General features: G+C 44.4%; 41 protein-coding genes (2 of these 41 cut by a window edge). 20 read left to right on the top strand and 21 right to left on the bottom strand.

Features of this window, described 5'->3' with window-relative positions:
* Positions 1-782: the 3' portion of an ABC transporter ATP-binding protein gene (locus tag JSY38_RS03000; protein ID WP_205115193.1), read on the top strand. The gene continues 88 nt to the left of window position 1, outside the view; the window shows 782 of its 870 coding nt (coding positions 89-870); its start codon lies beyond the left edge, outside the window; its stop codon occupies positions 780-782.
* Between the two features lie 61 nt (positions 783-843).
* Here JSY38_RS03000 and entS read toward each other — a convergent pair whose 3' ends face one another.
* The 4 genes from entS to fes form a co-directional block, all read right to left on the bottom strand.
* Entirely contained in the window at positions 844-2,154 is a 1,311-nt protein-coding gene (entS, locus tag JSY38_RS03005) for an enterobactin transporter EntS (protein WP_205115195.1), read from the bottom strand.
* Between the two features lie 67 nt (positions 2,155-2,221).
* Complete coding sequence (locus tag JSY38_RS03010; protein ID WP_205115197.1) at positions 2,222-10,804, bottom strand: amino acid adenylation domain-containing protein; 8,583 nt, start codon at positions 10,802-10,804, stop codon at positions 2,222-2,224.
* An 11-nt stretch (positions 10,805-10,815) separates the two neighbouring features.
* Entirely contained in the window at positions 10,816-11,040 is a 225-nt protein-coding gene (locus tag JSY38_RS03015; RefSeq protein WP_205115198.1) for an MbtH family protein, read from the bottom strand.
* A 28-nt stretch (positions 11,041-11,068) separates the two neighbouring features.
* Positions 11,069-12,382, bottom strand: a complete 1,314-nt coding sequence (gene fes / locus JSY38_RS03020) for an enterochelin esterase (protein ID WP_205115199.1) — start codon at positions 12,380-12,382, stop codon at positions 11,069-11,071.
* Between the two features lie 129 nt (positions 12,383-12,511).
* Here fes and JSY38_RS03025 point away from each other — a divergent pair, with 129 nt between their 5' ends.
* Positions 12,512-14,557: a TonB-dependent receptor gene (locus JSY38_RS03025; protein ID WP_205115200.1), complete on the top strand. Its 2,046-nt coding sequence runs from the start codon at positions 12,512-12,514 to the stop codon at positions 14,555-14,557.
* Between the two features lie 66 nt (positions 14,558-14,623).
* Here the strand turns inward: JSY38_RS03025 and JSY38_RS03030 are convergent, their stop codons facing one another.
* The 5 genes from JSY38_RS03030 to JSY38_RS03050 form a co-directional block, all read right to left on the bottom strand.
* The gene (locus tag JSY38_RS03030) at positions 14,624-15,322 is read right to left on the bottom strand and encodes a 4'-phosphopantetheinyl transferase family protein (RefSeq protein ID WP_205115201.1); all 699 of its coding nucleotides are present in this window, start codon (positions 15,320-15,322) and stop codon (positions 14,624-14,626) included.
* Between the two features lie 80 nt (positions 15,323-15,402).
* A complete protein-coding gene (gene dhbA / locus JSY38_RS03035) occupies positions 15,403-16,161 on the bottom strand; it encodes a 2,3-dihydro-2,3-dihydroxybenzoate dehydrogenase (protein WP_275586985.1) in 759 nt (252 codons plus the stop codon).
* On the bottom strand, positions 16,158-17,042 hold the full coding sequence (locus tag JSY38_RS03040) for an isochorismatase (protein WP_205115202.1): 885 nt from the start codon (positions 17,040-17,042) through the stop codon (positions 16,158-16,160). Before JSY38_RS03040 ends, dhbA begins: the two co-directional genes overlap by 4 nt.
* 12 nt (positions 17,043-17,054) lie before the next feature.
* Positions 17,055-18,707: a (2,3-dihydroxybenzoyl)adenylate synthase gene (locus JSY38_RS03045; RefSeq protein WP_205115203.1), complete on the bottom strand. Its 1,653-nt coding sequence runs from the start codon at positions 18,705-18,707 to the stop codon at positions 17,055-17,057.
* Entirely contained in the window at positions 18,704-19,879 is a 1,176-nt protein-coding gene (locus tag JSY38_RS03050; RefSeq protein ID WP_114412463.1) for an isochorismate synthase, read from the bottom strand. Before JSY38_RS03050 ends, JSY38_RS03045 begins: the two co-directional genes overlap by 4 nt.
* A gap of 318 nt (positions 19,880-20,197) precedes the next feature.
* Here JSY38_RS03050 and JSY38_RS03055 point away from each other — a divergent pair, with 318 nt between their 5' ends.
* From JSY38_RS03055 to JSY38_RS03070, 4 genes are all read left to right on the top strand, one after another.
* On the top strand, positions 20,198-21,250 hold the full coding sequence (locus JSY38_RS03055) for a FecCD family ABC transporter permease (protein ID WP_114412465.1): 1,053 nt from the start codon (positions 20,198-20,200) through the stop codon (positions 21,248-21,250).
* A 3-nt stretch (positions 21,251-21,253) separates the two neighbouring features.
* Positions 21,254-22,132, top strand: a complete 879-nt coding sequence (locus JSY38_RS03060) for an ABC transporter ATP-binding protein (protein ID WP_205115204.1) — start codon at positions 21,254-21,256, stop codon at positions 22,130-22,132.
* A 66-nt stretch (positions 22,133-22,198) separates the two neighbouring features.
* A complete protein-coding gene (locus JSY38_RS03065; protein WP_205115206.1) occupies positions 22,199-23,437 on the top strand; it encodes an MDR family MFS transporter in 1,239 nt (412 codons plus the stop codon).
* Positions 23,438-23,588: 151 nt separating this feature from the next.
* On the top strand, positions 23,589-27,584 hold the full coding sequence (locus tag JSY38_RS03070) for a non-ribosomal peptide synthetase (RefSeq protein WP_205115207.1): 3,996 nt from the start codon (positions 23,589-23,591) through the stop codon (positions 27,582-27,584).
* A 52-nt stretch (positions 27,585-27,636) separates the two neighbouring features.
* Here the strand turns inward: JSY38_RS03070 and JSY38_RS03075 are convergent, their stop codons facing one another.
* Together JSY38_RS03075 and JSY38_RS03080 are read right to left on the bottom strand one after the other, a co-directional pair.
* Positions 27,637-27,864 (bottom strand): hypothetical protein, encoded by a 228-nt coding sequence (locus JSY38_RS03075; protein ID WP_114412469.1) that lies wholly within the window; start codon positions 27,862-27,864, stop codon positions 27,637-27,639.
* 551 nt (positions 27,865-28,415) lie between these two features.
* Positions 28,416-29,210 (bottom strand): AraC family transcriptional regulator, encoded by a 795-nt coding sequence (locus tag JSY38_RS03080; protein WP_072837928.1) that lies wholly within the window; start codon positions 29,208-29,210, stop codon positions 28,416-28,418.
* Positions 29,211-29,302: 92 nt separating this feature from the next.
* On the opposite strand from JSY38_RS03080, the gene JSY38_RS03085 reads away from it, so the two are divergent.
* Complete coding sequence (locus JSY38_RS03085) at positions 29,303-30,493, top strand: CynX/NimT family MFS transporter (RefSeq protein ID WP_205115208.1); 1,191 nt, start codon at positions 29,303-29,305, stop codon at positions 30,491-30,493.
* Between the two features lie 117 nt (positions 30,494-30,610).
* Here JSY38_RS03085 and JSY38_RS03090 read toward each other — a convergent pair whose 3' ends face one another.
* The gene (locus JSY38_RS03090; protein WP_205115209.1) at positions 30,611-31,516 is read right to left on the bottom strand and encodes a LysR family transcriptional regulator; all 906 of its coding nucleotides are present in this window, start codon (positions 31,514-31,516) and stop codon (positions 30,611-30,613) included.
* Between the two features lie 136 nt (positions 31,517-31,652).
* On the opposite strand from JSY38_RS03090, the gene JSY38_RS03095 reads away from it, so the two are divergent.
* The 3 genes from JSY38_RS03095 to JSY38_RS03105 all read left to right on the top strand — a co-directional run bounded on the left by JSY38_RS03095 (position 31,653) and on the right by JSY38_RS03105 (position 34,475).
* Complete coding sequence (locus JSY38_RS03095) at positions 31,653-33,056, top strand: amidohydrolase family protein (protein ID WP_205115210.1); 1,404 nt, start codon at positions 31,653-31,655, stop codon at positions 33,054-33,056.
* A 13-nt stretch (positions 33,057-33,069) separates the two neighbouring features.
* Positions 33,070-33,546, top strand: coding sequence for a DMT family transporter (locus tag JSY38_RS03100; RefSeq protein ID WP_205115211.1), 477 nt, complete (start codon positions 33,070-33,072; stop codon positions 33,544-33,546).
* 65 nt (positions 33,547-33,611) lie between these two features.
* Entirely contained in the window at positions 33,612-34,475 is an 864-nt protein-coding gene (locus tag JSY38_RS03105; protein ID WP_205115212.1) for an SMP-30/gluconolactonase/LRE family protein, read from the top strand.
* A gap of 759 nt (positions 34,476-35,234) precedes the next feature.
* Here the strand turns inward: JSY38_RS03105 and fucP are convergent.
* From fucP to JSY38_RS03130, 5 genes are all read right to left on the bottom strand, one after another.
* Positions 35,235-36,665, bottom strand: a complete 1,431-nt coding sequence (gene fucP, locus JSY38_RS03110; protein ID WP_239544264.1) for an L-fucose:H+ symporter permease — start codon at positions 36,663-36,665, stop codon at positions 35,235-35,237.
* A gap of 203 nt (positions 36,666-36,868) precedes the next feature.
* The gene (locus tag JSY38_RS03115) at positions 36,869-39,226 is read right to left on the bottom strand and encodes a zinc/cadmium/mercury/lead-transporting ATPase (protein ID WP_205115213.1); all 2,358 of its coding nucleotides are present in this window, start codon (positions 39,224-39,226) and stop codon (positions 36,869-36,871) included.
* 95 nt (positions 39,227-39,321) lie between these two features.
* Positions 39,322-39,606, bottom strand: coding sequence for a hypothetical protein (locus tag JSY38_RS03120; RefSeq protein WP_114412472.1), 285 nt, complete (start codon positions 39,604-39,606; stop codon positions 39,322-39,324).
* 187 nt (positions 39,607-39,793) lie between these two features.
* The gene (locus JSY38_RS03125; protein ID WP_114412473.1) at positions 39,794-40,333 is read right to left on the bottom strand and encodes a hydrolase; all 540 of its coding nucleotides are present in this window, start codon (positions 40,331-40,333) and stop codon (positions 39,794-39,796) included.
* 33 nt (positions 40,334-40,366) lie between these two features.
* A complete protein-coding gene (locus JSY38_RS03130) occupies positions 40,367-40,966 on the bottom strand; it encodes a pentapeptide repeat-containing protein (protein WP_114412474.1) in 600 nt (199 codons plus the stop codon).
* 185 nt (positions 40,967-41,151) lie between these two features.
* Between JSY38_RS03130 and JSY38_RS03135 the strand changes: the two genes are divergently transcribed.
* The 8 genes from JSY38_RS03135 (at position 41,152) to JSY38_RS03170 (ending at position 49,659) form a co-directional block, all read left to right on the top strand.
* Entirely contained in the window at positions 41,152-42,981 is a 1,830-nt protein-coding gene (locus tag JSY38_RS03135; RefSeq protein WP_205115214.1) for an ABC transporter permease, read from the top strand.
* A gap of 1 nt (position 42,982) precedes the next feature.
* The gene (locus tag JSY38_RS03140; RefSeq protein WP_205115215.1) at positions 42,983-44,152 is read left to right on the top strand and encodes an ABC transporter ATP-binding protein; all 1,170 of its coding nucleotides are present in this window, start codon (positions 42,983-42,985) and stop codon (positions 44,150-44,152) included.
* Positions 44,153-44,175: 23 nt separating this feature from the next.
* On the top strand, positions 44,176-45,294 hold the full coding sequence (locus tag JSY38_RS03145) for an ABC transporter substrate-binding protein (protein ID WP_205115216.1): 1,119 nt from the start codon (positions 44,176-44,178) through the stop codon (positions 45,292-45,294).
* Positions 45,295-45,392: 98 nt separating this feature from the next.
* On the top strand, positions 45,393-46,247 hold the full coding sequence (locus tag JSY38_RS03150; RefSeq protein WP_205115217.1) for an inositol monophosphatase family protein: 855 nt from the start codon (positions 45,393-45,395) through the stop codon (positions 46,245-46,247).
* A gap of 32 nt (positions 46,248-46,279) precedes the next feature.
* Positions 46,280-46,915 (top strand): dual specificity protein phosphatase family protein, encoded by a 636-nt coding sequence (locus tag JSY38_RS03155; RefSeq protein ID WP_205115218.1) that lies wholly within the window; start codon positions 46,280-46,282, stop codon positions 46,913-46,915.
* A complete protein-coding gene (locus JSY38_RS03160; protein ID WP_205115219.1) occupies positions 46,912-47,928 on the top strand; it encodes a LacI family DNA-binding transcriptional regulator in 1,017 nt (338 codons plus the stop codon). The genes JSY38_RS03155 and JSY38_RS03160 overlap by 4 nt, the downstream gene beginning before the upstream one ends.
* Positions 47,929-48,035: 107 nt before the next feature.
* Positions 48,036-48,449 (top strand): acyl-CoA thioesterase, encoded by a 414-nt coding sequence (locus JSY38_RS03165; RefSeq protein WP_205115220.1) that lies wholly within the window; start codon positions 48,036-48,038, stop codon positions 48,447-48,449.
* A 139-nt stretch (positions 48,450-48,588) separates the two neighbouring features.
* Positions 48,589-49,659 carry a DUF748 domain-containing protein gene (locus tag JSY38_RS03170; RefSeq protein ID WP_205115221.1) on the top strand — a complete coding sequence of 357 codons (1,071 nt, stop codon included), beginning with the start codon at positions 48,589-48,591 and terminating at the stop codon, positions 49,657-49,659.
* Here JSY38_RS03170 and JSY38_RS03175 read toward each other — a convergent pair.
* The 4 genes from JSY38_RS03175 to katG all read right to left on the bottom strand — a co-directional run bounded on the left by JSY38_RS03175 (position 49,656) and on the right by katG (position 55,046).
* Positions 49,656-50,075, bottom strand: coding sequence for a GNAT family acetyltransferase (locus JSY38_RS03175; RefSeq protein WP_205115222.1), 420 nt, complete (start codon positions 50,073-50,075; stop codon positions 49,656-49,658). The two genes, JSY38_RS03170 and JSY38_RS03175, sit on opposite strands and share 4 nt — an antisense overlap.
* Before the next feature lie 16 nt (positions 50,076-50,091).
* Positions 50,092-50,559, bottom strand: a complete 468-nt coding sequence (locus JSY38_RS03180; RefSeq protein WP_114412483.1) for a DUF2127 domain-containing protein — start codon at positions 50,557-50,559, stop codon at positions 50,092-50,094.
* A gap of 169 nt (positions 50,560-50,728) precedes the next feature.
* Positions 50,729-52,612, bottom strand: coding sequence for a methyl-accepting chemotaxis protein (locus tag JSY38_RS03185; RefSeq protein WP_205115224.1), 1,884 nt, complete (start codon positions 52,610-52,612; stop codon positions 50,729-50,731).
* Between the two features lie 235 nt (positions 52,613-52,847).
* Entirely contained in the window at positions 52,848-55,046 is a 2,199-nt protein-coding gene (gene katG / locus JSY38_RS03190) for a catalase/peroxidase HPI (protein WP_205115226.1), read from the bottom strand.
* Between the two features lie 345 nt (positions 55,047-55,391).
* On the opposite strand from katG, the gene codB reads away from it, so the two are divergent.
* Both codB and JSY38_RS03200 read left to right on the top strand, forming a co-directional pair.
* The gene (gene codB / locus JSY38_RS03195) at positions 55,392-56,645 is read left to right on the top strand and encodes a cytosine permease (protein ID WP_114412486.1); all 1,254 of its coding nucleotides are present in this window, start codon (positions 55,392-55,394) and stop codon (positions 56,643-56,645) included.
* A protein-coding gene (locus JSY38_RS03200; RefSeq protein ID WP_205115227.1) for a PucR family transcriptional regulator crosses the window boundary here: on the top strand, positions 56,645-57,671 show its 5' portion. The gene runs 221 nt beyond the window's last position; 1,027 of the gene's 1,248 nt are visible here — the first part of the coding sequence; the start codon lies at positions 56,645-56,647; its stop codon lies off the right edge, out of view. The genes codB and JSY38_RS03200 overlap by 1 nt, the downstream gene beginning before the upstream one ends.

Consider the following 57,671-nt stretch of genomic DNA (forward strand, 5'->3'; position numbering starts at 1 on the left):
CTGTTGCCCTAGGTTACGATCAAACCATCATCACCGACAATCTATCGATTGATATTCCTGAAGGAAAATTCAGTATTATTGTTGGCCCAAATGGCTGTGGAAAATCCACTTTGCTAAGAGCATTGAGTAGATTGCTGCCACCAAAATCGGGTCAAGTACGGCTAAATAGCCAAGACATTCACGACTTACCAACCCGTGAGGTAGCAAAAATACTGGGACTCCTGCCACAAAGCGCCATTGCTCCAGATGGAATAAAAGTGGTCGATTTAGTTGCTCGTGGCCGTTTTCCCCATCAAAAGTGGTTTCAACCTTGGCGCGAACAAGATCAGATAGCCGTTGAGTCAGCAATGAAAGCGACTGGCATCATGGAGTTCGCTCAGCATCATGTTGATCAACTGTCTGGCGGGCAAAAACAACGTGTGTGGGTAGCTATGGCCTTGGCTCAAGAAACACCATTACTATTATTAGATGAGCCAACGACGTACTTAGATATCGCCCATCAAATTGAGCTAATGGATTTATTTCAAGACTTAAACCGCCTACAAGGTCATACCATGGTGGCGGTTCTGCATGACCTTAATCACGCTTGCCGATACGCAGACAATCTTATTGCTATGAAAGAAGGGAAAATCATTACTTCTGGCGCGCCCAAAGACGTTGTCACTGAAGCGCTTATTGAAGACGTATTTGGCTTACCCTGTATGATTCTGGAAGATCCTGTTTCAGGGACACCACTAATCATTCCAAAAGGTCGACAAGTGTCGTTGAGCGACAAGCTATAAATAAAAAATGGCGATGTCCTGCGACATCGCCATTTTTAAGATTGCACCCTCTAAAAAGTCATTACGCCGTCGCCTCTTTTGCCTCAACTTCTTTTTCATTAGATCCTTCTTTAGCAACACCCTCATCAGGAAAGAGCGTGGTATCAATCAAGCTGACATTTCGTAATGAGCGATTTCCGGCACTTAATAATACCGTTGCTGCGGCACAACCAAAGCCAAGGGCGACTAAACCCATAATCGGCGACAACACCTTTACAAGTGCACCAATGCCTAATGCACCAGCAGAATCCCCTACTACATCTTGCGCAGTCCAGAAGCTACCAATTCGACCTAACATGTGATCTGGCGTGTGGCCCTGTACAATTGTGTATTGCAGCAAGCCGCCAATAGAACCGAGATAACCGAATACAGCCAAGGCCAGCAACATAACCACTATATGCCCCATAAAACCCAACGCGGCGACACATAAGAAGGATAAAAATGCGGTGAACAACATCACCACACCTGGCCGTTTCGCATGACGAACCCAACCGCTAGTAAGCGCCCCTAACGTCGACCCAACAGGTACTGCGGCGTACATGAGCCCAACTTCAAACGCTCCGCCACCAAATGCGGTTGCCGCTAAAGCAGGGAATAAAATACGAATAGATTTGGTGACCGCTTCTAGTGTGCCCAATGCAACAACGGCACGAATAACTTTGTGCGTAAACACAAAGCTAAATCCGTCTATTAAAGAGCGGATTGGGTGCTCTTGAGGCCCACCTTCTTGCGGCTTCATGTTTGGCAAAGTAACCAAGGTAATTAACGTACAAAGCGTACCTATCGCTGCCAAGGTATAGTTCCATGTCACCCCAAATGACACTATCACCACACCGGCAACTGCCGGTGAAATGACGGAACCAATACGGACAATCAACATGCTCAATGCACCCGCTGTTGGCAAATTTTCTCGTCCAACTAAATGAGGAATAGACGCCATTAACGCCGTCATTCCAATGGCACTGAAAAAACCATCCCAGAGAGAAATGGCGTAAACGGCCCATAGACTTGGCTCTGACAAATACGCATTGGCTGCAAGCAAGACAAAACCAACTCCGCAAATAAAGCGCGAAAATAGAATCAGCCATTTACGGTCCATCCTGTCCGCTAGGACACCACCTAGCATCAGACCAACAAACATCCCCATTCCATCTAAAGCTACGGCAAAACCAACCTGTAAACTGGATCCCGTTAACTCATATATCTGTACCGGCACGGCGACATTTAGCATGCCAATACCCAGCACAGACATCAGCCGAGCAATGAAAATAGCGCGAAAGTTTCTATTGGTTTTTAGCAAGCTAAAATCCAACATAATATTCGATTTTGACATATACACTCTTTAAATCTGGCGCGACATTTCGCCGCGCTCTAATACGATTGAAGTTGTTGTTTTAAAGCTATAGCTCTGAGACTAATTGGTTAAAAACAGGCCCCAGCGCAGTAAGTGCTTCAGGCGATAAAATATCTTCATGCGCAAACTCAAAATGATGCTCTTCAAGCTCATCGACATAAGGCGCCCAAGTCGCTTGGATATCCATGCCTTCTGGCACGGTTTTATCTGCCACAAACAGCACAGCCTTACCTCTGTAGCACTCAGTTTTTGCCTTTGAAAGCAAAGCAACCGAGTCAGCATAGTTCTGCACAATATCGGCAAACATGGCATCTCGCTCCACTTCCATTTGCTTATCCAAGGTGTCTTCTGACGTTTCCATGAATTGCGCCTTTTCGCGCTCCACTTCTTCTTGCGCCTCTTCATTTACCGATCCAGACCAATCTTGCTCATCGGGTGGGTAAGTATCTAACAAACCTAGGAAACTCACTTCCTCATCCATTGCCTGTAACCGAACCGCTAGCCCATGTGCTATGGCACCACCTAAGGAATAACCAATAAGTCTGTAAGGCCCTGTTGGCTGACGCTCTTTCAATACTTTCAAATGCTGTTCTATAACACCTTCCATATTGTCTTGCGCCGCAATTGGCCCGTCAGGTCGCGGAGACTGTAAACCAATCATTGGGCACGTTTGAGAAAGGTAACGAGCAAAGCCTGTGTATTGCCAAGCAAAACCAGAAGCCGGATGAATACAGAAAATTGGAGATCCAGTACCTTGTTTTATCGGTAACACTGAACCAAACCCAGACAATTCTCGACTATTCGCAAGATCTTGATTACTTAAAACATGTGCCAATTTTTCAATGCTTGGGGAAACCATCACTTGTCCCACAGTTACATTAAGTTTTAAGGCTTTACGTAATTCAGCCACAAGACGTACCGCGAGAATCGAATGCCCACCCAAGGTGAAAAAGTCATCGCTCGCGCTCAACCCCGTCAAACCTAAAACGTTAGAAAAGGCATTAGCAATTTCAGTTTCGATCCCTAACTTAACCGCCCTGCCTTTTGTTGAATCCAAGACATCAGACGGTAAAGGTAAGGCTTTTCGGTCAAGTTTTCCGTTGGCACTCAAGGGCATAGCTTCTAGCTGCAATACTGCAACTGGCACCATATGAACAGGCAATAATTCACTCATAGACGTGCGGATTTGTGCGGTGTCCAACTCGCCTGAATGACTAGTGACATACGCCACCAATTGACGAGCGTCTGCACCCATTACACTGTTGTCTTGACCCAATGTTTTCGCCACAACAACAGATTGATCCACGCCGGTTTGTGCCGCGAGCACTTGCTCTATTTCACCCAACTCAATACGTTGACCACGAATTTTAAGCTGGTCATCGCTTCGCCCAAGGTATTCAACCGCACCACTGTCTAACCAACGAACCACATCACCAGTACGATACATGCGCTCGCCATTTGCTTCTGGGTCAGCAACAAAGCGTGTGGCACATAATTCTGGCCGGCGCCAATAACCATCCGCTAGCTGCACACCGCAAAGATACAATTCTCCCGCAACACCTATAGGTACCGGGCGCAGGAAGTTATCCAGTATCCGCAATTGGGTGTTCCAAACAGGGTAACCAATAGGTACCCCAACACCTTTTAGCTGAGCTAAATCATTACCTAAAGCTGGGAAGTAAGTAACATCTACTGCTGCTTCTGTTGGTCCATATAAGTTATGAAGCTCGCAACCAATCTTTGTTTCAAATTGTTTAGACAATTCAACAGGCAAGGCCTCACCACTACAAAAGACCCGTTTCAAACTATGACAAATTGCTGAGTTCTCATCGTCTAAGGAAGACACAAACGCCGCCAGCATAGAAGGTACAAAGTGCAAAGTGGTAATCTTATAATCGACTATCAATTGTTGTAATTGAAGTGGGTCACGATGGGAGTCTGGCGGCGCCATATGCAATTTAGCCCCCACCATAGCACCCCAAAAGAACTCCCACACTGACACATCAAAGCTGCAGGGTGTTTTTTGTAGAACAACATCTTCTGAAGTCAGTGGATATTGGTTTTGCATCCACAAAATACGATTCACAATCGCTTGATGAGAGACTAGAACCCCCTTTGGTCGTCCTGTGGAACCAGAGGTATAAAGCAAATACGCTGCAGCTGATTGACTGAGCTCCGGTGCATTCCAACTTTCGAAGGTCTGCTTCACTTGAGAATCGTCTACTACCGCAATAGCAGCATCGTATAAATACGGTATTGCGTTCGTTTCAAAACGATCAACTTCATTTGTTAGCGTAATTAACACCGCTGGTTTGGCATCGTCCAGCATGTAGTTTAGTCGATCATCAGGGTAGCCAGTATCTAGCGGAAGATAAGCAGCACCCACTTCAATAGTCGCCCACAAGGCAAGACTTAACTTAACGGAACGAGGTAGCGCAACCGCCACGACATCACCCGATTGTACCCCTAAGGATTGCAATTTTCTTGCTAACGCAATGACATGATAACGTGCTTCTGAGTAACTTAATTGGTTAATATCATCAGACAAGCAAAGCTGATTTGGCGTTAAAAACGCTTGTTTAGTCAAACTGTCACCAAGAGTCATATGGGGCACACGCTGTGATGTTTGATTCAACTCTGCTATCAAAGATTTTTCGGATGGTAAACGCAAATCGAGCGCCTGCTGAGGTACATCACTTTCTTCCTCTTCCAACAAGCCATTCAGCAAAGTCTCGAACCGCGTCATTAGCGCCTTTATTTCGTCACCACCTCGGTATTCAAACAGCAAGTTTAACTGCTCAGCAGGCAGAGCTAATACCGTCAATGGATAATGAGTAAAGCCACGGTTATACACTTCGTTGAGCTGCAAACCATGATAAGTCTGTCTAAATAGATCCGCCTGCTCAGGGAAGTTCTCTACCACAAATAAGGTATCAAACAGATTGTTATGTCCGCCCAGACGTTGGATTTCAGCTAATCCTAATCCATCGTGTTCTAGCAAATCTACTTGTTCAATTTGAACCTGCTGCATTTGCTGCCATACACTTAATTCAGGCTGCAATTGCACACGAACAGGAACCGTATTACTAAATAAGCCAATGTGCTCCTCTATTCCAGTGACACCACTAAAGCGACCAGAAATGGGCGTACCGAATACCACATCAGAGCGACCAGTTAGCCCAGACAAAACATTAGCCCATAAAGTTTGTAAGACACTGTTTAATGTCAAACCTCTACGCTGATAAAGACTTTTTAGTTTGGAAAACCGGTCTGCTTCAATGGTTAACGTATAAGTCATCACAGCTTCCGTTGGTGGCGTATCAGCAAATAGCAATGTTGGTGAGGCGCCATCAAGTGCCGCTTTCCATGCTTCTTGCATTGCCTGTTTGTCACGGGACACAAGCTGCTCAACCACCCATGAATACGGCACGGGAATATTCGCCAGTTCCACTGAATCACTGCCATATGCCATCACCAAATCACGCAGCATAATAGGTGTGGACCAGCCATCAACAACCAAGTGATGAGCATTTAAGAACAAGCAATGCCGTTGGTCGGACAAATTCACCAAGACAGCATTCAGCAGAGGAACACCTGCCGATTGAAACGCCATAAAGTCTCGGCTCAACTCTTGTCGCTCTATGTCTTTAAGCTGAACTTGTTGCTCTGCATCACCTTGATCACTCAGGTCAATGGTTTGCACTGGCCACCAATTTTTACGTTCACTCGTTCGTCGCCAAGGAAGGATCTGCAACGCAGTATCAGCTTGAGAAAAATCAAACAAAGCCCCTAATTGAGGGTGTTTTTCAATAACAGCACCTAATGCGTCTTTCAGCCGCTCCACATCCATACGACCTGTGAAAGTTAAACGTGCTAACGAGCTATAACCTACATCATTTGCATCCCCTTCTTGCTCTAACTGCGCATGAAAAAGAAGACCTTCTTGCAGAGGCAAAGCCGGTAATATTGTTTGTAAAGCACCATATTGGCTTCTTAACGCATCAATATTTCGCTCGCTTAAATCAAGGCTTTTTAGGTCTTCTGTTACTAAGGTGTCAGCGGCAACTGCTTGATGTGTATCTGCGTATTTGTTCATAGAAGACGTGACACAGGACAAACGACTTAACAGTTGCTCTATTTCCTTTGCAGTAACTTGTTGCGCGTCATGCCCAATGTGAATCGCCAATTGCGCTTCCCCATGACTGTCATCAACAAACACGTTCAATTCTAATGCATAGGCAGAATTCAATTGTTCAGATTGATGCACTTCAAAAGTATCTTGGAAATAGCGTTCACCTTTCAGCAAGTGCACATCATCTTGCTGAAAACGACCAAGATAATTAAACAAAATTTGTGGCGAGAACGCACTTTCCTGCTCAACAAAAATCTCACGAGTACTGTCTTCTAGATAGCGCAGTACGCCATAACCCACACCGTCATTCGGCACACGAAGCAAGGCTCGACGAACGAGCTGAACTATTGCCTCATATGGCACATCGGATAGCGTTTCTTGAGATTCCGTGTCCGACATATCCATAGACTGCAATAACCTCGACAGCAGCGCTTTTTTACCACTTAGACGTACTGGGTACTCTGATGTGAACCAACCCAATGTGCGGGTTAAATCCACATCACCAATATCCGCCCTACCATGAGATTCCATCATAAGCGGAATATCGGTTGCTCTATATTGCTGAACTAGTGCGCAATATAACGCACTTAATAAAGCTTCCTGTGGTTGACAGCGATATTGCTTAGGTAAAATATCCAAAAGCAATCTAGAAGTATTTTCATCCAGCAAAGTTCGATGATGTACTCGGATTTTTGACGCTTCGCGCTTAAATAATGACGAACCTTGGAGTTGTCCCAACCAATATTGTTTCTCAGATAACCAAAGTGCTCTTTCATTCTGCAATGATTGCTGCCAATCCAATAAGCTATTTGGTGGCGGCAATAATTCACCGTTTGGATCTTTTAATAAATTCGATAAATCTGAAAAAAGAATTCGCCATGACACACCATCGACAATCGTATGGTGCAAAGCAAAGACTGCTGCGTTTTGATTATTGGCCTTCAGATAAACCACTCGCATAGCAGGAAAAGCCTTACTCGATTCAATACGAACAAGCTGCTCAAAAGCGTCGTCTGCCAATTGTGATAACCCCCCCTGTTTCTCAAACGCCTTAACAGGGAAAACATTAGCAATGGGGCTAATATCTAAATAAGAAGCATGAACCTGAGCAGCAAGAATGCAGTGAGCAGAAATCAGCCTAGAAATGACTTGTTCAAACTGCTGAAGCGTCATTGAATTCGGTAAAGCAATAAGGGTCGATTGAAAATAGGCTAAATTCAAACCGCCACTATCTTGCATCCACTTATAGATAGGCAGTTCTGACAGCTGACCAGATTGAGCGCTAGGAAGCTTTTTGATACTGTCTAATTGAGACAACCGTGTTGTCATCACAGAAAGGACTCGACTCTCAAATATATCTTTCGCTCGTAAAGCATAACCGTGCTTTCGGGCTAAACTGCCTAACGACATAGCGACAATACTGTCACCACCTAAAGCAAAGAAGTCATCGTCGACAAAAACAGCATCAAGACTTAAAAGCTGCTGCACCCATTGGCATAATAGAGCTTCTTTTTCGCCTTTAGGCAGCACACCGTCCTGTCGAATTGTGACTGGCGCTGGCAAAGCCTTACGATCTACTTTACCGTTCGTGTTCAGCGGAAAAAAATCCAATATTGTCAGTGTCGCAGGCACCATATAGGCAGGAAGTTGACGAGATAAGACGTCCATTAATGCTCTTGATTTTTCTTGTGCCGTCTGCGCATTTCCAATAGTGAGACTTTCATCTAGCACTGCATAAGCATCCAAGCGATGGGTACTGCCCTGCTTATTAGCCACAACTAAACTATTATTGATGCCTTCTAAGTCATTAAGAGTCGCCTCAACCTCACCAGGCTCAACACGATGGCCACGAATTTGCACTTGATGATCTGTACGGCCAATAAACTCAACTTGCCCATCTTCTAACCATCTTGCCAAGTCACCGGTTCGATACATCCGCTCTCCATCCTTAAATGGGTTGGCAACAAATCGAGTAGAGGTTAATGAATAACGATTCAAATACCCGTGAGCAAGCCCAGGACCTGCAACATAAAGCTCGCCAGCCATTCCGATAGCAACAGGAGATAAACTAGAATCCAAGATATAAGCTTGCGTATTAGCAATAGGGCGACCAATGATGACTTTATCTGAATCATTAACATCCGATCCCAAACTGTCTACGGTATTTTCTGTTGGGCCATAGTAGTTTCTGATTTTCAAATCTGGACGAAGCCTCGCTTGCTGCCAAAGACGAGAGGACGCTGCTTCACCACCAATATACATTAAATCAGGAAGCGACTTGCTTGATTCTATCTCGTCAAGGTCTAAAAGCTGTGACAATACTGTTGGCGGAAAATCAGTTGCGTGTATTTTATTTTCATAACAATACTGCTGAATCAATGCAGGGTCTTTGCAAGTTTCTTCCTCCGCAATATGAAGAGTATGCCCATAGCACAACCAATATATAGCGTCCCAACAAGTATCAAAGGAAAAGGAAGCCGTTAGCATAGCATTCACATTCGAATGTTTTTCTGCCAATGCTTTACCATCCCGAGTCCAGTGAGCAAGGGCTAAATTAACTAAGCCCTTGTGGGAAATGACCACCCCCTTCGCCTTTCCCGTTGAACCAGACGTGTACATGATATAAGCCAAGTCATCTGACGAAGGAAAATCAAACACCGCTTTTGCAGGATCTTTTTGATCGACTGATTGTATAAAACTCGCATCATCAGCCGACAAAACACGTGTTTTATCAGACACACTAAAATCATAAGCATCACAGGTAATCAATAGCTGAGGCGCGGAGTCTTCTAGCATCCAATGGATGCGTTCTTCTGGGTAAGTAGGATCAATCGGCAAATAATGAGCGCCAAGCCCCATGGTCGCAAACATGGCGTAAACCATGCGCTCGTCTCGTGGTAAAGAAAGCCCTACACACGCGCCTTTTGTCACCCCAAACTCACTCAACACTTGCGTCCATTTCGCAATATTTTCATACAGTTGGGCAAAGCTAATCGATTTTCCTTTCGCAACCAAAGCTGGTGCAGAAGCCAAATAACCATCTAAATAATGAAACTGTTCAACCAAACTTGAATAGTTACTGTTTGGTGTAACAACCCCCTTCTGCCAACGTTGAATCTGCAATTGCTCAGAGGTTAGTAACGTTGAAATATCGGCAATACGAGCTTCAGAATCACCTAGAAGTCTTTCAGCAAATTCTTCAAAACGCCGCAGATGCGTATTTAACGATTCGACATCGTATTTTTGATCATTCCCCACCCATTCTATGTGAAGGTCGCCACTGTCAAAGTGCAAGCCGAAATCCAAATCTTCAACAGGCCCAGCAGCAAGGTGTTCTATTTTTGCAGCGACCTCACCAAACGAGAGGTCATAATCAAACAGCCGCAAGTTTAATGTTGGACCATATAAGGCTTCTCCCACGCGATTCAAATCACGAGAAATTTGCTCAGCATTGTATTTTTGGTGCTTGCGTATGGCTTTCAAGCTTTGCTTTATACGTCGCGTTAGCTCAAAAATACCATCGTCTAAATGCCCTTCAATAATGACGGGTAACACATTCACAACAGGCCCAAGTGATGACAAAGAAACACTGCCAACACGCCCCATAAACGGCAAGCCAACAGGAACACGCCACTGCCCGCTCATTCGAATAAAATACGCTGAGATCAACCCCATTGCCAAATCAGCAGCAGTGAGATTAGAAGAAGGAAATCTATCTAAGCAGCTTTGTAATATTGCGCCACCAATACTTCCATTTACTCTAATTAAACGCTGGGACACCGAAACACTTTCTACATCAGCCGATACCTCACGATTAGATAAACTAATCACATTAGGTAAATCTGAACAGTATTCTGTCCAAAAGGCTTTATCACGTTGGTATTTATCTGATCGTTTATAGGCTTGCTCTTCCTCTACCACTTGATAAAAAGGGGCATAAGGTGAGTTGATGATGGTTTTTTGCTGAATAAGCGCCTGATAAATACTCGCCACTCGGGCAGTCAAGGCATTAAAACTAAAACCATCCAGCATAATATGGTGAAAACGCTGATACCAAAAATACTGCTGGTCTGACACTTTAAAAACAATCTGACGAACCAATGGCATAGTCGAAGACAGCGTCAACTCAGCGTCCAAGTCTTGCTGAATAAGCGAATCCATATAAGCTTGTCCATCACTTTGATTCGAGATGTCCATCCATACAGGAGTAAACTCGAAATCACTGCAATCCAACTGTTGGGTCGGAACGCCATTATATTCACGATAAACAGCCTGTACGGTATCCGCTTCTTTCAACCCTAGCTGAATAGCTTCTAGTAAATACTTAGAATCAAGATTCCCCGTGATGTGGACCTTATGCGCAATAGTAAAGGTGTTACGTTGTGAAGAAATATGATCGGCTAGCCATATGCCCATCTGCACATCCGTAAGGGGTGCAACCGTACCATCCTCTAAGCCTATCGATTTATTAATGCGCGATACGATGTTATTTTCCATAATAAACTTCTTTAAGAACCGCTAGAAAGTGAAGGGGAATGTTGGGGGCGAATATCCGTCCAATTCGTTTCGACATACTCAAGACAATTTTCACGAGAACTCGGGCCAAAAGCCTGTCGCCAACCTGGTGGTATTGCCTTAAAAAGTGGCCACAAACTGTGCTGCTGCAGTGCATTTACTAAGACCAAAAACGCCAATGAATCATCGTCAAATGGGTTAATTACTTCATTACTCATTTTTTACTCCCTGTTTAATTCAATAAAGTTAGGACCTAGCTGGCATTAAATATCGCAAACCATCAATAAGGCCTGAGCGCCAAGACAGCCAATCATGACCACCACAAACCATCTCGTAATGCACCTTTCCGCCTTTCTGCTGAATCGCTCGATAAGTCGCTTCGTTATATAGGCACATATCTGCTTCGCCACTTCCCACATTCAAAAAAACGTGTAAGTGAGAAACGCTTATGTGATTTTTTAGGATTTGGTCAGCTAGGCTATTTGCGGGTACATTCTTAATCCATTCGTCACTAGAAGTCGTATCATTAGGTGCTCGCATCCGACTGCTTTCTGGCCACCAAAAGGAGCCTGACAAACTAATCACTTTAGAAAAATACTCTGGAAAGGTAACGCCTGCGTATAAAGCAGAAAGCCCACCTAAACTCTGGCCTGCGACAAGAAAATCAGTAGCAGAGCAATCGTCTTTAGCAAGTATTGAGGTTACTATTGGCAAAAGTTCATCTAACAAAGATTGCCAAAAAGGGTGATGACAACTCAGCTCTTTCCAGCGAGTTGGCCCATCAATTGAAGGCACCAAAAGATAATGAGCAGGAGCTATTTTAAAGGTGTCTGTTAAATACTGGAGAACCGATAGTGTGCCACTTGGCGCTCCCCATTTTTGCCCGTCAAGCAATACAACCAATGGCGCATCACTCGCTGCAGTCGAGAAAAGCCAAGCTGTTCGCTGGTTACCCAGTTCTTTTGAAGACCAATTGATAGAATGAACACGACTCGATGAAATAGCATTCAACTCTCCACGATCCCATTCTTGCCAACCCAATTCAGTTGTGGCTTTAGGAAGATGAAGCGGTGAACTTACCCCCCACCCCGAAACCAATTCAGGTAATGGATTTAATGGATCAGAAATCTGATTAACGGCAACAGACATCCACCAAGCACGTTGCGCTTCTCTAGAACCATCGCCAGTTTGTCTTACAGAACCTGGCAACTGGTGCTTTTCGATCGGAATAAAGGAATAACTGCCTCGCCAGCTAGAATCGACCTGTAACTCTCCCAACCACACATCGGTTCCTCTTACCCGACCTAAGCAAGCTGGCTCCCAGCTGTGGTGATCAGTCAATGAATTTACATCAAGCAACACACTTACCGTATTCGACTCAAATTCATTCCCTTGCGGATCCTGCCAAAGAAATAGCACCGAGCTGGTCTGCTCACTATCCTGTTTGATGAAAGGGGTACCCATAATACGTACAGCCTTCCACCAAGCCTTACTGCCAATTTGATCATGGGTCACTCCATAACATTCCAGCCATGCTGGCAAATCAGATTTCTCGATCAACACATTCATCCTTATTTTCACAAGATCGTAAAAATACTAAAAACACACAACAAATAGTATTGCGAATCATTCGCATTATCAATAGTATCTACATATCTTTACTCAATCACGACAAACATAAGGAAGAACATGCCCAGTTCCAGTAAATTCAATCGCATTCCAAGTCGCTTATCTAGCGTTGCTATAGCAGTTATCAGTATCAATGCTGCCTGCATCTCAGCAAGTACATTTGCAGAAGAAACAACAGCCCTACCCGCTTTAATGGTGACGGGGGAAAAAATGGATAAAGACATTAAAGAGACAACAACGGCCGTGACGGTTATTAATGGTGAAGACGCCACAAAAGGCGAACCTAAAAACGCTAAAGAAATTGCGACTGAAGCCCCAAACGTAACTGAGTCGGGTTTTGGGACAGTAAATATTCGAGGCGTTAGCGGAAATGGTGCAGCAGCTGGTGGCTATGCATTGTTGACTGGCGCCCGCTCAAGAGTCTCCACTGTTGTAGATGGAACGACTCAAGATTGGTCTGGTTATAACTTTACTCCAAGCGGTGTATGGGACTCAGAACAAATAGAGGTTTTACGAGGCCCCCAATCAACTACACAAGGTACAAGCTCAATGGCGGGTGCCGTTGTTGTAAAAACAAATGATCCAACCTTTGAGCAAGAAAGCAAAATACGCATCGGTATAGACAGATATAAAAATGGTAATTTAAATACGAATGCGGCAGCAATGAACTCCGGCCCGATTAATAATGATTTGGCCTATCGCGTTGCAATAGATGGATCGAAAGGCGAAGGCTGGATGAATTACGCTCAAGCATCCACAGAATTAGATGATGGTCCCGACGTGAATGACTCTAAAAGCCTAAACATTCGAGGAAAATTACTGTGGGAGCCGGCTAGCAATCCCAAGTTAAGCTCTAAGCTTACTATAGAGCATCATAAATACGATGGTGAATATTTGAGTTGGGCAAACGATTTCGATACTCAAACTCAAACATTGGATAGCAATGACAGCCAGAACATCCGCCTACAAGATTCTGAAGTAAATATCATTGCTGCAGATATTAACTATGAGACATCCGAAGAGCTAACCAACTCACTACACATTAGCTATTCCGATGCAAACGTTCATTTCGATGAGTACCCTGGAACAACAGTAGTTGATATCAAAAAAGAAACATTCACTCTAGAGAATAGACTGCTATTTACACCAAAAGGCTCCAATCTATCTGGTGTTATTGGCGTTTTTGCCTCGGTTAAAGACAGTGACATCGACGTTGAGGACTCTCTCTTCAATATTGAAACTACAACAACATCTGCTCTTTATGGTGAAGGAACATATACATTAAATCAAAAAACAAAATTAGTAACCGGTCTGCGTATTGAGCACGAAAAAGTTGAACGTAATTCTGGTTATGATTACGACAGCAGCAATATAGAGCAGAACTTCAGCGACACCTATATTTTACCAAAACTAGGCGTTACTTACGCAGCTACAGAATCAACGACACTAAATGCCTCGATTCGAAAAGGCTACAGCCCAGGCGGTACAGCTTTTACCTGGGATAGCAATCGTGACATCTACACCTATGATAGTGAAGAGGTCATAACCTATGAAGCTGGCACAAAAACTCGCTTTCAAAACGGCGTAACCCTAAACACTAGCATTTTTTATAATGACTACTCTGACTACCAAGCTTTTATCGATTCAACTTACATAGATAACGTGGATTCCGCCCATACATATGGTATTGAAGTTGAAGGCGTTGCGTGGGCAACAGACAGTCTTGAAATTCGTGGTTCTCTAGGCTTATTAAATAGTGACATCGATAAATATGATGGTTATGAAGGCAATGAGCTACCTAGCGCACCAAAAACCAACCTAGGCCTCGGCTTCACACAATATATTGGTGATAACTGGTCTCTTGGAGCAGATGCTACTTATGTTGGAGAATACTATTCAGATCTAGATAACACTGAAAGCTACAAAGCAGGTGACTACACCATTTTAGATGCCAGTTTAGATTATGAGATGGGCAACTTACTAATTAGTGGTTACATCAAAAACCTAACGGATGAAGACATTGTTTACATTACCAACGGTTCAGGCTCACGCGCAGCAGTCGGTCAAACCCGTACCATTGGCTTAAGCGCTACATACAAAATCTAATACGTAATTAAGAAAACAAAAAAAGGCGAATCAGTAATGATTCGTCTTTTTACGTAGCAATTTCTATCAACAATAAGCCCAAGTTAATAGATACCCTTCTTGCTCCTTATAACCCCCATGCAAGACAAAACCAAGCGACACTTTCTGACTTAACTGCCGTTTCACTTGGAATTCAAAATACTCACCTCCTTCACAAGACGTCAACTCAACATCTCGAAAGTCAAAAAACTCACCTACCATAGGGTAAAGGGCTTTATAAACACTTTCTTTAAGTGAAAAGAGAAGCAAGACTGATAACTCCTTTTTAACTCCAGCAGATATCAATATCTCAAACTCACACTGCAATCCTATTGAATCAGTTACATTTAGCATTTCGGCATTACCAAAAGGCTCTAAATCTATGCCGATATACTGAATCCCTATTTGCGATGATCGGAATAAGACTGCAACAGCCTGATTATCCGTATGGGATATACTGCCTGTGTATTCGTTTGGCCAAATCGGTGCACCATCTTCAGCTTTAGCAATATCCTCCAAAGGCACATTTAAACAGCCTTGTGCATGCCTAACTGCAAGCCGCCCTGCCAAAAAGGTTTCTTTACGCTTATTTCGCCAATTGTTATAGCCTGATGGTTTTGCAACACTGGCCTCATAGTCTGTCGCAACTAAAGACCCTTCTTTAAAAACAAAATGGCTCACATGTAAAACATGAGATCTAGGTAACAGTATTTGTGTTTGAGAATAACCGCTCACTTTAACATCCATATAAAAAAGCTCGATATGAAAATCATACCGAGCAAATTCATTTATTTAAAAGAAAATATATAATTCTCGATACGAAACCTCTACGCGTTTAACGTAGCACCACCATCCACAACAATATCCTGCATAGTAATATGGTTCGACATATCTGAAGCAAAGAATAATACCACTTGAGCAATATCACTCGGCTGAGCAATTTTACCTAATGGAATACCCAATTTATATTGCTCTGGAAAACCGTTAATCGTATTTTGCTCTGCGTCATCATTGGTCCACAACATTCGCTGCATGGGTGTGTCGGTGGAGCCAGGACACACAAGATTGCAACGTACGCCGTAAGAGGCAAGCTCCAATCCTGCCGTATGGCTCAATGCAGACAAAGCCGCTTTCGATGCACAATAAGCCGCCATATTTTGACGCGGTACTTTGGCTGCATTCGAGCTAATAGTAACGATTACCCCACTCTTCTGGCGTTTAAAAGTAGTAACCGCATGCTTAATCATTAAAAAAGCACCGCCCGCATTGACGTTAAAACAGTGTTTAAAATCATCCAAGCTTGTGTCCTCAAGGCTTCCCAAATGCAATATTCCCGCACCATTCACCAATACATCTAGTTGTGGAAAATCACTCTGTATCTCTGGCACAACACGAGAAACAGCCTCTTCATCGCTAATATCTAGAGTTACACAGTCAAAACCGTAAAAGCCACCATCAAACGCTAGATCAAAGCCGATAACTTTGGCACCAAGAGAAGTAAATTGATTCGCTACCTCCAAACCAATCCCGCTTCCAGCACCCGTTACCCAAATGGTTTTACCTGAAAAATCAAGTGGATTAATCATGCCGCTAGCGCCCTCTTGTTTTGGATTAGCTCCCACCAACCATTTAGTGTGGCAGCACTGGCCAACTCTTGAAAAGAAACCTCAACTCCCAACGCTTTCCATTTGGTGACCAATGACATAATTTGAATCGAATCAAGTCCATAATCAATCAACTCTTCATCGGCATCAAATTCCTGGATATCTTCATCATCAAGGAAGGCAAAAACTTGTGCTTTTAACTGCTCAAAGCGAAAGCCAGTGTCCACAATATCAGTTGCAATCAACACCTCTTTTGTTGAAATCACTCGACCTGTTCTTCCCCCTGTAAAGGTGAGCGCTTGTCGATGCTCATCTTCACTAAAATCTGCCAAGGCATCACCTATCATGAAAGGCTGAATATCACGCATAAACGCATCCGCGGCCGTAATCATGCAGCCAATGTGCGCATAAACACCTCCTATCAATAACTGATCGCGTCCCCAGCTCTGCATAAGTTCCTGAAGGTTCGAACGATGAAATGCGCTATAACGCCACTTAACTAAAACCGTATCACTTTCGTCTGGAGCCAACTCTTTCACAACCTGTTGCAATTCAGGAAAATCATTTAAGCCACTTCCCCACATATCATTTAATAAAGCACGATCTTCCGGTTTCTGATCATTGGGCTGCGCGGTATAAACAACGGGAATATCATTGGCTCGGCAATAGGCTTTGATAGCCGCAAGATTTTGTTTCAAGGTGTTGATCAGTTCCGAATCAGCATCGTAAAAACGCAGAAAGTACGCTTGCATGTCATGAATTAAAAACACGGCACGCTTTGGCTCTAATACCCAGTTTACTTTTTGATTAGGAAAGGTATCAGCGGTTGGCATAGAGTAAGACGGTATCGTTGGAATGCTCATATAAAGTCCTTTTTATAGTGTTCTATCTAATTGAGAAGTAAGTTGTGAGTTATGTTGTAAGCGCTGGCGTATCAACTCCCGTAATGCAACTTTGTTAGGCTTGCCAACAGGAGTAAGGGGAAGAGAGTCAATAAATTCAAACCGATCAGGTACTTTGTAGTCCGCCACACCAAGACCTCTTAGATATTTACGCAAAGAGAGACTTTTCATGCCATGACTAACCACTTTAGGAACAATAAAAGCACAGCTCTTTTCTCCCATCATACTGTCTGGCATAGAGACAAGCGCACTGTGCATAATCAACTCATGCTTTAATAAAAGGTTTTCTATTTCTTCTGCCGCAATTTTTTCACCACCGCGATTAATTTGATCTTTATCACGCCCGACTACTGTCAAATACCCTTTATCGTTACGGCATACCAAATCCCCCGAATGATAAAACCCTTCCTCATCAAACACCTTGGCATTATGTTCTGGTGAATTGTAATAACCACGAATGGTGTATGGGCCACGAGTAGCCAACTCGCCTATTTCCCCTGCAGCAACTTCTTCGCCCTCGGCATCAAGTACTTTCACCTCATCAAGCGAACACATGGGACGCCCTTGTGTGGTTACTATTGTCTCAATGTCATCATCCAATCTGGTGTAGTTCACCAAACCTTCCGCCATACCAAGAATCTGTTGCAACTGACAGCCCAATATTTCGGGTACTTGTCGAGCAAGGCTTTCACTCAGTTTTGCACCACCAACCTGCATTAGCTGCAAAGAAGATAAAGACGAATTATTGGACGGTGCCGCTTGTAGCCACAGAGCTAAAGCAGGAGGAACCAAAGCGGCAACAGTCACGTGATGGCGTTCGATTAATTCGAAACACGTATTCGCATCAGGACTTGGTGACATGACAACGCAGCCACCAACATGAAAAACACCAAAGGCACCAGGAGAACTAAGAGGAAAATTATGAGCACAAGGTAACGCACACAGATACTTTGTAGTGGCCGTAAAGTGGCAGATTTCAGTACTACGACGCACACTAAAAAAGTAATCGTTGTGGGTTCTTGGGATTAGCTTTGGCGTACCTGTACTGCCACCAGAAAGCTGAAAGAATGCCACCTCATCAGCCTTGCTTGGTATTGCCATTAACAATGTACTTGTCGATGACCCAAGTACATTTTTAAGGGTCTCAGCCCATTCTGATTTACCAACAATCAAAGCGTGTTGTAACTCTTTTGACAATGCACTCAACGTGTTGAAAAAAGCACCATCATGAAACAAAGCGTGTTCATCACTGGCAATAATAATCTTAGGTTCAATTTGTGTGACGTAAGCAGTTAACTCCATTTTGTTATGACTAAACAACGCGTTAACAGGAGCAACACCAAGACGCATAAGCGCAAAAAACACCACATAAAATTCGGCAATATTAGGAAGCTGGACTAATGCAGTATCTCCAGCTCGTAAACCGAGACCCTGAAAATACACAGCTAAACGTTTAGATTGAGAGCACAAATCTTGATAGTTCAACGATCTTTCACCACAAATAACTGCAATATTTTCTTGTGGTGCGTTGTCAATTAAATCCAGTAATGGCCGATCAGTCCAATAACCCTTTTCTCGATATTTCTCGGCAAACGATTCTGGCCAAGGCGTAAAAGCAATACTCATATCACATCTTCCTTTATTCCAAATGCATTCAGCATGGTGCGCATTTTAGCGCTGGTTTCTAACCACTCACTTTCTGGATTTGAATCAGGCACAACCCCAGCTCCAGCGAATAAGGTCACCTTGTTACCTGATACTTCGGCACAACGTATGGCAATAGCCCATTCGCCGTTACCTTCTGCATCACACCAGCCAACTAAGCCACTGAAAAAACCACGCTGATGTGGTTCTAGCGCTGCAATATGTTGCTGCGCGGACACAGTTGGTGTGCCACACATGGCCGGCGTTGGGTGTATTTGTTTAATAAGATCAAACATGGAGGGAGGATTTATTGCTGGAAGTGTTGCTTCAATGTCCGTTGATAAATGCCACATTGTTGGTGTCGCAATTATGCTAGATTCTTTTCGCTCCCCAAGACTTTCTACAACAGGCAACAGCGCCGCTCGAATAGCATCTACAACAAGGCGGTGCTCATATTGATCTTTCGCTGAATTTGCAAGAGTTTTTGCAGCTTGTCGGTCAGCGTCAAGATTGTCTAATCGTTTAGCAGACCCTGCCAACGGGTTTGAAAATATCTTGTTACCCTGCTTTCTAAGAAGTAATTCAGGGCTAGCACCAATTAAAACACTGTTTTTAAGGGGAACACTAAAGTGATAAGCGCTTGGGTTTTGCGCCATAATATTAGACAGCAAGCGTGGAACATCAACTTTTCTATCCAAGGTTAACTTCAGTATTTTAGATAAAACAACTTTTTTCAAAGGACTGTTTTCAAAGGAAGACAGCGCCTGCTCTATTATATCTAAAAACTCCGTATGACTTGGAGCAAAGCTTTGCTCACTTGCGTGATGAATAAAGTCCTTATCGACGAATGATGAGAAAGTACGATCCAGAGGCTTAACTCTTTCATGCCACTCAGGCACCACCAGTTGAGCCGGTTGATTCATGTCAAATGGAATAGCCCCTACCACAATAGGATTACACCTTCCTTGAGCTTGTTCTCTTTGAAAAACAGCCTGAACCTCTTGATGAAAAGTATTACTTAACAGTGGGATAGAAATGCGCTGGCGAATACCATTAGTACGCACAAGGTTGGAATTCGAATTGAATAAAAACACATCAGCTTGCGGCCGCTCAGAAACTAAAGCATTGGTATGTTCAGGGAAGGTAATGTCCATAATATCTCCTGTAATGATAACCATTATCAAAAAGAAATATAAACTTATTGATAATCATTTTCAATTACAAGTGCGATAAACTCTTGTAAATTATCTGTAAGCATCGCTACATCATGGAAATATCTATCTCTAAGCACAGAGATAAAAAAACGGAAAGATGATAATGCGTCTTAAATTCACTTTAAATTCTAATAACCTCTTGATAAATTCCTCTCTATCCGTAAGATTCCAAACGAAAATTATTCTCAAATATAGTGCAGTCTCTCCCCTTTACATAACGGAGCAATATTCATCACTTAATCCTGATGAAAACTATTTATGCAATCAGATCTAATCTCTGATGCGGTTTCAAACCAACGTCGTAGCGAAAAGCGTCGTTGGTCGGTCATCAGCATCCTACTCATCATTCTTGTCTTTTCTTTTGTATTAGACATCGCAACAGGCCCTTCTTTGCTAAACGTGAGAGATGTGGCTAAAGCGCTACTGAATCTTATTGGTTTTCCTGTCGAAGTAGATGCAACAACACAAGTCATTGTATCCAGCTTACGATTACCAATAGCTATTATGGCTGTCGTGGTGGGTGGCGTATTAGGTGTGGGTGGCGCTGAAATGCAAACTCTACTTAATAACTCTATGGCGAGCCCCTACACATTAGGAATGGCGGCTGCAGCGGGGTTTGGTGCTGCTATGATGTTGTATTTCGGCTCTTTAGGCATCAATACAAATATTGCCGTGCCTTTAGGGGCCTTTGTTTGCTGTATGTTAGCTGCTACATTTTTATTTGCGCTAGCCACTATGAGACACATTAGCTCAGGACAACTTATATTGGCTGGGATCGCTTTATTATTCCTTTTTCAATCTCTATTGTCGCTTGTGCAATTTATATCCTCACCGGAGCTAAGCCAACAAATTCTATTCTGGCTTTTCGGCAGCTTATCAAAAGCCTCTTGGAGCAATCTTTCTATTATCGCCAGCGTCACAGTAGTCTGTATGTTCTTTTTAATTCGTGATGCTTGGAAACTAACCGCATTACGATTAGGTGAAGAAAGAGCAAAAAGTCTTGGTGTTAATATCACTCAGCTCAGGTTACGAACTCTGCTGATCGTCGCTGTGATGACGGCAACCGTCACCAGTTTCGTTGGCATTATTGGATTTGTCGGCATTGTGGCACCTAACATTGCTAAGATGTTAGTAGGAGAAGATCAACGTTTTTTCTTACCTCTGTCGTTTATTATCGGAGCTTTTTTACTCTCTAGTGCGTCTGTTTTGTCTAAAGTTATCGTGCCTGGAGCCCTCTTCCCAATAGGTATTGTCACCGCCATCATTGGCGTGCCATTCTTCTTTTGGTTGATCTTAGGTAAAAGGCGCTAATCCATGCTGACAGTAAATAATCTTAACGTCACCCTAGACGACCTCGTTCTAGCCAATGATATGTCGTTTGCCTTAGAACCAGGTAAAGTAAACGTAATTATTGGACCAAATGGCACAGGTAAAAGCACGCTATTAAAAACCTTGTTTGGCGATATTCACGCTAAATCAGGCGCCATTTCTTTTGATAACGAAACACTCCAGCGCAAGCAGCTATCTCGATGGCGCAAGCAGTTTGGTTATATGCCCCAAGATATTCGCCTCGATGTGGAATTAAGTGTTTTAGAAGTTGTGTTACTTGGGCAATTAAATACTTTAGGTTTTCGCTTGGATGACAGCGTTATCGAAGAAGCGCTATCCGCTCTAGATAAGATAGGTCTGTTGCATCTTGCAGACCGCCAAGTAAATAAGCTAAGTGGCGGTCAGTGCCAAATGATTTTATTCGCTCAAGCTTTAATGCGTAAGCCTAAAATCCTCATGTTAGACGAACCTGTCAGCGCATTAGACTTACATTTTCAGCATGTTCTTCTTGATCATCTAGATGCGCAGACCAAAGAGCAAGGCTGGATTACCATCATGGTACTTCACGATCTTAACCTTGCCGCTCAATATGCTGACAATCTGCTCGTTCTTAAAGATGGCAAACTGGTTGCCAACGGTCACCCAAGCGACATTCTCACACCGTCTTTGGTAAAAAATGTCTATAACGTCAATGCTGATATTACCAAAGATGCCTCAGGGATTCCTTTTGTACGCACAATTAGAAACATCCGGGGGGCTTCTACCAGCAAGACTACAGAAGCAAATCATCAGCCTAAGACTACAGAAGCAAATCATCAGCCTAAGACTAAAAAAATAACAAGTATCGCTGAGGGTATTATCTGATCGCTCTAGGCTCGGAAATCGATTGTTTCACGTTATTATTTTATTAAGGCTTAAAATCACACCATCATGTTTTCAAAACACCTAATAAAAGATTGGCAATTACTCTCTCCTGCCGGCCGAGTATTAGTCATTAATGGTTTCACATTCAATCTTGGCTTTTACATGCTACTACCCTACTTAGCTGATCACTTACAGCATAATTTGGGCATCAGTGGTTGGTATGTTGGTGTGATCATCGGGCTTAGAGTATTAAGCCAGCAAGGCATGTTTCTAGTTGGTGGTACCTTAGGGGATAGACTAGGCTACAAGCGCCTCATTCTATTGGGTTGTGCCGTTCGCATTATTGGTTTTACCTTACTCGGTGTTGGTCAGACTATTCCCACCCTAATTTTAGGAGCATTTTGCTCTGGCTTTGCTGGCGCACTTTTCACGCCGAGCAGCCAAGCTTATTTAGCCTCGGAATACCCAGAGCAAAAAGCCAGAGATAAAGTCTTCGCACTGCAAAACCTTACGTCCGGAGCAGGAATGTTACTAGGACCATTGGTAGGCTTATCTCTACTCTACTTCGATTTCGCTTTAGTTGGTGTCATTTCAGCGGGGTTATTTTCCTTACTATTTGTTATTCAATGGTGTTTCCTACCTGAACTAGAATCACAAAAAAATACAGTACACGCCCATTCGCACTTTTGGAAACAATGGAGCCAAATGCTTAGGCATAAATCATTTATGCAATTTGTGTTGTGTGCCTCAGTCTATCAATTATTATTCCACCAGCTTTATATTGCTGTTCCCCATGAAATTCGCGCCGTCACTCAAGACGTTAGTATCATTACTTGGGTTTTCGCAACCTCTTCTATTATGGGTGTATTAATGCAAATGCCTGTAAGTCGGTTCGTGGAATCTCGCTTGGGAACAGCGCGTGGCATTGGGTTAGGTATGGCTATTATGGGCTCCAGCTACTTATGGCTCAATATTAGCCTACCGTGGCTACCAGCCTTGCCATTCGTTATTTGTGCGGTCTTTTTTAGCCTTGGCTCTATGTTAGTGTTCCCGCTGTTAGGCTCTTATGTGCCTAAATTTTGTTCACCTAAAGAGCTAGGTAGCCATTACGGTTTGTATTCTTGTGTAGGTGGTATTTACGCGTTTATCGGCAACATCAGCACCGGTTGGCTGTTATCTTCAACAAACATAGATCATGCTTGGATTTGGTCAGGACTAGCGAGCTTCGGAATTTTGTCTGGCGCACTGCTCTTCTTACAAGTAAACCAACATGCTAAGCGTCAAAATATCGGCTTAATGCAATAAAACATCATGCCATGCAGTTATACATTCATATATATGTAAATATTCACTTAACAACTTAATACTAAGATAACTTTATGTTAATTTAAGTAAAAATTTAGCGCGCTTTAATCACGTGCTTCAAATGGACTATATTTTTTGCAGGAGCAAACAAATGATTAAAAGTCATAGTAATTGCTATGGTTCAAAAGAACCTATTTATCAACAATCATTTGCATTCCCCCTCTCTACCGCCCAACGCGGACAATGGATCGCCCAAAAATTAGCCCCTAAAAATACTGCCTTCAATATTGCCGAATATGTGGAAATTAAAGGGAGCATTGATACTATTCACTTCACATCCGCTATAAAGCAGCTCATCAGCGAAGCTGATTGCATTCGCAGCCAAATAATCGAAGAAAATGACTCAACCATCCAAATAATTCAACAAACAGATGAAGGTTATTTTTCTTTACTGGACGTGAGCGATGCTGACAATCCTCATCAAGCCGCAATAAAGTTGATGACAGATGATATGATGCAACCACTTACAAAGCCTGGTGATATGTTATGGCGCAGCGATCTTATTAAAATAGCGAATAAACATTACTACTGGTACCACCGCTGCCATCATGTCGCTTTAGACGGTTTTGGAGGCAATTTACTTACCCTCAGACTCGCTCAAATATACAACGCACTAGTCAAGGGTCAGGATACAGGAGCCAATCCTTTTGGGTCACTGGCGTCACTAGTTGAAAGTGAAAATGAATATAAATCCTCTAAACGTTATAAGAAAGATCGTCAGTACTGGCTAGAAAATCTAATCAACTTGCCCGATACTGCATCACTTTCACAAAGGGTAGATCCATCACAAAAGAACAAGTCATTACGACAATCGCTAACACTATCACAAACACTAAAAGACAAGTTAACAGCTGTCGGACAACTGGTTAATGCTAGCCTGCCACAAACCCTTATTGCTTTAGTTGCCGCGTATTTTTACCGTATGACAGGTGCAAACGATTTAGTTTTCGCGATGCCAGTTACAGCAAGGTCCCAGAGATCCCAACGCAATACTCCAGGCATGATGGCTAACGCTGTACCTATTCGACTAAGCTTATCAACAGAAATAACACTAGAAGAGTTAATTTCCCAAGTATCTAAAGTTGTACTAAAAGCGCTTCGCCACCAACAATATCGTTATGAAGATTTAAAACGAGACCTAGGGCTAATGTCTGCAGGGCAGCAAATAGCTTCGCTAGGCGTCAACATTGAACCCTTTAACTACGACTTAACCTTTGGTAATTGTTCGACATCGTTGCACAACTTAAGTAACGCGCTAATCGACGACCTCACTGTCTTTATCTTTGACCGCAATGACAATAACGGTTTAAAAGTCGAATTCGATGCCAACCCAACACGCTATACAACAGGCGAGTTAAAAAACCATTTAGCACAATTTGAGCGCCTAGTAGACGGCATGATACTTTCGCCAAGCACCTCTATCAGCAAAGCGACGCTATTAAGCGAAAGTGAACGCAATAAAATTTTGCATGCTTGGAACGATACAGCTAGTCCGATTCCTCAAGAGTCCGTTGTGGATGCCTTTCAAAAGCAAGCCTTTAGTACGCCCTTTGCTCTTGCCGTTTCTTCTTCAGTGCAAAACTCTTTAAGCTATGCAGAACTAGACGGACTGTCTAATGCTTGGGCAAACAAGCTGATAAAAGAGCAAGTTTGCCCAGGAGACTTAGTAGCAATCGCACTAACACGAAATACAGATATGTTAGTTGCTTTGCTCGGCACATTAAAAGCGGGAGCGGCTTATCTACCACTGGACCCAGATTTTCCAGAAGAGCGTCTTCGCAGTATAGTTGAAGACGCTAAGCCAAAATTAATACTCAGCTGTCATGACGCCATTAGCCAGCTTCCCAAAGTTAAGACGCCAATAATGCTCATTGATGAGCCACATTCCGATATTTCCTTAGACAGCAACGCGACTCCCCCTACTGGAATCACAATCCAAGGAAATAGCCCTGCCTATGTTATCTATACATCTGGTTCTACGGGTCGACCAAAAGGAGTAGAAATCCCACATGGCGCCTTGATGAATTTCTTATACGCTATGCAAAAAGAACTCAATCTTACAAGCCAAGATAAGTTCTTAGCTGTTACCACCATTTCATTCGATATTTCTATTCTTGAATTGTTCTTACCAATGACAGTTGGAGCATCCGTAGTGATTGCTGATAGGAAAACCGTTCGAGACCCACAAGCTTTAACAGAGCTCGCTGTCAAAGAAGGCGTAACCTTGCTCCAAGCTACACCGTCTCTTTGGCAGGCATTATTACCAACATACAGCAATGAATTACACGGCATTAAACCTTTGGTTGGAGGCGAAGCGCTACCAGGTCAACTCGCTCAAACAATGGCAAAACTTGGCCACCCTGTAGTCAACCTATACGGACCAACAGAAACAACGATTTGGTCAAGCATTATGCCCCTTACAAAACAAACAGACCTTCGTCACCCTCCAATTGGCAGACCGCTTCTAAATACTCAAATGTATGTTTTAGACCACGCAATGGAGCCTGTTCCAGTAGGTGTAACAGGCGACCTATACATTGCTGGTGATGGTTTAGCCCTAGGCTATTACCAACGACCAGACTTAACAAACGAACGCTTTATCTCAAATCCATACGGCAAAGAGGACAGCCGCCTATACATTACAGGAGACAAAGCTCGTTGGCGCCAAGATGGATTGTTGGAGTACCAAGGCCGCGACGACCATCAAATTAAAATCCGCGGCTTCCGTATTGAAATTGGTGACATAGAATCCGCTTTGCTGGCATGCCGTGAGGTTATTCAAGCCATAGTTGTTGCTCAAACCTCCCCCAATGGAGACAAGCAGCTGGCGGCCTACGTTATACCTGTAGACACCAATCTTGATACTAGCGAACTTCGTCGCCAGCTCATTAATGTACTGCCTGACTATATGGTTCCTGCACACTTCATATTGCTGCACAAAATGCCATTAACGCCGAATGGAAAGGTAGACCGTAAAGCCTTGCCATTGCCGTCTTGGCAAGCGTCTAATAGCTATGAGCCACCAAGAAATCAATTAGAAGAAATGCTCACGACCCTTTGGGCAGAGACACTAGGGCTGACTCTTGTCGGCATCCGCGATAACTTTTTTGAAATTGGCGGTGATTCCATATCCGCAACAAGGATTTTGAATCACATCCAGAAGAATTTATTAGTTGAGGTGCCATTAGGTGTTTTATTTAAAGCTTCCACTATTGCTGATCTTTCTGACTATTTAAGTAGTAGCGAAGACTGGGATCCGATGATTAGCACACTTCCGATCAAATCAAGTGGAACGGATTCTCCGTTGTTTTGTGTTCACCCTGCCCTAGGCCTTTCTTGGGGCTACTCGGGACTGCTGCGTCATCTGCCCAAATCAACTCCCGTATATGGTTTACAAGCAACAGGGTTGCGTCATGCGGCACGTTTGCCAGAATCCATAGAAGAAATGGCTGAAGAGTATTTATTACAAATTAAGCGCATTCAACCTCAAGGACCATACAATCTTCTAGGCTGGTCTTTTGGTGGCTTAGTTGCCCATGCAATTGCGGAAAAACTGCAAGCACAAAGTGAAACAGTGTCTTTTTTATGCATGCTAGACAGCTATCCTTACAAAATTGGTTATCAACAACCACAAAATGAAGCGGACATCGTTAGAGCGGCCCTACTCTTCCTTGGTTATGATCTCAGTACATTGGAAAAATTGCCGATTAACAAAGAAGAATTAGCGTCGTTGTTATGGCGAGATTATGACGATTCTTCCATGTCAGTGGTTCAAGACATTCAAAAAAGCCAAGCCGATATTATGGAAAGAGTTCAAATAATTATTGAAAACAACTTAGCACTCGCTGGTCGCTTCAAACCAGGAAAAGTTAATGCCGACTTGCTGTTTTTTGTGGCCGAAGAAAGTGCAAATGGTTCCATGGGCAATATTCTAGAGCATCAATCAAATGCATGGATATCAAGAGTGACAGGAAATATAGAAGTTCATAAAGTCCCTTGCCGACATCAAGACATGCTGGATTCTGAGCCCCTCAGTATCATTGGTCCAATCATCCATGAACACGTATTAAACGCTAAAGCCAAGTAGCTACTAAATGAATAGCCGTCAGCATAATGCTGACGGCTATTCATAGCTCCTATCACCCAATCAATAACGTAATTGCTCTAACCCACAAAACGGATCTATCATCTATCGCTGTCGTTTCACAAAACGTTAAACGCCCAACGATTCCATCAACTACGGCTTTTTGCACTTCCAATAAAGGACTGTACGCGTTGATGTAAGTTGGCAGCCAGTCATAGTTTTTCGTACCCAATGCCATTCTGGCTTCAAACACTGTGACTTCAAAGCCTTCATATTCCAGCATATTAGGTACCTGAAGTGGTATAGCTTCAGGCTCAAAAATGTTTTTGATTCCTGTCGATATCACTAAATCACAAACTAGCACCCTTAATCGCTTAACGAATGATAAGGAAGTTAATACACAAAGTCACAGGTAAAAAAAGCCCCGCATCCGCGAGGCTATTTAGCATTCATTATAACCAGTAATTAAACAGAGGTGTTTTTCACTGGGAACATACCGTAAGCCGCTACAACTAAGAAGTAAACTACAGATACAATACAACATAAGAAAAACCTCGCCGTACTCATCTATAATCGCGCCTTAGATCAATGGCCCCCGTCCAACGCGAATCTGTAAATCATTGGGGACGTTGCTTGTCTATTGAAGTCTTGGGGTCAGATCAAGAAACTAGAGATACAGTGGCTCATGATGCCACTGAGTATTTTAAAGAATATACATCACGGAACCACACCAACAGGTTAGTTTTTGATCTGATCCCAAATTCAGAGTATTTTAAAGAATATACATCACGGAACCACACCAACAGGTTAGTTTTTGATCTGACCCCAAATTCATTATCGCAGCGAGGAAAAATATTGGGTAGGCGATTTACCCAGTGCTTTTTTGAACATAGTGATGAAGGCATTTACAGAATCATACCCCAGATTTCCCGCGACACTTTGCACCGATTTCCCCTCTGCCAACTGACTCAGTGCGATCATCAGATGCAGCTGCTGACGCCAGCGCCCGAAGCTCAATCCGGTAGCATTTTCCACCAATCTAGCGAGCGATCGCTCACTGGTTGCAAGTCTGGCCGCCCACTGACGTAAAGTGGTACGGTCACTAGGGTCTGCAAAAAGTGCATCGGCAATGTGTCTAATTTTGGGGTGGTCTGATATGGGTAGATGCAGCTCTTTGAGCGGCGCATCAGAAAGCTGTTCGAGAAGCACTGCAACAAGACGGGCTGTTTTACCCTCTGAAGGGTAAGCGGGATCCTGCTCAGCAAGATGCAGAACCAACTCTCGTACAAGAGGCGTTATGGCAAGGGTGCAGCATGTGTCGGGCATCACTGCCGCACTAGGCTCAATAAACAAAAAGCAGGTGCTGGCGTTTTGGGTGATTCGGCAGCTGTGAGGGGTGCCGCTTGGGATCCAGACCGCGTGCTGAGGAGGCACAAGCCATAGTGCGTCTTGTACTTCACAGCTCACCGCACCATGCAAAGACAAGATCAACTGACCCTTGCGGTGGTGATGCGGTCTAACACCGGAATGCTTCAGGTCAGGTTCGATCTGTAAGGCAACGGCTGCCTGCATGAACTCATCGGAATCGAAGTCTTCCGGTGAGGAAACCGTCTTTTTAAAATCTGGCATAATTTAGATATCACCTGTCATATTGTCTATATTATACGCTCTTCTGATACTTTATAGTGCTTTTTTTTCTAAAGTAAAGAAGGTTAGAGAATATGTTAGACACTAAAAACAAGTGGAATACCATTGCACTTGTGGCGGGAATTCTTTTTATTGCGGTTAACCTGCGGCTTCCTTTTACCAGTATAGCGCCCGTTCTGCCGCTTATCCAAAGTGATTTCGGCTTAAGCTCCTCGGCCGTCGGTCTGCTTACTTCATTACCATTGCTGGCATTTGCTGCATTCTCACCACTGAGTGCACCTGTTGCCCGAAAGTTCGGACTAGAACGTACACTTTTTGCTGCAATGACAATCATTTCTTTAGGAATCTTGCTGCGTTCTACAGGAAGTGTGTGGGCCTTATATCTAGGTACAATACTAATAGGCACAGGGATTGCCTTGGGTAACGTACTGCTGCCTGGTCTAGTTAAACGCGACCTCTCAGCCAACGTTGCCTCCATGACAGGGGCGTATTCCATTACGATGGGGGCAGCGGGTGCGATAGGGTCTGCCATCATGATTCCTTTAACACAGGTTTGGGGCTGGAACATTGCGCTGACTTTATTAATTGCAGCCCCGCTGTTTGCGCTTATTGTGTGGTTGCCGCAGCTTAAAAAGCATGAGCCAGTGAGCCTGTCCAATCCGAAAAAATCAGCGACAGTAGCCGTCTGGAAATCGCCTCTAGCATGGCAGGTCACACTGTTTATGGGGCTCAATGCGATGCCTTTTTATGTCGCTGTAGGTTGGTTACCGACTATTCTGATGGATAATGGTATATCCGCCACTGAAGCAGGCTCCGTACATGGGACACTTCAACTGGCCACAGCCATTCCGGGGTTAATACTAGCAGCCACGCTGCGCCGCCTAAAAGATCAGAAACTGGCGGCCGTAACAACCAGCCTGTTGGTTGCCTTATCGTTTATCGGGCTTATTTATGCGCCAGAGTTCGCCATCTTGTGGGCTGCGCTTCTGGGCTTTGGCTCTGGTGCCTGCATGATGCTAGGTTTGACTTTCGTTGTACTGCGTACGCAGAATGCTGGCGACGCGGCTGCTCTGTCAGGAATGGCACAGTGTGTCGGGTATCTCATGGCGGCAGCAGGCCCCTTATTGCTAGGTCAAGTGCACGACTGGACGGGCGGCTGGACTGCACCGCTGTTAATTACGGCAGCTATCGCTGTTGCTGGTGCGTGTACTGGCATGATGGCTGGGCGAAACGTCCATCTTGAACCGGCTCCATCGATGCGTTAAACCCATATTTATCAGATACGGGAGATAACTCTCTCCCGTATTAGCGAAATTACGGTTACACAGATAAATATGACACCGTCATCTTAGTACAGAAAAAGTGGTGTTTGCTCTTGTCGATCAGATGGACGAATTATCGTCACTGATAAGCTCGGTTGCCCAATCGGCAAATGCCCGTACGGCTGGCGATAGAAAACGTTGATGCGGATAGAGCAAATTAACCGGTACGGACACAGGTTGCCAGTCCGCCAAAACTTCAACGAGTCGGCCTTCTTCTAGGTGTTCAGATACCACCTTCTCAGCAAGCTGCACCAGCCCTAACCCTTCAAGACACATTTTTATGTATAGCCCCGTCTCATTGGCGGCCACTGCCCCGCTAACCGGGATTGACATTTTTTCAGAGCCGCTAACAAAGCTCATTTCATTCGCTCGCTTAGCATGCCCTGAAAAATAATGAACGGCTCGGTGGTCAGATAAATCTTCTGGCGTCTGTGGAATCCCTTTCTCTTCGAGATAGGCCGGAGAAGCGCATGTCACCCAGCGAAATCGACCAAGCGGTCGTGCAACGAGCGTAGAGTCATTAAGCTCACCAGTTCGAATGACACAATCTACGCCTTCCTGAACAAGATCTACCTGTCGGTCATTAACCCCTATCATTAGATAGATATCCGGATAGCGTCTGTAAAAGTCTTGCAGATTTGGCATGATGACAAAATGGGCAATACCGCCAGGCATATCAACTCGTAAACGCCCTTGAGGCCGTTTAACGGAATCGGTCAGGCTAGACTCTGTATGCTCAATTAATTTAAGTATTTCCAAACACTGAGCCAAATACTGCGCGCCCTCTGTGGTCAAGCTGACGCGCCGTGTTGTTCTGTTCAGCAGGCGCACCTGCAAATATTTTTCAAGACTTTTAACCGTACTACTCACCGTCGAGGCTGGTAAGGACAAGGTTTCCGCTGCATAGATAAAACTCCCAGCTTCCGCCACACGAACAAAAATCTGCATTGCTTGAATACGATCCATATGCTTTTTCCAAGAGCCACAACCGATGGCGCCATTGTTCGTAATTATTGAATAATGAAAACAGTTTAACTGTCTTTTTGCGAATAGTCACTTTGCGTACCCTTGCTTCACGAAATTTCAAAAAGGTGAATTAAAGATGACCGATTACGTAAGAAATATTGTTAATAATCAGACTACAACTCCCCCTAAAACCTTGATTCGTGGGGCAACGATTCTGAGCATGGATGAGAAGGTAGGTAATATTGAGTGTGGTGATATTCTTATTACTGGATCTACCATTACCGCTGTGGGACAGAATCTAGATGCAGAGGGCGCCCATGTCATTGATGCTACCAACATGATTGCCATGCCGGGTATGGTGGACTCTCATCGTCACTCGTGGGAAGGCCAATTACGCCGCATCAACCCTAATGCCACCTGTTTGGAAGACTATAGTAACGCCACGCACTTCTCTTTCGCCAAATACTATCGTCCAGCGGATAATTATATCGGCAACTTGCTGACGGCTCTGGGCTGCATTGACGCGGGTATCACTACTGTCATAGACAATTCTCATAACAGCCGCACCGCTGAACATTCAGATGCCGCCGTTGAGGCCCTACTTGATTCAGGCATTCGCGCCATACATGCCTCGGGTGCGCCCGTTGCTGGTGAATGGGATAAAGCGCACTGGCCAGGTAACTGGCAACGCTTGCAGGAAAAATACTTTACGAATAACCCTGACAGCCTTGTTTCTCTTGGCGTCATGGCTCAGTTGGAGCCAGAGTTATGGGCCGAAGCTCGTCGATTAGGGTTACCTATTGTGACTGAGTTCTTTGGCTCTTTGATGGCGGATGAACTTGAACCACTGCATCAGCAAGGTCTTCTTGGTCCAGATAATATTTTCAATCACTGCACGTCACTGCCTGATGAAGGATGGAAAATCCTGCGTGAAGCGGGTGTTCGAGTAAACGTCTGCCCACGCTCTGATTCACACTATGGCATCGAAGACGGTATGTTCGCTATGCCAGCTGCGCAGCGTCATGGCATTAGCCCAGGACTAAGTGTCGATAATGAAACCTCTTACAGTACTGACATGTTTATGGAAATGCGTGTGGCATTTTATCTACAACGAGTCATGGGCATGCATCAGCAGAAGCACTGTGGTTCTGATCATGATCATATGCAGACAACGCTTCCAGCCGCTCAGCTTCTTAAATCCGCCACCGTTGATGGTGCCGCTTGTGCCGGTTTGCAGGACAAAATTGGCAGTTTGACGCCGGGGAAACAAGCAGACCTGATCTTGATTAACGCCAATGACATCAACCTTTACCCGTCCGGTAATGCTTTTGGCACCGTGGTGCATGCAACGGAACGTAGCAACATTGATACCGTGATAATCGCTGGTCGTATCGTCAAACAGAAGGGTCAAGTTTTGGGTGTCGACAGTGAGCGTCTTCGTGCTGCCATTGATGAATCCCTAGAGCATCTGTTTGCTGCGTCTGGCTATCAGCCTGATGTATTTGCTGACGTTTTTCTGCCTTTAGAGCAGGCTAACTAATAGGGGAATACCGATGAGCATGATCTATTACTTAATTGCTTTTGCTGCCGGTCTGGGTATCACGTTGCAGACAACCTTGAACAGTCAGTTAGCAAAAGGGTTGGGTGGTGACTCTGTCACTGCTGCACTATTTTCTTTCTCGGCTGGAGCGTTCTGCCTTGGGATTTATTCACTGCTGCGAGGAGGCTTATTCTCCTCGCTTACCGCCATTCCGTCGCAACCATTGTGGACTTTAGTGGGTGGTGTTATCGGCGCATGTGCATTATTTAGTTATGTCGTGCTGGCCCCAAAAATTGGTTTTTCAGCTTTGCTCGGGTTGGCTATTGTCGGGCAGCTGCTGTCATCACAGGTCATAGATCACTTTGGTTTGTTGGGTTCCATCCGACGCCCCGTTTCGGGGCTGAAACTTGGCGGAATGCTGGTCATGTTGATCGGACTCGCCATTATGTTGTTCGGCGACAAGTTATCCGAACGTTTTCTACACGGATAGAAGTGAACGGCTTGTGGGTGTCTGCAAGCATCGGTTCACTATAATGTTGCCTCTGGAGAATTAAAATGTTTTCAATCGTTACTGATGTTAATAATGCGTTGGGAGAATGTCCACTCTGGTGTGAAAAAACACGCAGAGTATTCTGGACAGATATTGAGGGTAGTGAGCTGCTCGCCTTTGAAGAAGAAAGCGGTATCGTCAAACGCTGGTCTCTACCCGAACGCGCTGGATCGTTTGCGCTAACTGGGAAAGCGGATGTTTTGCTTATAGGGCTAGCGTCACAGCTCGCTTTTTATGACCTGAATACGGAGGTGTTAACCCCTGTAGCATCATCACCTGGTATGACGGGGACGCGTATCGGTGATGGACGGTGCGATCGCTCTGGCAACTTTGTCTTTAGCTCCATGCTGGACGGTGACTATGTTCAAAAATGCGGACAATTTCATCGACTGAACGCTGCTACTTTGGAAACAGAAACGCTGGCATTACCTGCCGTCGTCATTCCAAACAGTATCTGTTTCAGCCCAGACGGCGGCACCATGTACTACAGCGATTCTATGCAGGGTCAGATTTTCTGCTGTGACTATCCGTCTCTCGATAATCAGCGCATTTTTGTAAAAGTCGAAGACGGTGGTGCGCCAGATGGCTCCTGCATTGATGCGCAAGGCTATTTATGGAATGCCGAATGGGGCGGTAGCCGAGTGGTACGTTACACTGATACCGGAAACGTTGACCGAGTCATCCAGTCTCCCAGTGTTCAAACCACTTGCCCAGTGTTAGCGGGACCAAGTTATGAAACGCTTTATTGTACAAGTGCGAAGGTGGGCCTAGATAAACCGACAGACAGTGATGGCATGCTGATAAAAGCGGAGGAAATGTTCTCTGCAGGACTTCCTGAAGTTAGATTTGCAGGACCACTGAATAACTAGTTCACTGCGCGTCTTTTGCAAACGGCTTTTACCTCTGCCTATTTTGCTTAGGTAAACCTAATTTAAAAACGGATATGGATTTTCCATATCCGCTTTTAGCACTTAGCGTCCTAACTTTTAAATCAATACTTGTATGCTGTCTGATGCGAGTGCTAGGGAAGGTGCGAATAAGTCTACTAAGCCTCAGTCTTTCAGAGAAATCGTCAAATAAGGCGCGACTCTGAAGGAATGTAGGTACCTTTCAAAGAGTCGCAACGACATGTGGCGTTTTCTCTGAAAGACCCATATGCCTACATGGATGTAGGTAATTAGGGCAATGCAGGAGCAATTGCCGAGGGCATGGTCTAAAAGCCTGTATTCTTTGTTGAGCACCTCGAAAATAGAACCACTATTCACATTCGGTACTCGCCTCGAACAACAGACTTTTATCCACATGCTGAGGCAAGAGGACTTGTTCGCACCTTCCCTAGAGGCCTTAATCTTATAAGACATTCAACTTTTAAGAGCGCTAACCATTTACTCAGTTACTTACTAGCCAAGTATTCAAAAAAATGCAGGATGAAGTCACTCTATCGATCCTTGGTATCAAATCAGGGTGTGTATCCATGCAAATCCCTCGCTTTTCCAAGCCGAGCGGTGGTTTTGCACAACAATGGACCATAACAAACGAGTTGAAACACAAAGTCAGCAAACAAAAAAAGCCCCGCATCCGCGAGGCTCTTTAGCATTCATTCTAATCAGCGTTTAAAACCAAATATCTTAAACAGAGGTATTTTTCACTGAGAACATTCCGTAAGCTGCTACAACTAAGAAACAAGCAGCAGGCACAACATAAGAAATAATAGCGCCGTACTCATCGATAGTCGCGCCTTGGATCAATGGCATCACGGCACCACCCAAGATAGCCATTACCAAACCCGCAGAACCGAATTTCGTATCACTACCAAGACCGTCCAACGCAATGCTGTAAATCGTTGGGAACATCAAAGATAAACAAGCGGAAATAGACACTATCGCCCAAACACCAGTTACATCTGGCACCATCACAGCGTATAGGCATAAAGCAGTACCTAATAAAGCCAAGATGCTTAGCAACACAGCAGGACGGAAAAAGCCCATCAACCACGTCATAACAAAACGCGATATTAAGAAAATAATCAAACTATACTGCAAATAATCAGACGCACTGGCTTCTGTCCCACCCAATGTTTCTTGCACATATTGGATAGTAAAAGTCCAAGTACAAGTTTGTGCAGCAACGTTAAAGAACTGTGCTACAACACCCCAACGGTATTGTTTTCTAGCAAGCAATCGTCCTAGTGTCGCCACAAAATCAATCTTCTGTACCTCATCAACATTAACCTTGTTAGCCGATTTAGGTACGCGCATAAAATAGATAAACGCCCAAATGATCATCAACACAAACGCCATGCCGACATAAGGTGTCATCACGCTATTTAATTCATCTGCTCGAATGCTAAGCAGCATCTCGGGAGCCATGCTGGCTCTTTCTTCAGGAGAAGCCGTATTTAGATTAGGAAGAATCAATGTAGCCGCAAGAAACACACCGATATTGGTGCCAACTGGGTTAAAGGCTTGGGCCAAGTTTAAACGGCGTGCTGCACTGCCTTCTGGCCCCATGGTCATCACAAATGGGTTCGCCGAGGTTTCTAAAATAGATAAGCCTGCGGCCAAAATAAACAAAGCAGCTAAAAAGAAACCATAGGTCATCGAAACACTGGCAGGATAAAACGCCAAAGCACCTAAAATCGCCAAGCCTAATCCTGTCAACACGCCCGCTTTATAAGAGTAACGGGCATTGATAAACGCAGCAGGAATCGCCAAGCAGAAATACGCGCCATAATAAGCGAACTGTACTAAAGCCGATTCAAACGTACTCATGGTAAAAATTTTGCTAAACACTTTCACCAAAGGATCTGTCATGTTGGCGGCAACACCCCATGCAGCAAAACAGGTAATCAATAAGATAAACGCAATTTTCATGTTTGGATAAACGAACGGAGCAGATAAGGATTTTTCTGGAGGTGTATTTTGATTTTTCATAAAGCAAACAACATCTATTATTTTATAGTTGGATGATAGGATTCGCCCCACAGGCATTTCACCACCATCAGACATTGATATAGGCCAACCGTAGTTAGGACAGTATTTTGGTATATTTATAGCCACCAAAAGCGCCCTTTCTACGACCAACATCAAACACAAGGTGCGAAATCCTACCACCAACTTTCTATAAAAATGCGCTTGCAGAACAAAACTTAGCGCTTTGTAAACGAATTGATATTTTCTTACCCATTTCATTAACATAAATGAAATATTGATGACTGGCGGTTCATTTTATCAGTCAAAACAAGGTACTAAACATAGCCTATTCACTGACTGGTATTTTTTCTGAGCAACCTTAATGCATTCGCAGTAACCAAGGCCGTTGCGCCAGAATCCGCCAACACGGCAAGCCAAAGCCCAGTTAAACCCAACAAGGTTGTCACCAAAAACACCGCCTTTAATCCTAAGGCAATGGTGATATTTTGACGAATATTGGCATTGGTCGCACGGGATAAGCGAATCATCTCAGCCAAGCCTTGCAAACGGTTATGCGTCAGTGCTGCATCGGCCGTTTCTAACGCCACGTCTGTGCCGCTCCCCATCGCAATACCTATGGTAGATGCCTTCATCGCTGGTGCGTCATTAATACCATCGCCCACCATGGCGGTGACTTGTTGTTTATTCAATTCAGTCACCGCGGTGACTTTATCTTCTGGCAACAAACTCGCGCGGTAATCTATATTCAGCTCCGCGGCAATCGCCGCTGCGGCACGGGCATTATCACCCGTTAACATCACACCATTAATACCCAAATCGGCTAAGTCTTTAAGCGCGGCTTTAGCGTCATCGCGTAATCTATCCCGCAACGCGATCAAACCCAAAATCTCGCCATCTTCGAGAACAACTACGACCGTTTTACCTTCTTCCTCAAGGCCAATAACTTGCTGTTGAATAGCACCGTCTAATGCCCGTTCTAACTTACTTGGCGCGCTTATGCTGATTTTCTTACCAGCAAGGTATCCTTCTACACCAACACCCGCCAAGGTTTTACGATTATCTGCATGAACAAGAGTGACACCCTGCTGCTCGGTGTAATCCACAATGGCCTTAGCCAACGGATGATGAGACCCGATTTCAACGGCCGCCGCTGCAGCCAATACATGGTTCTCAGAAGCCTGATTAAACGTCACCACATCTGTCACGCTTGGCTTGCCTTCTGTGAGCGTACCGGTTTTATCAAAGGCGATGGTTTTGATTCGGCCTAATTGTTCTAACGCCAAGCCGCCCTTAATCAAAGCACCACGACGAGTCGCCGCTGCCAAACCAGACGTAATCGCCGCTGGCGTCGAAATCACCAAGGCACAAGGACAACCAATCAATAACAAAGCCAAGCCACGATAAATCCACGTATCCCAAGGTTGAGCGAAAGCCAGAGGCGGAATCAAGATCACCAAAACAGAAATCAGCATAATCACTGGCGTGTAGATGCGACTGAATTTATCTAAGAAGCGCTCAAGTGGTGCTCGGCGCTCTTCCGCTTCTTCAATAAGATGCAAAATCCGATCTATGGCGTTATTACCCGGTTGTGACACGACCTTGAGTCGCACCACCCGATCTGCCAGCAAGCTGCCAGCGGGAACTTTTTCGTCTCGTAATCGCTCAACAGGTACAGATTCACCCGTCAACGCGCTTTCATCGAAGCTTGCCATTTCGGACAAGAGTTCCGCATCCGCAGGTAAGCGCTCACCCGGTGACACTTCAATTTCATTTCCTGGACGTAAATCCGCTATAGCGATTTTTTGACGCTCACCATTTTTGATAATCAAGGCTTCTTCTGGCAGCAAGGCCATCAAGGCGCTGACGCCCTTGCGCGCGCGATTCGCCGCAAAAGATTCCAAGCACTCGCCAATCATAAACAGCAACAACACCATGGCCGCTTCTGCGGTGGCACCGATAAATAACGCGCCAACGGCTGCCACACTCATTAAGGTCTCAATGGCAAACGGCGAACCGCTGCGCATCATGCGCCATGATTTTTTCACGATGGGCACTAAACCAACCAGGGTGGTAACAATAAACGCCGTCTCACCCAATACAGGATTAAATTGCGTTACCCCCCAGCTGAATAGCATCAGTACAGCCAACCCGACAATCGGGCCGTATTCTCGCAAGTTTTCAAAAGACAACAATGATGAGGAAGCTTCTGGAACCGCCGTTAAAGGCTGTAAATCAAAACCAATACCTTTTACGGCTTCTTGGATTTTGTCAGACACATCAGCATCCGCCGAAACACGTAATTTTTCGGTAGAAAAAACCACATTGGCGCTCACTACGCCATCCACAGAAGATACCGCCTTTTCAATGGAACGCGCACAACTGGCACAATCCATTCCGCTGACTCGCCAACTATAGTTTTGTTTTCCGCTTGCTTGGGCTGCTGGGGTACCGTCAGCTTCCGCGGATGTACAGCAACTGGCGTCGCCTTCGTCATCCGAAGAACAGCACTGACTTTCTTTTTTTCCACTATCTTCGCTTGCGCAGCAAGAGGAAACCTCACTTTGCGTGGAACAGCAAGAGCTACTTGTTTCTTGATGTACGTGTGATGAATGATGTTTTGATTGGTGACACTGGCATGAAGAATGAGATTGGCAATTTTCTTTATGTTGACCTGATAAATGATGCATACATCTCTCCTGTTATGAGTCTATAACAAGAGTGTAGACCTTGGAGTACAGTCCAAGGTCAAGCAGCAGTTTGATATTTAATTTAAAAAGTGTGTTTACGCTTTCACCGAAACACCTTCTATTTCTAATACCGTTTTCGCGTCAGTGCGTTCCATGATTTTCACCAAGGCCGATTGTATCACTTCGTCTTCACGCACATCACTTTGGCCCGCAAAACGCTGATCTTGTGGCTCTGCGCCTTCTTCAGCCGTAAAAGTCACAACCACTTCTGTGGCGATTTCTTCTGTTTCGCCGAAGTACGCAATGGAAAGTTGCGGATAACCTTTGAAACCCATTTTTACTTTCTTCGCGATACGCTTTTTAGATTTGTCTATGTTCATGTTGCCTGCCTAGAGGGAAAGGTATTGAGTATCAATAAAAACTATTGCTGGATTAAACCACAAAGCAGACTAATCAAGGTAAGTTAAACATAAAATAACCCCACCCTAGGGACCCTTTTGCCAAGAAGATGGGAACAAAAAGCTCTAAACTCCTCCCCCTGCCAAGGGGGAGGTTGGGAGGGGGTAATCACTTAATTAAACTAAGCGCCGCTCTAAATTCATCCGCTCGACAATCTCCAATCAATTCAAACAAGCACATTTCCAGACTAGTCACTTCCGCGCCTTTGCGAGCTAACTTGGCGAGCGCCATGCCTTTGTTCTCTATCGTTCGAGATGATACACAATCGCTAACCAATTCCACGTCATAACCTAAATCCAACAAGCCTAGCGCACTTTGATACACACAAATATGCGCTTCGATGCCGGTAATCAGCCACGAGTTCATCTTGGCCTTTTTAACCGCCTCGACAAAAGCTGGTTCGCCACAGGCACTAAAGGAATACTTAGCAATAGGTTCAACCCTATCCAAAACTTCGCGTAGTTCTGGCACAGTTGCGCCCAATTTCTCTGGGTTTTGCTCCAACCACAGAATCGGCATTCCCAATAACTTGGCGGCTTTTACTAGCGTGACCAAATTGGCAATAAAGGCCTCGCTGTCATGAACAATAGTCGCGAGCTTTCCTTGAACGTCTATTACTACCAAACCGGTTTTGTCTTTTCTTAACATGCAGCTTTCCTTTTTTGTTTTTGTACGAGAGCTTTATACCAATTTAATACCAAGGGACGTCAGTAAACTTACCGCTTCATATCGACAAAAGATGGCGTTTTTAATGGTGTTTTTCTTCACATCAATATCGTAGTTGGTCGCGCCGTTAAAATCTGCACCGGTCAGATCCGTGTTCACAAACAAACTGTTGGTTAAATCGGTGCCAGTAAAACGCGCACGGGAAATCCTTGCTTCTCGAAAATCCACGTCATGCGCTCGGCAATCTTCAAACACGACACCTGATAATTTCAAGCCGTAAAACGACGAGGCATTCACTAGACATTCTTTAAAAAATAACGGCGCACCGAGCTCCAAGCCACGCCAATAGGCTTTGGTCCAATCCACGCCCAGCACTCTAGATTCATAAAACTGTACATCTGAGAACTTGCTGTTTCTCACATTCACTGCCGTTAATTTGCACTTACGGAACTGACAATCTTTGAAAGTACAAGCATCAAAGAAGGCTTCACTGAAATCACAAGATTCAAATACGCAAGACTCAAATACCTTACGACTCACTTTGCCCTGCTCCATCGACAAATCCATAAAGGTCTTGCCATAAAAAGCCTCATCGTCCGGCAATACATGTTCCATTACACTCTCCCGTTACTAGAAAAACTAAAGTAACAAGAGATGTCTACGCGCTCAATCTAATAAGGCTATTTAGCTTAAAAAACCGTTCGCAAATTTTTTATTGCACATATGTGCAAAATGTCATCGGTTTGTCATAGAGGAAGATTATTGTTTAGAAAATTACATGTTTTTCTAAGGAATAACCTATGACCATCTTGCTCACCGCAGCAGAGCAAAAAAAGCCAAATATTTGGCGACGCGCAAGGCATTCATTTGCTGTTGCCCGACACGAGCCTGCCAATTTGATTGGTCTTGTTCTGGCTATTTTCTTTGCTTATTTGATTCTTGCACCTGTGCTCTCCATTCTCGTGGATTCCTTTATCGTGCAATCCGGAGACGAAGCCAGAACCCACCAAGACGAAGGCAGTTTCACTCTTTACTATATTGTTCGCACTCTGTACTCACGCATTTCTGAAATCCTTTTATGGCAACCTCTCTACAACACCTTAGCCATTGCGGCCAGTACGGTGGTGTTTTCCATGAGTATTGGCGTAGCGCTGGCGTGGTTAGTGAATCGCACCAACATGGCAGGACGCGCTTGGTTCGCCACAGCACTGATTGTGCCTTTTATGTTGCCGACTTGGACCTTCGCTCTCGCTTGGACGACGATTTTTAAAAACCGTACTGTTGGCGGACAACCTGGCTGGCTAGAATCTTTAGGAATCACCACTTCAAACAGCGTGGCTTACGGCTATTTCCCCATCGTTTTTATCTTGGTTTTGCATTACACGCCCTTGGTCATTTTGATTGTCGGCAATGCGTTACGTCGCCTTGATTCGCAAATGGAAGACAGCGCTCGAGTACTTGGTGCGCCATCACGAACCATTGCTTTTTCTATTGTTCTGCCGTTAATTCGCCCTGCCTTAATGTCTGCCGCTTTATTGATTTTTGCCGATTGTATTGGCGAGTTCGCCGTGCCTTATATTTTAGGTTTACCAGTGCGCTATGACACCTTGGCAACTGGTTTGTATCGAGCGCTAGACACCCGTCAAAACGGCGTGGCTGCGGTCATTGCTGGCGTGATTATGATCATCGGTGTGATTACCTTACTGATTGATGTGCGCATGATGAAAGAGGCTCGCCGCTTCGTCACTGTTGGCGGTAAAGGCAATATGGACAGACTGCGCAAACTAGGCCGTATGCGCTTGCCAGCATCTGGCTTTGCGGGGGCCTTTGTATTGATCGGAGTAGTTCTGCCGTTGCTGACCTTATTCTTATCCACCATCATGATTTTGCCCGGCCGTTTTACACTGGAGAACTTCACCTTTGACTATTGGATTGGCAGTAATTTAGACACGGTTGCCCTACGCAATGGCATCTTGCTAACACCAGAATTTTGGCAGGCCGCGTGGAACACTATTGTCATTGTTGGCTCGTCTTCAATGATTTCTGGTGTGCTAGGTTTGCTGGTCGGTTACGCAGTATTACGCTGTTCATTCAAAGGCGTTGGCTCATTTTTACGCCAAATTACCTTCTTGCCCTATTTGGTTCCCGGCATTGCCTTTGCGGCGGCGTTTTTATCTTTGTTCGCTGTTTCGCGCGGCCCGATTCCAGCGCTGTACGGCACGCCAGCCATATTAATTATTGCTCTAGTAGCTTCCAAAATGCCCTTTGCCAGTCGATCTGGTATCGCCGCCATGACACAGCTGGGCAAGGAACCGGAAGAAGCGGCACGTATTGCTGGTGCCAACTGGTTTAGCCGCATGACTAAAATCATTATCCCAATACAAGCAGGGCCATTGGCAACGGGAATTCTGTTGCCTTTCATTTCCGGTATTAAGGGCGTCAGCCTATTCATTATCTTGGCGATTCCATCCACGGATGTTCTCACCACCTATTCACTGCGTTTACTCGATTACAACTACGACCAAGCCGCCAATGCGGTGGTCTTGATGATTGCACTTATCGCTTGGCTTGGCACCGTCTTGATCCAAAAGATCTCTGGTACTGGTTTGGCTCAAGGTCTGGAGAATTAATATGCCTACAATCTCATTAACCAATCTAACGAAATGCTACGACGGCAATACTGAACCTTCCGTTGACCAAGTATCACTGACAGTGGAAGACGGCGAATTCATGTGTTTGCTCGGCCCGTCGGGCTGTGGCAAAACGACGATTTTACGCATGATTGCCGGTATCGAACATTCCACCAGCGGCGAAATTGCCGTAGACGATTTGGTGGTCGATTCAGTTCACCAATCCTGTTTTATTCCACCGGAACAGCGCCGTATTGGTTTTGTATTTCAAAACTATGCCCTTTGGCCTCACATGACAGTAGAACGCAATGTGGACTTTGGTTTGCGCTTACAAAAAGTACCAGCCCAAGAGCGCAAAGAGCGCTGTTTGGATGTGATGAGCAAGCTACGCATTTTGGAATACGCAGACCGTTATCCGTCTCAATTGTCTGGCGGCCAGCAACAGCGTGTTGCCTTGGCACGTATGCTGGCGGTGAATCCTGGTATTTTGTTATTAGACGAGCCTTTATCGAACCTAGATGCGACTCTGCGACTAGAAATGCGCGCCGAGCTGCGTCGCTTACATCAGACCTTTGGCACCACCATTATTTTTGTCAGCCACGATCAATGGGAAGCCATGACGCTGGCCAACACCATTGCAGTCATGAACAAAGGGCAGCTGCAACAAATCGGTACGCCAGATGAAATTTACGCCGAACCATGCAATCGCTTTGTGGCTGAATTTATTGGCAACCCAAAAATAAATATTGTTGATTTAAAAGCCTCTGCCGCAGAGCAAGTCAGCCTTGCTAATCATATTCGAAGCAGAATCGCCACCAACGAATTCACCAACGTCTGCGCGATCCGTCCTGAAGAAATCATTCTGACCGATACGGCAAACGCCAATACGCTGCCAATGAGCATTGAAAACATCATGCCAACGGGTGGCAGCTGGGTGATTGAACTGAGTTTTGGTGATGACAGATTATTTCACTCTACTCAGTCTCGTCCGAAGTGGCGAGAAGGAGAGCAAGTAAATGCTTATTTGCCAACATCATCACTGCACTTTTTTGATCAAGCAAACAATCGCCTTGTTCTTCCAGAAACAGATCTCGATTACAGCCATTTACTGCTCAACTCGGCGTCAATCAACCAAAAGCACACCAATCAACCACTCGCTAAACAAGCATAAGCTAATCAACAAAGGAAACCGTTATGAACTTCCCGATGAAAAAAAGCCTTCTTGCACTGACTGTTAGCCTAACCACTTTTGGTGCGGCTTCGACTTTCGCTGCCGACACATTTGATCTTCAAGCATTAATCGCAGCCGCAAAACAAGAAGCACCGCTAACTGTGTATGATTCCACAGGGAAAATTGTTAAACAGGCGGAATCCTTTAGCAAAAAATACGGCATCCAAGCAACAGGGATTAAAGCCAAAGCTTCGCAAATTCTCGAAATTGTCAGCCGTGAAGCGAAAGCCGGCAATGTGAAAGCCGACGTTGCCATTCTGGCCGATGCCCCTGCAGGTATAGAGCAGCTTTTATCAAAAGGTTATGTCACCAGCTGGGTTCCAAGCGATCTAGCTGAACACATTCCAGCAACCTACCAAAAGCCGCTTACTGTGGTTTTAGCTCCAAACATTTGGGCTTATAACACAGGCCTTTATGACTCCTGCCCAATCACCAATATTTGGCAACTGACCCAACCAGAGTGGCAAGGCAAAGTCGCCATGCAGGATCCGCTTGGCAAACCGTCTTACACGGATTGGTTTAATCAGCTAGCCACACACCACGACAAAGCCATGGCCGATGCCTATCAAGCCGAATTCGGCAAACCATTAAAAACCAACGAGAGCAGCGCGACGGCGGCGTTCGTAAAAGCCCTCGCAGAAAACCGCCCATTGGTCACCAGTTCAGACACTGAAGCCGCCAACGCCGTTGGCGCACCAGATGTGAAGGACAGCTTTGTTGGCATGGTCAGCGCGGCTAAGTTCAGAAACAATAAAAATGGCATGAAGCTTGGCCTTTGTGCCGACATGGTGCCATTTAGTGGCTGGAGCTACCCAGGCTTAGGCTTTATCACCACAGGTACTAAGAGCCCTAACGCTGCGAAACTTTTTATTCGTTACATGATGACAGCTGAAGGCATAGCGCCACAGGGTGTTGACGGTAAAATGTCCACCAATCAGACCGTTAAACTGCCTGCTAACGAGCCTTCAGGCATTGATAAAGTGCGCGATCAAATCATGGGGTATGACGCATCCACAGCAAAATCGGATTGGGAAAGCCGTCAAGATTGGCAAGATCTGTGGAGCCTAAGCTTCAAGAATTAAACCGTAAAAGGCTTTAGCGATTATTACTAAGAATGAAATCAGTTGGGACGAATTTTTCCCAACTGATTTATATATAACAAATAGAAAAGGATCCCTCCTTGACCCTCCACGACATCAAAGAAAGTGAATTAGAAAAACGTGAGACCGCTCTGCATGACATTACTCTTAGCGCAGGAGCATTAGCACTGGAACGCTATCACGCCAGAAAACCGGGCGACTTTACCATGAAAGGCCAGCAAGACTTTTTAACAGAAGCCGATGCGCTAGTAGAAGAACACATTCGTCAGGCTATTCATCGGCTTTTTCCTAACGATGGATTGCTTGGGGAAGAAACAGGAGGCTCAGTCACCAACCCATCCCTTTGGGTGGTTGACCCCATTGATGGCACGGCCAACTTCGCCCGTGGCATCGATCATTTTTGTATTTCCATTGCTTTTGTTCATAACGGCGAAACACTACTTGGTGCGATCTACAACCCTACGACAAACGAAATGTATGTAGCGCGCAAAGACCACTACGTCAGCAAAAATGGTCAGGCGCTGCGAGTTTCCACTATAACAGATACCCATAGCTCCTCCTTTGAATTAGGATGGTCTACACGGGTTCCCCAAGAAATCTACTTAGCAATCGTTTCTTCATTATTGGCAAGTGGCACCAATATTCGTCGTGGCGCATCTGGCGCGTTAGCATTGGCTTGGGTAGCAGAAGGTCGAACTGACGGCTATGCTGAATCGCATATGAATGCATGGGATTGCTTAGCAGGATTACTTATGGTGCGTGAAGCTGGCGGGCGAACAGGCGTTTACCCTCAGACCCACGAAGAGATAGCCCATGGCGGAGCCATTCTAGCCGTCGCTCCTGGTGTCGCGGAACAGTTTTCCAATGACACCATGATATCTTTGTCCACTAAGACATATAACCGAAAAGAAAATCAGTTTGGACTGACTGCCTAATCTGTTGATCCCATACAATGAAAGAGACAATTATGACCACCGAAAAAGTAAAAAAGCGCTACCCTCGCCCACCAATGAGCCTAATTGAGAGCAATATTCCTGGCTGGGGTGTAGATATCTACATTGGCGGCTCGACTGGTGTGGCAGACGCAGAACTACTTGAAAAACATAATATTAAAGTGGTGCTTAACTGCGCGATAAATCTAGATATTGACCTTGTAAACTCGCAAGGGCCTAACCCACCGGAGCACCTGCTAAAGCATGGTTGGGCGCCTGTGCGTTATTACAAAATTGGCATGATCGATGGCCCTGGAAACCCTGAATCCATGATATTGGCGGGGTATCACTTAATGCGTTCAGCTCTAGATCAGGTGCTGCCTGAAAAAGCCTCCTATAAAGTTCGTGAAAAAGGCAATATTTTGGTGAATTGTCGTGGTGGACGAAGTCGTTCCGTCACTATAGTTGCCCTATTTTTGCATTTAGAATATCCAGATCGTTACCCGACACTGGATTCTGCCATTGCACATATTCGGGAAAAACGAGAGCTTCACCCAGATGAATGGTATGAAACCCCAAAACCCGCCTTAATTCACCTAGCAGAACGTGCCGCCAGCATGGAAAAGGTACTGCGCGACGCGGGCTTTGGTCAGGATATGAGAAAAGCATGAAAAACCAGCAACCGAAAAATATCGCCAGCGCCGCAGAGGTAGCCAAACTCGCTGGCGTTTCTCGGTCTGCTGTTTCTCGCACCTTTACCCAAGGTGCGAGCGTCTCCAAAGACACTCGTGAACGTGTACTGGCTGCTGCTGCAGAGCTAAATTACCACGTCAATCATCTTGCCCGTGGCTTATCTAACGAGAAAAGCCGCCCCGTTTGTATTCTTGGTGCTAACCTGAATGCACCCTATCAAGCTAGCTTACTTGATGCCCTCACCCAGCGTTTGCAATTAGCTGGCCGGGCGGTGATGGTAATAAATACTTCTGGTGGTGAAGCCAGTGCTGATGCAGCATTAAGACAAACGTTAAATTATCGCGCATCGGCGACTATTGTGTTATCCGGCACTCCACAAACCACCTTGATTGAAACCTGTGTAAAGAGCGGCCAGCAAGTCATCCTTGTGAACCGTGCTGGACAGTTTGAAGGCACTGATCACATCAGTATCGACTATCAATCCGCCATGGCAGACGCTCATCACATGTTGCTACGAGCTGGTTGCACAAATCTTGCTGTTGTCTCGTCAACCATTCAATCACCCAGTTTACTGACTCGTGAAAAACTGTTTATTCAAGCCGCCGATAATGCTAAACAAGCATGTAGCTTGTTGCGAGCTGGGCCCACTAGCTATCAAACTGGTGTCGAAGCAGCACGACGTTTATTAGCCTCACGCGAGAGACCTGACGGTGTCTTTTGCGTTACTGATTTGATCGCCTGTGGTTTTATAGATGTTGCTAAAAATGAGTTTGGTTTACGAATTCCAGAAGACATCTGCATTGTCGGATTTGATGATATTGAACAGGCAAGTTGGCTTGGCTATCAGCTCACCACTTTTTCACAACCATTGGGTGCTATGGTCGATGCCATTTCAGAACTCTTGGAAAACGCCTCTGACAAAGCGCGTAACAAGCAACATTTAACCTTCCATGCACCACCCGTTTGGAGACATTCGGTTCGACCAAGCTAACCACATCGCCCCTTTTCTCTGTTAGTAAAGTCGAGCGATTTTGTTATTTTCTTCTCGATTGAAGCATCGTAACCTTTTTCGTTCGAGCTTTTTTATAGGGAGTGACCATGCTCAACAAAACACAAATCAAAGTACGCGGCTATCACCTAGACCTTTTCCAACATGTAAACAACGCGCGATATTTAGAGTTTATAGAAGAAGGACGCTGGGCTTTCTTTGATGAATTTTTCGAACGAGATGACTGGATGAAAGAAGATTTTGTTTGGCCAGTTGTTAACATCAATATTAATTTCAAGTCGGAAGCCAATTTTGGTGACCTTCTCGAGGTACAGACCCACTATACCAAGATAGGTAATCGCAGCATAACCATGAAACAGACCATCATAAAGCTTCCAGCCAATGAGGTTGTGGTTGATGCAGATGTGACCTATGTTTGTTTCTCCAAAGCAGCTAAATCTGCCATCCCTTTTCCCGATGACATCAGACAAAAAGTCGAGCAATCTATTGCATCTTTAAAGTAGCCATAAAGCCGGACTGATTTTTGTAAAACAATGTGCGAAATAAGTGCAAAGGTCGCGTATGGATTATGGGAAAGCCTTGATTTTCATTGAGGAAATTCGCTCTGCCACTTAAGCTAAATGCTAACAAGGAGACATTAGCATGAAAGCAGAACGACTGAAAAACACTATTACGTTTCTCGTAATGATCTTAAGTATTCTGATCATATTGAGGCTGTACTTACCTTATTGGGCGCTTTATACAGTGAATCAAAAATTGTCTGATATGGGCGATTATTCGGGACACATAGAAAACGTCGACATAGATCTTTATCGAGGTGCGTATCAGCTGCACGAGCTGTCTGTTTCAAAAGTAAAAGGCACACACAAAGTGCCCTTTGTTCGTGCTGACAACATAGATATTGGATTAAGCTGGCACGCATTGTTTAAAGGCGAAATTCTTACTGATATCTCCCTAGATTCACCACAGGTCAACTTTGTCGACAGTGAAAAAGAAGATAACACCCAATCAGGCAAAGGTGGCGACTGGCAAGGCGTCGTCGAAGGGCTTATACCTATTACCATCAGTAAAATCAGCTTAAACAATGGCAACATTGCCTTTCGCAATTTCGAATCAGAACCTCCAGTTAATATTCAACTTACCGATCTTCACGCTGACGTTTCCAACCTAACCAATATCAGCGGACAAGACGGTAAACGTGTGGCGAGCTTAAACCTAGACGCAAAGTTACTTAATTCAGCCTCTTTGGAAATGAACGCAGAGTTCGATCCTTTTGTCTCTGACAATTTTAACATCGCCTTAAAAACAGAATCCGTCTCACTGCCTTTGCTCAATGATTTTGCCCGAGCCTATGCCGGGTTTGACTTTCGAGCAGGCACAGGCGAAGTGATCAGCGAACTAAAAGCAGAAAATGGAGAGTTAACAGGCTACGTAAAACCCTTATTCAAAAAAGTCGATATTCTAGATTGGCAACAAGATGCCGTAGAAGATGGTGATGGGCTATTCCAACTTTCTTGGGAAGGGTTAAGTGGCGGACTAACAGGTTTATTTACCAACAGCGATACGGACAAAGCCGCGACGATAATAGAGATCAATGGCTCACTAAATGACCCAGAAATCAGTGCCTTCGACGCGGTTTTAGAAGCATTGAAAAACGCTTTTATAGAAGCATTCGATAACAAGTTTGAAGGGCTTAAACCAAAGAGTGACTAGCTATCGTGTTCGAAGCGCTTTCCTAAGCCGACAACGTCATCATTGCCATAACCAATTGCTTTGTAAAATTCGATGACGGTTTGATTTGTATTACGGACTTGCAGATTTATTTTGGGACAGCCTTTGGCTGTGATTGATAATTCAACCTCTTTCATAATCGCCTGTCCGTAGCCTTTTCTTTGATGGTCTGGGCTAACAGCTAAATAGTTAATCCAGCCACGATGTCCTTCATAACCCCCCATTACCGTCGCAACCACGCTATTGTTTACGACTCCAACGAGAAACAAATCGGCATCTACCTTCAACTTGCGATCAATATCTTTATTAGGATCGTTCTGAGGAGCCACTAAACCACATTGATTCCATAGAGCAATCACTACTTTTCTGTCTTTTTCTTCATATGGGCGAATATTCATAACATTCAAAGACCTTCTATTTAGTCATGATCGATAATGCCTTCTCACCTCGCTTTAGGACCCAATACAAGTAAGCCACAACGATTAAATTAAACAGCAATACTGCAACGTTAACATGGCTAGGATTTTGATAAATAGCATAAAGCTCAAAGGGAATATAAAGTGAGCCACTGATGAAAGCGAACCACTCCGTCCAACGTAATTTATGCCATAAGCCATAGGCGATAACAAAGCGAAAACAGGCATACATTAGAGAGATAATTATCACTAATACATGATCTTGCTGAATGATTTTTTCAACGAAGGTTAACAGCAAATTAACATAATAGTTGTTTGGAGAGATGGGCCAGTTTTGCATTATCTGAGCCGCGAGCTGGTGTAGGTCTTGCTTAGCGATAACATTGACACTTAAGGCTAAACATAAGGCCAGTAGACCTTTTACTCCATCAACAACCGCAATTGCTTTTAAGCCTTCAAACTTCATAGGTTCGACTTTTTGATAAAAGAATCATCATACTAGAGTTGGATGACAAAAAAGTGATCGCGATATTGTTTCCTTCTTTGTTACCCGTGCTTGTAGAAAAGCAGTAATTTGCATAAAAAAGGCGAGCAAGACTAAATGTCTGGCTCGCCTTAATAGAGCTTAGAAACGGCTACACTTTAAATTTATCTAAAGATCTCGCTTGTTCTACAGTAATCTCAACCATGGTTTCACACAGGACAGATTGACCTTGTGCAGCATCAGAAACAGATTGGCTAATATCACGAATATTCGTAGTATTACGGTTAATCTCATTGGATGTTGCACTTTGCTCTTCAGCGGCGGCAGCAATTTGAATAGTCATTTCATTGATTTCAATAATGCTCTTGCGAATTGCCTCCAAAGATACCTTAGCTTGGTCTGCAACCTGCTGAGTATTATTCGCATTTTTACGACTCTCCAGAATCGCTTTTTCGGCGCCTCTTACACCCGCTTGTAACTGTTGAATCATTTTCTTAATCTGTTCGGTAGACTCTTGAGTTTTAGACGCTAAAGTTCGAACTTCATCAGCAACGACAGCAAAGCCTCGGCCTTGCTCACCTGCGCGGGCCGCTTCAATGGCAGCATTCAGAGCCAGCAAGTTAGTCTGATCAGCGATATCAGTAATAACGGTTAAGATTGACTCTATGTTGTCGCTGTAACCCACTAGCTCATTAATCGTTGTTACTACATCGCCCATTTGATGAGTCAGCTCAGCAATCGAAGTAGTCGTTCGATCAACAATGACTTCACCTTCTTTCGCAGCCACGTCGGCTTGATTTGCTCGACTTGCTGCTGTTTGCGCGTTATCAGCAACATCATGCGCAGTGGCAGACATTTCATGCATTGCTGTCGCAAGTTGATCTAGTTCATTAAGCTGAGTATAAAGTTGTTTAGAAGATTCCACAGAAGATTCAGCAGTCTTATCAGTATTCTCGCGAATATGATGAGATTGATTTTTTACTTCACCAATTAAGCGCTGCAAATAATCAATAAATTTATTAAATTCACCCGATACATGACCAAATTCATCATCACTGGTAATCGCCAGACGCTTAGTTAAATCACCTTGCCCACCATTAATTTCTTCTAACGATTCATGCAAAGCGCGAAGTGGCTGCAATAAACGAGTAACAACAAAATACAGCACGATAGAAACAAGTAAGGCTGCGATTAATGTCCCCCAAAAAGCGATCCAACCAAATTCTCGCACACTAGCGAACAATTTATCTTCATCCAATACTACACCGACATACCAATCTGAGCCGTACAAATTAGGTAATGGACTGAAAGAAACATAAACAGGAGTATTGTCGGCCAGCCGTTTCTCTATCAAGTCTGTGCTTAATGTTGGCACACCGTCCTGAAGTAAACTAGAAACCGACTTACCGTTTAAACTTGCATTAGGATGACTAATGATTTTTCCATCTTTACTCAATAAAAATGCATAGCCAGTATTATTAAAGTTAAGTGCATTTACTGACGCAGAGACTGTTTTAAGGCTGATATCACCACCAAACGCCCCTTTAAAAGTGCCTTGATCACGAAAAGTAGCAGCGGCTGATATCAAGATTTCGCCTGTTACTGAATCAGGATACGGCTCAGTTAAAATCGTTTGCTTATGCTGTTGAGCAGTACTATACCAAGGGCGTTTACGCGCATCCCAGCCAGGTGGATTCCAATTAGGATCATTGGTGATCCGACTACCATTCGTATCCAAACCACCAAACAATAATAAAAATTCTTGCTTATTAATAGGCGCATCAAATGCTTTTTGAATCGTCTCTTGGCTAAAGTCTGCGTTTACCGTTTGAGCAATAACTTCAATCAAATTTATTTTGTTTTGTAGCCAATTATCTACCTGCAAAGCCAATGCTTTACTGCTCTCTTGAGTACTAGTAGTCGTTTTTTCCAATAGCGCACTTCTTAGACTACTGTATTGCAACCACGAATACAGTGAGAATGCCAAAACAACCACGACAGATGCACTCAAAACAACCTTATGAGATACCTTCATATACCACAGCCTTAATTAAGGAGTTAAATTTAGTATTTGGATAAAAAAATCAACACCATACGGTCAGTATCATATCTATTTTTTGTAATCTTCGGTAAAAATATATTAATTGGCTATAAAACGATACTTTTTTGGTGTGTTTTTTTAACAATGTAATGAGCCCCATTAAAAAACCCCGCATTCCTTTCAGAAGCGGGGTTGGGTGTTGGTAACACCAATAAACGAAACTAAGAGATTAAGCTAGATCGAAACGATCCAACTCCATTACTTTGCTCCATGCTGCAATAAAGTCTTTCACAAAACGTTCTTGTGAATCAGAGCATGCATATACCTCGGCAATAGCACGAAGCTGAGAGTTGGAACCAAACACGAGATCCGAACGTGTTGCAGTCCATAAGATCTTACCCGTTGTACGGTCACGACCTTGGAACTCCTCCTCTTCTTCAGAAGTAGCAAACCACTTGACTCCCATATCCAATAAATTCACAAAGAAATCATTGCTTAGTGCTTCTGGTTGCTTCGTCAACACACCATGCTGAGATTGACCTACATTGGCATTTAGCACACGTAAACCACCTAACAACACGGTCATTTCTGGTGCTGAAAGAGTTAACAGCTGCGCTCGGTCTACTAACATTTCTTCAGCAGACACAGTGTATTTACCTTTTAAGTAATTACGGAAGCCATCTGCAGCAGGCTCAAGGAAAGCAAAGGATTCCACATCGGTTTGCTCTTGAGAGGCATCCGCACGACCTGGCGTAAATGGCACAGTCACATTATGACCCGCTGCTTTTGCTGCTTGTTCAACACCAACCGATCCACCCAAGACAATCAAGTCAGCAATAGAAACTTGCTTAGTGGAACTTTGGCTATTGAACTGGGTTTGAATACCTTCTAAAACAGACAATACTTTAGCAAGTTGTTCTGGCTGATTTACCGCCCAATCTTTTTGTGGCGCCAAACGAATACGAGCACCATTGGCGCCGCCACGCATATCTGAACCACGGTAAGTCGATGCAGAGGCCCAAGCCGTCGATACTAATTGAGCAACACTCAAACCAGACGCTTGGATTTGTGCTTTTAGATCGGCGATATCTTGATCATTAACTGATACATATGTTACCGCTGGAATCGGATCCTGCCACACCAACTCTTCTTGTGGCACCAAAGGCCCAAGGTATCGAGCCACTGGCCCCATATCACGGTGAGTCAATTTGTACCAAGCACGAGCAAACGCATCGGCAAGTTGGTCTGGATTTTCATAAAAACGTTTAGAAATTGGGGCGTAAATTGGATCATCACGCAATGCCAAATCGGATGTAAACATAATTGGCGCATGACGTTTAGATGAATCGTGAGCATCTGGAACAGAACCTGCCGCTGCGCCGCCTTTTGGAGTCCACTGCCAAGCGCCTGCTGGGCTCTTAGTCAATTCCCAATCGTATTCAAATAAGTTTTCGAAGTAACCGTTGTCCCAAGCAATTGGGCTCTTCGTCCACGCACCTTCAAGACCACTAGAAATCGTATCAGCACCTTTACCCGTACCCATACTGTTGTTCCAGCCAAAACCTTGCTCAGTAATACCCGCCGCTTCTGGATCAGCGCCAACTTGAGCCGCATCACCTGCACCGTGAGCTTTACCGAAAGTGTGACCACCAGCAATCAAGGCAACCGTTTCTTCGTCGTTCATCGCCATACGAGCAAAAGTGTCACGGATATCACGAGCAGAAGCTAGGGTATCTGGTTTGCCATCGGGTCCTTCTGGGTTGACATAAATGAGACCCATTTGAACGGCAGCTAACGGATCTTCAAGCTCACGATCGCCAGTGTAACGTTCGTCATCTAGCCATGTTTTCTCGGTTCCCCAGTAAATATCTTCTTCTGGTTGCCATACATCAACGCGACCACCAGCAAAACCGAACGTTTTGAAGCCCATGGATTCTAATGCACAGTTACCAGCTAAGATCATCAAGTCTGCCCAAGAGATCTTGCGGCCGTACTTTTGTTTAATAGGCCAAAGTAAACGACGCGCTTTGTCTAAGTTAACGTTATCCGGCCAGCTGTTTAATGGTGCAAAACGCTGAGTACCTGACGTCGCGCCGCCACGACCATCGGCCGTACGATAAGTACCCGCGCTGTGCCAAGCCATACGAATGAAAAATGGACCATAGTGACCGTAATCGGCAGGCCACCAATCTTGAGAGTCTGTCATCAGGGCAAACAAATCTTGGCGAAGCGCTTCAAGATCCAAACTATTAAATTCTGTGGCGTAATCAAAATCTTCGCCCATTGGGTTAGATTTTAGTGAATGCTGGTGCAAAATATTTAAATTCAACTGATTCGGCCACCAGTCTTTATTGGATGTACCACGGCCAGATGATTGGTTTGCACTTGCGGCACCGTGATTAAAAGGACATTTACCTTCGTTAGACATAACGCTCTCTCCTGCTTGCTGCTTAGAACATTTTATTTTCAGTAACGCTTGATTAACTATAGTTATAAACTTTAAAAGAGTGAGTAACTAATAAATAAAAACTAAGAAGATAATAGTCTAGTTCATCCTCTTCTTTTCCTTGCTACCAACTGGTGCACTCTAAGGGTATAAAATAAGCATCTAGAGGTTATTAAAACTAGCCATTGTGTAAACCGCCCAACCTTTTGGCAGCATTCTTAGTTATCTCGCCATAAACTAATTTAAGAAATAGCATTAACCCAGAACTGGTTCGCAAGTTGCTTGTAAAAGCCAAGGAACAAATCTCAATCATTACGGGAAACGACTATGACGCAATCAGATTATCCATTAATTGAAGTACCTCAAAATAAACGCAGAGGATTGCTGCCAATGGCAGTCATCCTGCTGGGGTTCACTTTTTTTACCGCTACCATGTGGGCTGGCGGCACATTAGGAACCGCGTTTTCATTTTCAGAATTACTCTTGGTTATTTTAGTCGGGAATTTTCTTCTTGGCCTTTACGCTTCTTGTTTAGCGTTCATTGCTTACAAAAGTGGCTTAAACAGCGTATTGATGGGGCGATTTTGCTTTGGTGAAATAGGCAGTAAGTTAGCCGATTTCATTCTTGGTTTTACGCAAATTGGTTGGTATGCATGGGGCACAGCAACACTGGCGATTGTTCTGGTTAAAATAACGGCCATCCCAGAAGCATGGCAAACGCCTTTAATGATTTTGTTCGGCATGGCTTTTTGTATTACCGCCATGATTGGCTTCCGCGGTATGGACATCTTGTCCAGAATAGCCGTACCAGCCATGCTTATTTTCATCTTAATTAGTCTTTACACAGGCTTGGTCGATGTTGGTGGTGTATCGGCTTTATTGAATATTGAACCAACACAAAGTTTAAGTTTCACGGCCGCTATCACGATTGTCATTGGCACCTTTGTTAGTGGTGCTACTCAAGCCACAAACTGGAGCCGATTTGCTAATAGCGGAAAAGTTGCCATCTGGGCCACTATGGGAGCTTTCTTTTTAGGCAATGGCCTAATGGTGTTAACTGGTGCGCTTGGTACGTTAATTTATCAACAAGCCGATATTGTAGACGTGATGCTGGCACAGGGTTTTATGGTGCTTGCAGTGCTGATGCTGTTTCTCAATATTTGGACAACTCAGGACAACACTATTTACAACTTTGCCGTTGCTGGATGTAACCTGCTGCGAACCGATAAACGTCGTGTTATCACTGTCGCTGGTGCTGCTATTGGTACCGTCATGGCTGTATTTGGAATGTATAACTTCTTAATTCCTTTTCTCGTTCTATTAGGGACTTTTATTCCGCCAATTGGTGGTGTCATCATGGCAGATTTTTGGTTACGTCATAAAGGCCAATACCCATTATTAGCCGATACTCAATTGCCCGCATTTAATTGGATTGGTCTTGGCTCTTATGCCATCGCATCCGCTGCTGCTTATACAACGCCTGTGATGCCTCCAATCGTTGGCGTCTTTGTCGCTGTATTAAGTTATGGCGTATTATCTTTGCTATCTCGTCGTCAGACTGCCACCGTTCTAGGAAATTAATGAGTATTTGTTGCGCAGACATCCCTCACCTACCAGGCCTGGAAAGCATCATCTTTCGGGCTGGTTTAACTGGAGGCCAACGAATTGTTCGTTGGCCTTATGTTGCAGAAAACGATTCAATTCAGCCTTGGGTCAGTGGCGGTGAGCTGGTTTTTGTCACGGGAATTAACCACCGTCGTAACGAGAGAAACCTCTGCCAATTAGTAAAAGAAGCAATCGCTAGCAATGTTGCTGGATTGGTTATTTTAACTGGTCAAGAGTATATCCAGCAAATCCCTAACAGTGTGTTAGAGCTTGCCAATCAATACCAACTGCCTATTTTAGAACAACCTTATAGCCTAAAAATGGTATTCGTCACTGAAGTTATCAGTAACGCTATCGTTCAAGACAACCTATTAGGAAAATCGGTTCGCCTGTTTTTAACTAAGTTAATCAATGGTTTTGATCAGGCTCCGGAATTAATACATTTGCGCGCTGGTGATTTAGGGATTAGCGATAACCACCCTTTCACCACATTGGCATTAAGAATTAATTATCTACATCCCAATACAGACACTGAAAATTATCAGTTAATGCAAGTTAACCATGAACTAGAGCTGCATTTAGGTGGCATTCTGAAACGTAGAGGAATTGAGTGGCCTGTCCTTAATTATGACAAAGACTTATTGGTTATTTGGCCTTTGAGTGAAAATGGCACATCAGAACTCTATAAGGAATTAGAACAAATCCTAGGCTTACTACAAAAACGCTTTCCGGAGCATGTTATATATATTGGAGTAAGCGAACGAAAAACAGGATTAGATAAGTTATCGGATGCCACGGAACAAGCCAGACAAGCCTTGCAGTTCGCTGTCAAACACCATCATCAACGCATTTTCTTCTACGAACAACTAGGCATTGCCCGTTTGTATGCTGCTATTCCTAATCGTGGTTTACTTGCGGAATTCTGTAAACAACACCTTGGCGAGTTATGTTTTGCTCGAGACGAAACCACCCTCGAAATGAAAAACACGCTGAACCATTACT

It is taken from the genome of Marinomonas foliarum (genome assembly GCF_016906065.1).
Classification (GTDB): Bacteria; Pseudomonadota; Gammaproteobacteria; order Pseudomonadales; family Marinomonadaceae; genus Marinomonas; species Marinomonas foliarum.

Excerpts from the sequence above, each read along its gene's own strand:
- entS (WP_205115195.1), bottom strand. The coding sequence starts at position 2,154 with ATGTCAAAATCGAATATTATGTTGGATTTTAGCTTGCTAAAAACCAAT.
- JSY38_RS03010 (WP_205115197.1), bottom strand. The coding sequence starts at position 10,804 with ATGGAAAATAACATCGTATCGCGCATTAATAAATCGATAGGCTTAGAG.
- JSY38_RS03015 (WP_205115198.1), bottom strand. The coding sequence starts at position 11,040 with ATGAGTAATGAAGTAATTAACCCATTTGACGATGATTCATTGGCGTTT.
- JSY38_RS03025 (WP_205115200.1), top strand. The coding sequence starts at position 12,512 with ATGCCCAGTTCCAGTAAATTCAATCGCATTCCAAGTCGCTTATCTAGC.
- JSY38_RS03030 (WP_205115201.1), bottom strand. The coding sequence starts at position 15,322 with ATGGATGTTAAAGTGAGCGGTTATTCTCAAACACAAATACTGTTACCT.
- dhbA (WP_275586985.1), bottom strand. The coding sequence starts at position 16,161 with ATGATTAATCCACTTGATTTTTCAGGTAAAACCATTTGGGTAACGGGT.
- JSY38_RS03040 (WP_205115202.1), bottom strand. The coding sequence starts at position 17,042 with ATGAGCATTCCAACGATACCGTCTTACTCTATGCCAACCGCTGATACC.
- JSY38_RS03045 (WP_205115203.1), bottom strand. The coding sequence starts at position 18,707 with ATGAGTATTGCTTTTACGCCTTGGCCAGAATCGTTTGCCGAGAAATAT.
- JSY38_RS03050 (WP_114412463.1), bottom strand. The coding sequence starts at position 19,879 with ATGGACATTACCTTCCCTGAACATACCAATGCTTTAGTTTCTGAGCGG.
- JSY38_RS03055 (WP_114412465.1), top strand. The coding sequence starts at position 20,198 with ATGCAATCAGATCTAATCTCTGATGCGGTTTCAAACCAACGTCGTAGC.
- JSY38_RS03060 (WP_205115204.1), top strand. The coding sequence starts at position 21,254 with ATGCTGACAGTAAATAATCTTAACGTCACCCTAGACGACCTCGTTCTA.
- JSY38_RS03065 (WP_205115206.1), top strand. The coding sequence starts at position 22,199 with ATGTTTTCAAAACACCTAATAAAAGATTGGCAATTACTCTCTCCTGCC.
- JSY38_RS03070 (WP_205115207.1), top strand. The coding sequence starts at position 23,589 with ATGATTAAAAGTCATAGTAATTGCTATGGTTCAAAAGAACCTATTTAT.
- JSY38_RS03075 (WP_114412469.1), bottom strand. The coding sequence starts at position 27,864 with ATGCTGGAATATGAAGGCTTTGAAGTCACAGTGTTTGAAGCCAGAATG.
- JSY38_RS03080 (WP_072837928.1), bottom strand. The coding sequence starts at position 29,210 with ATGCCAGATTTTAAAAAGACGGTTTCCTCACCGGAAGACTTCGATTCC.
- JSY38_RS03085 (WP_205115208.1), top strand. The coding sequence starts at position 29,303 with ATGTTAGACACTAAAAACAAGTGGAATACCATTGCACTTGTGGCGGGA.
- JSY38_RS03090 (WP_205115209.1), bottom strand. The coding sequence starts at position 31,516 with ATGGATCGTATTCAAGCAATGCAGATTTTTGTTCGTGTGGCGGAAGCT.
- JSY38_RS03095 (WP_205115210.1), top strand. The coding sequence starts at position 31,653 with ATGACCGATTACGTAAGAAATATTGTTAATAATCAGACTACAACTCCC.
- JSY38_RS03100 (WP_205115211.1), top strand. The coding sequence starts at position 33,070 with ATGAGCATGATCTATTACTTAATTGCTTTTGCTGCCGGTCTGGGTATC.
- JSY38_RS03105 (WP_205115212.1), top strand. The coding sequence starts at position 33,612 with ATGTTTTCAATCGTTACTGATGTTAATAATGCGTTGGGAGAATGTCCA.
- JSY38_RS03115 (WP_205115213.1), bottom strand. The coding sequence starts at position 39,226 with ATGCATCATTTATCAGGTCAACATAAAGAAAATTGCCAATCTCATTCT.
- JSY38_RS03120 (WP_114412472.1), bottom strand. The coding sequence starts at position 39,606 with ATGAACATAGACAAATCTAAAAAGCGTATCGCGAAGAAAGTAAAAATG.
- JSY38_RS03125 (WP_114412473.1), bottom strand. The coding sequence starts at position 40,333 with ATGTTAAGAAAAGACAAAACCGGTTTGGTAGTAATAGACGTTCAAGGA.
- JSY38_RS03130 (WP_114412474.1), bottom strand. The coding sequence starts at position 40,966 with ATGGAACATGTATTGCCGGACGATGAGGCTTTTTATGGCAAGACCTTT.
- JSY38_RS03135 (WP_205115214.1), top strand. The coding sequence starts at position 41,152 with ATGACCATCTTGCTCACCGCAGCAGAGCAAAAAAAGCCAAATATTTGG.
- JSY38_RS03140 (WP_205115215.1), top strand. The coding sequence starts at position 42,983 with ATGCCTACAATCTCATTAACCAATCTAACGAAATGCTACGACGGCAAT.
- JSY38_RS03145 (WP_205115216.1), top strand. The coding sequence starts at position 44,176 with ATGAACTTCCCGATGAAAAAAAGCCTTCTTGCACTGACTGTTAGCCTA.
- JSY38_RS03155 (WP_205115218.1), top strand. The coding sequence starts at position 46,280 with ATGACCACCGAAAAAGTAAAAAAGCGCTACCCTCGCCCACCAATGAGC.
- JSY38_RS03160 (WP_205115219.1), top strand. The coding sequence starts at position 46,912 with ATGAAAAACCAGCAACCGAAAAATATCGCCAGCGCCGCAGAGGTAGCC.
- JSY38_RS03165 (WP_205115220.1), top strand. The coding sequence starts at position 48,036 with ATGCTCAACAAAACACAAATCAAAGTACGCGGCTATCACCTAGACCTT.
- JSY38_RS03170 (WP_205115221.1), top strand. The coding sequence starts at position 48,589 with ATGAAAGCAGAACGACTGAAAAACACTATTACGTTTCTCGTAATGATC.
- JSY38_RS03175 (WP_205115222.1), bottom strand. The coding sequence starts at position 50,075 with ATGAATATTCGCCCATATGAAGAAAAAGACAGAAAAGTAGTGATTGCT.
- JSY38_RS03180 (WP_114412483.1), bottom strand. The coding sequence starts at position 50,559 with ATGAAGTTTGAAGGCTTAAAAGCAATTGCGGTTGTTGATGGAGTAAAA.
- JSY38_RS03185 (WP_205115224.1), bottom strand. The coding sequence starts at position 52,612 with ATGAAGGTATCTCATAAGGTTGTTTTGAGTGCATCTGTCGTGGTTGTT.
- katG (WP_205115226.1), bottom strand. The coding sequence starts at position 55,046 with ATGTCTAACGAAGGTAAATGTCCTTTTAATCACGGTGCCGCAAGTGCA.
- codB (WP_114412486.1), top strand. The coding sequence starts at position 55,392 with ATGACGCAATCAGATTATCCATTAATTGAAGTACCTCAAAATAAACGC.